This window comes from Lutibacter citreus, assembly GCF_003260195.1.
In the GTDB taxonomy this organism is placed as follows: domain Bacteria; phylum Bacteroidota; class Bacteroidia; order Flavobacteriales; family Flavobacteriaceae; genus Lutibacter; species Lutibacter citreus.
On sequence record NZ_QEIH01000002.1, the window covers coordinates 57,672 to 115,342 of the forward strand.

Annotated in this window: 57 protein-coding genes and 2 tRNA genes (2 of these 59 cut by a window edge); 34 read left to right on the forward strand and 25 right to left on the reverse strand. The window is 30.1% G+C overall.

What is annotated here, in order from left to right:
• A protein-coding gene (locus tag DAD81_RS03305; protein WP_111706819.1) for an urease accessory protein UreH domain-containing protein crosses the window boundary here: on the reverse strand, nt 1-536 show its 5' portion. Its footprint begins 166 nt before the window's first position; the window shows 536 of its 702 coding nt (coding positions 1-536); the start codon lies at nt 534-536; its stop codon lies off the left edge, out of view.
• Nucleotides 537-702: 166 nt separating this feature from the next.
• Here DAD81_RS03305 and DAD81_RS03310 point away from each other — a divergent pair, with 166 nt between their 5' ends.
• The gene (locus DAD81_RS03310; protein WP_111706820.1) at nt 703-2,115 is read left to right on the forward strand and encodes a S8 family serine peptidase; all 1,413 of its coding nucleotides are present in this window, start codon (nt 703-705) and stop codon (nt 2,113-2,115) included.
• A 105-nt stretch (nt 2,116-2,220) separates the two neighbouring features.
• Here DAD81_RS03310 and DAD81_RS03315 read toward each other — a convergent pair whose 3' ends face one another.
• Both DAD81_RS03315 and kduI read right to left on the reverse strand, forming a co-directional pair.
• Complete coding sequence (locus DAD81_RS03315) at nt 2,221-3,396, reverse strand: DUF4861 domain-containing protein (protein ID WP_111706821.1); 1,176 nt, start codon at nt 3,394-3,396, stop codon at nt 2,221-2,223.
• Nucleotides 3,397-3,418: 22 nt separating this feature from the next.
• Nucleotides 3,419-4,261: a 5-dehydro-4-deoxy-D-glucuronate isomerase gene (gene kduI, locus DAD81_RS03320; RefSeq protein WP_111706822.1), complete on the reverse strand. Its 843-nt coding sequence runs from the start codon at nt 4,259-4,261 to the stop codon at nt 3,419-3,421.
• Nucleotides 4,262-4,372: 111 nt separating this feature from the next.
• Between kduI and DAD81_RS03325 the strand changes: the two genes are divergently transcribed.
• From DAD81_RS03325 to DAD81_RS03365, 9 genes are all read left to right on the forward strand, one after another.
• Nucleotides 4,373-5,386, forward strand: a complete 1,014-nt coding sequence (locus tag DAD81_RS03325; protein WP_111706823.1) for a LacI family DNA-binding transcriptional regulator — start codon at nt 4,373-4,375, stop codon at nt 5,384-5,386.
• Between the two features lie 2 nt (nt 5,387-5,388).
• Entirely contained in the window at nt 5,389-6,552 is a 1,164-nt protein-coding gene (locus DAD81_RS03330) for a glycoside hydrolase family 88 protein (protein WP_111706824.1), read from the forward strand.
• A gap of 3 nt (nt 6,553-6,555) precedes the next feature.
• Nucleotides 6,556-8,121, forward strand: coding sequence for a DUF4955 domain-containing protein (locus tag DAD81_RS03335; protein ID WP_111706825.1), 1,566 nt, complete (start codon nt 6,556-6,558; stop codon nt 8,119-8,121).
• Nucleotides 8,122-8,125: 4 nt separating this feature from the next.
• Nucleotides 8,126-9,700 (forward strand): sulfatase family protein, encoded by a 1,575-nt coding sequence (locus DAD81_RS03340; protein WP_111706826.1) that lies wholly within the window; start codon nt 8,126-8,128, stop codon nt 9,698-9,700.
• Between the two features lie 7 nt (nt 9,701-9,707).
• Nucleotides 9,708-11,465 (forward strand): family 43 glycosylhydrolase, encoded by a 1,758-nt coding sequence (locus DAD81_RS03345; RefSeq protein WP_111706827.1) that lies wholly within the window; start codon nt 9,708-9,710, stop codon nt 11,463-11,465.
• A 13-nt stretch (nt 11,466-11,478) separates the two neighbouring features.
• On the forward strand, nt 11,479-13,143 hold the full coding sequence (locus DAD81_RS03350) for a glycosyl hydrolase family 28-related protein (RefSeq protein ID WP_111706828.1): 1,665 nt from the start codon (nt 11,479-11,481) through the stop codon (nt 13,141-13,143).
• 27 nt (nt 13,144-13,170) lie between these two features.
• Nucleotides 13,171-16,050: a DUF5060 domain-containing protein gene (locus DAD81_RS03355; protein WP_111706829.1), complete on the forward strand. Its 2,880-nt coding sequence runs from the start codon at nt 13,171-13,173 to the stop codon at nt 16,048-16,050.
• 209 nt (nt 16,051-16,259) lie between these two features.
• Nucleotides 16,260-16,484 (forward strand): hypothetical protein, encoded by a 225-nt coding sequence (locus tag DAD81_RS03360; RefSeq protein WP_111706830.1) that lies wholly within the window; start codon nt 16,260-16,262, stop codon nt 16,482-16,484.
• Nucleotides 16,485-16,499: 15 nt separating this feature from the next.
• Nucleotides 16,500-16,805 carry a hypothetical protein gene (locus tag DAD81_RS03365; RefSeq protein ID WP_157961067.1) on the forward strand — a complete coding sequence of 102 codons (306 nt, stop codon included), beginning with the start codon at nt 16,500-16,502 and terminating at the stop codon, nt 16,803-16,805.
• Between the two features lie 493 nt (nt 16,806-17,298).
• Here the strand turns inward: DAD81_RS03365 and DAD81_RS03370 are convergent.
• Nucleotides 17,299-17,384, reverse strand: a tRNA-Leu gene (locus tag DAD81_RS03370).
• 22 nt (nt 17,385-17,406) lie between these two features.
• Nucleotides 17,407-17,478 (reverse strand) — tRNA-Gly (locus tag DAD81_RS03375).
• A gap of 181 nt (nt 17,479-17,659) precedes the next feature.
• Here DAD81_RS03375 and cyoE point away from each other — a divergent pair.
• The 9 genes from cyoE (at nt 17,660) to tsaB (ending at nt 25,102) form a co-directional block, all read left to right on the forward strand.
• Nucleotides 17,660-18,565: a heme o synthase gene (gene cyoE / locus DAD81_RS03380; protein ID WP_111706832.1), complete on the forward strand. Its 906-nt coding sequence runs from the start codon at nt 17,660-17,662 to the stop codon at nt 18,563-18,565.
• Between the two features lie 2 nt (nt 18,566-18,567).
• On the forward strand, nt 18,568-19,149 hold the full coding sequence (locus DAD81_RS03385; protein ID WP_179950016.1) for a cytochrome c oxidase subunit 3: 582 nt from the start codon (nt 18,568-18,570) through the stop codon (nt 19,147-19,149).
• 55 nt (nt 19,150-19,204) lie between these two features.
• Nucleotides 19,205-20,185, forward strand: coding sequence for a cytochrome c oxidase subunit 3 (locus DAD81_RS03390; protein ID WP_111706834.1), 981 nt, complete (start codon nt 19,205-19,207; stop codon nt 20,183-20,185).
• A gap of 19 nt (nt 20,186-20,204) precedes the next feature.
• Nucleotides 20,205-20,561, forward strand: a complete 357-nt coding sequence (locus tag DAD81_RS03395) for a cytochrome C oxidase subunit IV family protein (RefSeq protein ID WP_111706835.1) — start codon at nt 20,205-20,207, stop codon at nt 20,559-20,561.
• Nucleotides 20,562-20,634: 73 nt separating this feature from the next.
• A complete protein-coding gene (locus DAD81_RS03400; protein ID WP_157961068.1) occupies nt 20,635-21,282 on the forward strand; it encodes a hypothetical protein in 648 nt (215 codons plus the stop codon).
• Between the two features lie 94 nt (nt 21,283-21,376).
• Nucleotides 21,377-22,003 (forward strand): SCO family protein, encoded by a 627-nt coding sequence (locus DAD81_RS03405; RefSeq protein WP_111706837.1) that lies wholly within the window; start codon nt 21,377-21,379, stop codon nt 22,001-22,003.
• A complete protein-coding gene (locus tag DAD81_RS03410) occupies nt 22,003-22,518 on the forward strand; it encodes a DUF420 domain-containing protein (RefSeq protein WP_111706838.1) in 516 nt (171 codons plus the stop codon). Before DAD81_RS03405 ends, DAD81_RS03410 begins: the two co-directional genes overlap by 1 nt.
• Nucleotides 22,519-22,897: 379 nt before the next feature.
• A complete protein-coding gene (locus DAD81_RS03420) occupies nt 22,898-24,226 on the forward strand; it encodes a TolC family protein (protein ID WP_111706840.1) in 1,329 nt (442 codons plus the stop codon).
• A 207-nt stretch (nt 24,227-24,433) separates the two neighbouring features.
• Nucleotides 24,434-25,102: a tRNA (adenosine(37)-N6)-threonylcarbamoyltransferase complex dimerization subunit type 1 TsaB gene (tsaB, locus tag DAD81_RS03425; protein ID WP_111706841.1), complete on the forward strand. Its 669-nt coding sequence runs from the start codon at nt 24,434-24,436 to the stop codon at nt 25,100-25,102.
• Nucleotides 25,103-25,109: 7 nt separating this feature from the next.
• On the opposite strand, the gene DAD81_RS03430 is transcribed toward tsaB, so the two are convergent.
• The 4 genes from DAD81_RS03430 to DAD81_RS03445 all read right to left on the reverse strand — a co-directional run bounded on the left by DAD81_RS03430 (nt 25,110) and on the right by DAD81_RS03445 (nt 28,696).
• Nucleotides 25,110-25,916 carry a mechanosensitive ion channel family protein gene (locus DAD81_RS03430; protein WP_111706842.1) on the reverse strand — a complete coding sequence of 269 codons (807 nt, stop codon included), beginning with the start codon at nt 25,914-25,916 and terminating at the stop codon, nt 25,110-25,112.
• A gap of 6 nt (nt 25,917-25,922) precedes the next feature.
• On the reverse strand, nt 25,923-26,285 hold the full coding sequence (locus tag DAD81_RS03435; RefSeq protein ID WP_111706843.1) for a DUF1304 domain-containing protein: 363 nt from the start codon (nt 26,283-26,285) through the stop codon (nt 25,923-25,925).
• The gene (locus DAD81_RS03440) at nt 26,285-28,399 is read right to left on the reverse strand and encodes a thioredoxin domain-containing protein (RefSeq protein WP_245949170.1); all 2,115 of its coding nucleotides are present in this window, start codon (nt 28,397-28,399) and stop codon (nt 26,285-26,287) included. The genes DAD81_RS03435 and DAD81_RS03440 overlap by 1 nt, the downstream gene beginning before the upstream one ends.
• A gap of 96 nt (nt 28,400-28,495) precedes the next feature.
• Nucleotides 28,496-28,696, reverse strand: a complete 201-nt coding sequence (locus DAD81_RS03445) for a dodecin family protein (protein ID WP_111706844.1) — start codon at nt 28,694-28,696, stop codon at nt 28,496-28,498.
• 214 nt (nt 28,697-28,910) lie between these two features.
• Here DAD81_RS03445 and DAD81_RS03450 point away from each other — a divergent pair, with 214 nt between their 5' ends.
• Entirely contained in the window at nt 28,911-29,660 is a 750-nt protein-coding gene (locus tag DAD81_RS03450) for a DUF2490 domain-containing protein (RefSeq protein ID WP_111706845.1), read from the forward strand.
• 68 nt (nt 29,661-29,728) lie between these two features.
• Here the strand turns inward: DAD81_RS03450 and DAD81_RS03455 are convergent, their stop codons facing one another.
• Together DAD81_RS03455 and DAD81_RS03460 are read right to left on the reverse strand one after the other, a co-directional pair.
• Nucleotides 29,729-30,916, reverse strand: coding sequence for a pyridoxal phosphate-dependent aminotransferase (locus tag DAD81_RS03455; protein ID WP_179950017.1), 1,188 nt, complete (start codon nt 30,914-30,916; stop codon nt 29,729-29,731).
• Nucleotides 30,917-30,928: 12 nt separating this feature from the next.
• Nucleotides 30,929-32,026: a fatty acid desaturase family protein gene (locus DAD81_RS03460; protein ID WP_111706846.1), complete on the reverse strand. Its 1,098-nt coding sequence runs from the start codon at nt 32,024-32,026 to the stop codon at nt 30,929-30,931.
• A 153-nt stretch (nt 32,027-32,179) separates the two neighbouring features.
• Here DAD81_RS03460 and rsmG point away from each other — a divergent pair, with 153 nt between their 5' ends.
• Nucleotides 32,180-32,809 (forward strand): 16S rRNA (guanine(527)-N(7))-methyltransferase RsmG, encoded by a 630-nt coding sequence (gene rsmG, locus DAD81_RS03465; protein ID WP_111706847.1) that lies wholly within the window; start codon nt 32,180-32,182, stop codon nt 32,807-32,809.
• On the opposite strand, the gene DAD81_RS03470 is transcribed toward rsmG, so the two are convergent.
• On the reverse strand, nt 32,806-33,390 hold the full coding sequence (locus tag DAD81_RS03470) for a DUF502 domain-containing protein (RefSeq protein ID WP_111706848.1): 585 nt from the start codon (nt 33,388-33,390) through the stop codon (nt 32,806-32,808). The two genes, rsmG and DAD81_RS03470, sit on opposite strands and share 4 nt — an antisense overlap.
• A gap of 166 nt (nt 33,391-33,556) precedes the next feature.
• Here DAD81_RS03470 and DAD81_RS03475 point away from each other — a divergent pair, with 166 nt between their 5' ends.
• Nucleotides 33,557-33,736: a hypothetical protein gene (locus tag DAD81_RS03475; RefSeq protein WP_111706849.1), complete on the forward strand. Its 180-nt coding sequence runs from the start codon at nt 33,557-33,559 to the stop codon at nt 33,734-33,736.
• 60 nt (nt 33,737-33,796) lie between these two features.
• On the opposite strand, the gene pruA is transcribed toward DAD81_RS03475, so the two are convergent.
• Nucleotides 33,797-35,515 carry an L-glutamate gamma-semialdehyde dehydrogenase gene (gene pruA, locus DAD81_RS03480; protein ID WP_111706850.1) on the reverse strand — a complete coding sequence of 573 codons (1,719 nt, stop codon included), beginning with the start codon at nt 35,513-35,515 and terminating at the stop codon, nt 33,797-33,799.
• Between the two features lie 107 nt (nt 35,516-35,622).
• On the opposite strand from pruA, the gene DAD81_RS03485 reads away from it, so the two are divergent.
• Nucleotides 35,623-36,330 (forward strand): NRDE family protein, encoded by a 708-nt coding sequence (locus DAD81_RS03485; RefSeq protein ID WP_111707374.1) that lies wholly within the window; start codon nt 35,623-35,625, stop codon nt 36,328-36,330.
• Here the strand turns inward: DAD81_RS03485 and DAD81_RS03490 are convergent.
• From DAD81_RS03490 to DAD81_RS03500, 3 genes are read right to left on the reverse strand one after another with little or no spacing between them, the layout of a single operon-like run.
• Nucleotides 36,320-37,465, reverse strand: a complete 1,146-nt coding sequence (locus DAD81_RS03490; protein ID WP_157961069.1) for a DUF3667 domain-containing protein — start codon at nt 37,463-37,465, stop codon at nt 36,320-36,322. The two genes, DAD81_RS03485 and DAD81_RS03490, sit on opposite strands and share 11 nt — an antisense overlap.
• 19 nt (nt 37,466-37,484) lie before the next feature.
• On the reverse strand, nt 37,485-37,871 hold the full coding sequence (gene apaG / locus DAD81_RS03495; RefSeq protein WP_111706852.1) for a Co2+/Mg2+ efflux protein ApaG: 387 nt from the start codon (nt 37,869-37,871) through the stop codon (nt 37,485-37,487).
• 50 nt (nt 37,872-37,921) lie between these two features.
• Complete coding sequence (locus DAD81_RS03500) at nt 37,922-39,166, reverse strand: type IX secretion system plug protein (RefSeq protein ID WP_111706853.1); 1,245 nt, start codon at nt 39,164-39,166, stop codon at nt 37,922-37,924.
• Nucleotides 39,167-39,352: 186 nt separating this feature from the next.
• Here DAD81_RS03500 and DAD81_RS03505 point away from each other — a divergent pair, with 186 nt between their 5' ends.
• The 7 genes from DAD81_RS03505 (at nt 39,353) to DAD81_RS03535 (ending at nt 46,022) form a co-directional block, all read left to right on the forward strand.
• Nucleotides 39,353-40,702 carry a Na(+)-translocating NADH-quinone reductase subunit A gene (locus tag DAD81_RS03505; RefSeq protein WP_111706854.1) on the forward strand — a complete coding sequence of 450 codons (1,350 nt, stop codon included), beginning with the start codon at nt 39,353-39,355 and terminating at the stop codon, nt 40,700-40,702.
• A 4-nt stretch (nt 40,703-40,706) separates the two neighbouring features.
• Nucleotides 40,707-41,906, forward strand: coding sequence for an NADH:ubiquinone reductase (Na(+)-transporting) subunit B (locus DAD81_RS03510; RefSeq protein WP_111706855.1), 1,200 nt, complete (start codon nt 40,707-40,709; stop codon nt 41,904-41,906).
• Nucleotides 41,907-41,908: 2 nt separating this feature from the next.
• Nucleotides 41,909-42,655, forward strand: a complete 747-nt coding sequence (locus DAD81_RS03515; protein ID WP_111706856.1) for a Na(+)-translocating NADH-quinone reductase subunit C — start codon at nt 41,909-41,911, stop codon at nt 42,653-42,655.
• A 7-nt stretch (nt 42,656-42,662) separates the two neighbouring features.
• Nucleotides 42,663-43,310: an NADH:ubiquinone reductase (Na(+)-transporting) subunit D gene (locus DAD81_RS03520; RefSeq protein WP_111706857.1), complete on the forward strand. Its 648-nt coding sequence runs from the start codon at nt 42,663-42,665 to the stop codon at nt 43,308-43,310.
• Between the two features lie 3 nt (nt 43,311-43,313).
• Complete coding sequence (gene nqrE, locus DAD81_RS03525; protein WP_111706858.1) at nt 43,314-44,027, forward strand: NADH:ubiquinone reductase (Na(+)-transporting) subunit E; 714 nt, start codon at nt 43,314-43,316, stop codon at nt 44,025-44,027.
• Between the two features lies 1 nt (nt 44,028).
• Complete coding sequence (gene nqrF, locus DAD81_RS03530; RefSeq protein ID WP_111706859.1) at nt 44,029-45,339, forward strand: NADH:ubiquinone reductase (Na(+)-transporting) subunit F; 1,311 nt, start codon at nt 44,029-44,031, stop codon at nt 45,337-45,339.
• 302 nt (nt 45,340-45,641) lie between these two features.
• Nucleotides 45,642-46,022: a Na(+)-translocating NADH-quinone reductase subunit F gene (locus tag DAD81_RS03535; protein ID WP_111706860.1), complete on the forward strand. Its 381-nt coding sequence runs from the start codon at nt 45,642-45,644 to the stop codon at nt 46,020-46,022.
• A 46-nt stretch (nt 46,023-46,068) separates the two neighbouring features.
• On the opposite strand, the gene DAD81_RS03540 is transcribed toward DAD81_RS03535, so the two are convergent.
• Nucleotides 46,069-46,908 (reverse strand): OmpA/MotB family protein, encoded by an 840-nt coding sequence (locus DAD81_RS03540; protein ID WP_111706861.1) that lies wholly within the window; start codon nt 46,906-46,908, stop codon nt 46,069-46,071.
• Between the two features lie 135 nt (nt 46,909-47,043).
• Between DAD81_RS03540 and DAD81_RS03545 the strand changes: the two genes are divergently transcribed.
• On the forward strand, nt 47,044-48,030 hold the full coding sequence (locus DAD81_RS03545) for an FAD:protein FMN transferase (RefSeq protein WP_111706862.1): 987 nt from the start codon (nt 47,044-47,046) through the stop codon (nt 48,028-48,030).
• Here DAD81_RS03545 and DAD81_RS03550 read toward each other — a convergent pair.
• Together DAD81_RS03550 and map are read right to left on the reverse strand one after the other, a co-directional pair.
• On the reverse strand, nt 48,027-48,797 hold the full coding sequence (locus DAD81_RS03550; RefSeq protein ID WP_111706863.1) for a class I SAM-dependent methyltransferase: 771 nt from the start codon (nt 48,795-48,797) through the stop codon (nt 48,027-48,029). The genes DAD81_RS03545 and DAD81_RS03550 overlap by 4 nt on opposite strands.
• 1 nt (nt 48,798) lies before the next feature.
• The gene (map, locus tag DAD81_RS03555) at nt 48,799-49,617 is read right to left on the reverse strand and encodes a type I methionyl aminopeptidase (protein WP_111706864.1); all 819 of its coding nucleotides are present in this window, start codon (nt 49,615-49,617) and stop codon (nt 48,799-48,801) included.
• Nucleotides 49,618-49,779: 162 nt separating this feature from the next.
• On the opposite strand from map, the gene DAD81_RS03560 reads away from it, so the two are divergent.
• Nucleotides 49,780-51,048 carry an acetyl-CoA hydrolase/transferase family protein gene (locus DAD81_RS03560; protein ID WP_111706865.1) on the forward strand — a complete coding sequence of 423 codons (1,269 nt, stop codon included), beginning with the start codon at nt 49,780-49,782 and terminating at the stop codon, nt 51,046-51,048.
• 45 nt (nt 51,049-51,093) lie between these two features.
• Here DAD81_RS03560 and DAD81_RS03565 read toward each other — a convergent pair whose 3' ends face one another.
• From DAD81_RS03565 to DAD81_RS03590, 6 genes are all read right to left on the reverse strand, one after another.
• A complete protein-coding gene (locus DAD81_RS03565) occupies nt 51,094-51,669 on the reverse strand; it encodes an acyltransferase (RefSeq protein ID WP_111706866.1) in 576 nt (191 codons plus the stop codon).
• 1 nt (nt 51,670) lies between these two features.
• The gene (gene deoC / locus DAD81_RS03570; protein ID WP_111706867.1) at nt 51,671-52,423 is read right to left on the reverse strand and encodes a deoxyribose-phosphate aldolase; all 753 of its coding nucleotides are present in this window, start codon (nt 52,421-52,423) and stop codon (nt 51,671-51,673) included.
• Nucleotides 52,424-52,524: 101 nt separating this feature from the next.
• Nucleotides 52,525-53,256, reverse strand: a complete 732-nt coding sequence (locus tag DAD81_RS03575; RefSeq protein WP_111706868.1) for an energy transducer TonB — start codon at nt 53,254-53,256, stop codon at nt 52,525-52,527.
• Between the two features lie 176 nt (nt 53,257-53,432).
• Nucleotides 53,433-54,158: an energy transducer TonB gene (locus tag DAD81_RS03580; RefSeq protein WP_111706869.1), complete on the reverse strand. Its 726-nt coding sequence runs from the start codon at nt 54,156-54,158 to the stop codon at nt 53,433-53,435.
• Nucleotides 54,159-54,415: 257 nt separating this feature from the next.
• On the reverse strand, nt 54,416-55,438 hold the full coding sequence (locus DAD81_RS03585) for a hypothetical protein (RefSeq protein ID WP_111706870.1): 1,023 nt from the start codon (nt 55,436-55,438) through the stop codon (nt 54,416-54,418).
• A 172-nt stretch (nt 55,439-55,610) separates the two neighbouring features.
• The gene (locus DAD81_RS03590) at nt 55,611-56,663 is read right to left on the reverse strand and encodes a hypothetical protein (protein WP_111706871.1); all 1,053 of its coding nucleotides are present in this window, start codon (nt 56,661-56,663) and stop codon (nt 55,611-55,613) included.
• Between the two features lie 118 nt (nt 56,664-56,781).
• Here DAD81_RS03590 and DAD81_RS03595 point away from each other — a divergent pair, with 118 nt between their 5' ends.
• A complete protein-coding gene (locus DAD81_RS03595) occupies nt 56,782-57,363 on the forward strand; it encodes an RNA polymerase sigma factor (RefSeq protein WP_111706872.1) in 582 nt (193 codons plus the stop codon).
• Nucleotide 57,364: 1 nt separating this feature from the next.
• Nucleotides 57,365-57,671, forward strand: the start of a protein-coding gene (locus tag DAD81_RS03600; RefSeq protein ID WP_111706873.1) for a tetratricopeptide repeat protein. The gene runs 425 nt beyond the window's last position; 307 of the gene's 732 nt are visible here — the first part of the coding sequence; it begins with the start codon at nt 57,365-57,367; its stop codon lies beyond the right edge, outside the window.

The window sequence follows — 57,671 nt, forward strand, 5'->3', positions numbered from 1 at the left end:
CCTATAATATATTTTATGGAATCAATTTTTGAAGTAAATCCAATTACAGGAAGGAATAATAAAAAGTGAGCAATTCCGGCTAAACCGTGAATAAACCCAACTGAAGTTGAGGCGATAATTCCTTGTTTTAATTTTGGATGCTTATGGTTGTGTTTTCCTTCTGAATTGTGAAGGTGTGAGTGCTTGTGAATTGCAGGGTTTTCTTCCGTATGAATATGAACGTGTTTATGATTTTGCTTTTCTTTAAAAATTTTAAAAAGAATCCAAACTCCTAAACTAATTAATACAATTCCTACAAATTGTTCACTATGTTTTGATATTTTTTCAATAGGAATTAAATTTTTAAAAAACAAAAATAAAACACCAATAGAAAGCATTCCTAATAAATGACCAACACCCCAGAATAAACCAACTTTCCAAGCTTTCTTTTTACTTTCAATTGCAAATGGAGTAACAGCAGCCAAATGATCTGGACCAGATATTACATGTAATATTGCGGCAATAATACCTGCGAATAACGGGAAAATTGTTTCCATTTTAATTTATAGAATTAGTAATTCAATTTACATAAAAATGGTTTCTAAATAAAGAAATAACTAGTTGTTTAGAAACATTAGTCACTTTTCTTTGTCGAAAATAAACTATTTTAAACTTGATTTATATCAAAATATAAACAATTAACAAATTTAAAATCAATTTATTATGAAAAGATTATTATTGTCATTAGTTACAATTTTAGCTCTTGTTTCATGTCAAACAGGAACACTAGATGAAATTATTACAACTGAAGAATCTCTAGATCTCGAAGGTGATTATTCGTTTCTTCAAAGTAAAAATTCTTCCACCAAAAACTCATTTATGGTAATTTCTAAATCTGAAACTTTATCGTATAAGCTGGAAGTATCTATTAAAAAGTATGGAGATATTGTACGTACTATTCCAGAAATTGGAATAGCAATAGTAAGATCTTCAGATCCTAAATTTGAACGAAATGTTTTAAGTATTAATGGTGTGAAATCTGTGGTTCCTGATTTAACTGTAAATTGGTTGGAGCCAATTAACATTAAACCTATGGCAAACCCAATTAGTATAGGTGATGATGATACTTCTTTTAATCTTCAATGGGGATTAGATGCCATTGATGCCCCTGAAGCTTGGAATGCCGGCTATCAAGGAAGCAATACAAAAGTGTTTGTTTTAGATAGTGGTATAGATGCCGAACACCCAGATTTAGCTTCAAATTTAAATACTGAGCTTTCTGCATCATTTGTTCCAGATGAGGATTGGAATATTCAACCTGGGTTGTACTTTAATCATGGGACTCATGTTGCAGGTATTATTGCAGCAGTTGATAATGACCGAGGAATAATTGGTGTTGCGCCAATGACAGAGATAGTTGCTGTTAAAGTTTTATCAGAATATACAGGAAGTGGAGCCTTTAGTGGAATAAATGAAGGAATAGTTTATGCGGCAAATAATGGTGCTGATGTAATAAATATGAGTTTAGGTGCAACATTGAATAAAAATGGTAAATTCTATGACGAAGATGGAAATTATGAAGGTAAAATTCCATCAAAATTTATTCAAGAAATAGTTCAAGCACAACAAAGAGCAATTAATTATGCTTATAAAAAAGGGGTTACAATAATTACCTCTGCAGGAAATTCTAGTATGAATGCTGATGGAAATGGCTCAACAGTTGTATTGCCAGCCGATTTAAATAATGTTATTACTGTATCTGCAACTGCTCCCTTTGCATGGGCGTATGATACTACAACAGATTTAGATGAATTTGCTTCTTATTCAAACTATGGAACTTCATTAGTTGATATTGCTGCCCCAGGAGGTGATTTTGATTCTCCATATGATTACTGGTGGTATGATATGGTTTATAGTACAGTTAGTGAAGGTTATACATGGACAGCTGGAACAAGTATGGCTTCTCCGCATGTAGCAGGTGTAGCTGCATTAATTATTGGGAAAAATGGAGGAGAAATGTCTCCTCATAATGTAGCGAAACAGCTATATAATACTGCTGATAAAATTGATACTAATGGTGCGAGTGATTTTTATGGTAAAGGCCGTGTAAATGCATATAGAGCAGTTACTGAATAAAATTTAAAACTAAAGCCAGAGTTATTAAAATCTCTGGCTTTATATTTTTAAAAACTTAGAACCTCTTTTAGAGGTAATTAAATGAACTTGTCTAGTTATAAAATTTTATTCTAAAATTTCAACAATAAGAGGACTTTTCAATCTCATTGAAAATTCATTTAAATAACTTTCCCACTCTTGCGGGTTTCTAAATTGAGCACTCTTTACCCAACCAAACCCAGCATAATAAATAACTTTATTGTTAACAACATTTAAATTAGCATACGCATTACTTAAATCTTTCTTATCTGTATCATATTTTTCAAAATCAACAAAATATTCTTTAGAAGCCAAAATTGCTGTTCCTAATTCTGAATCGACATGTGGTTGCCAATAGCTAACCCATCCATTTTCATTATTTCCTGAAACCACACCATCTTTTTCATGCAAAGTTAACCCTGCAGAAACAGATGCTGTTCCTGTTAATGAAATTTCAAATTTTGAAAAATTACTTCCCTTATCTAATGATATAATTCTAGATTCTTGTATCGTATTTCCATCAACATCCCAATCATTATAATTTAAATAAAAGCTAGTTCTAATAGGGCCAGTTGTAATGGTTTTCCAATCGGTATAATTTTTTGAAAAATAATAAGAACTATCCTTTTTTATGGCAATACCTCCTACTCCTCTACTTACACCAACATGGAAATTATCCAATCCTTCACCAGTATCTTCGTGATAACTTCCTGTTTTATCAGTGGTTTTTTTATACCATTTATTAATTATTGGATAATCTACACGCTTTAACCACGCATCCACACCACTTGAAAGTGTACCTCCAGGAATATTATCTTCTATCATTTTTTGAGCAGTTGGACCATACACTCTAAATGCAACTTTATCATTTTCCCAAGCGTAATCATCCGTTCTTTCAGGAACAAATCTCGAATAACAAATTTCTTCAGAGATTGGTCTTTCTTCATTTGAAACAGTAATTATTTCAAACTTCTCTTTTGAATTGGCTGCTATTTTTGGTTGAAATAACAATTGATCCATCACTCCATCACCATCAATATCTACCAATTGTGATATTTGAATTTTATTAGAACTATTATTTCGAATTCCTATTGTTGTTAAATCTTCAACCTCTAAAAATTCTTTAGTTAATTCAATAGTTTCAAAAGATCTATCAATATTTAATGTGTTTTCAACCACAATAAACTTTGATTTGCTTTGTTTTGAACAACAAACAAACAATAAAACACTTAGTATTATAAATGTGAATTTAATAAATTTCATTACCAAAAATTAAAAGTTTAAACTATCTCATTTCATTAATTGCACACATATCCATATCGCTATAATCTAGGTTTTCACCTGCCATACCCCAAATAAATGTGTAATTACTAGTTCCTGAACCTGAGTGAATTGACCAAGGTGGAGAAATAACAGCTTCATTATTTGCCATCCAAATATGACGTGTTTCATTTGGTTGCCCCATAAAATGACATACTGCCTGATCTTCTGGCACTTCAATATAAAAATATACTTCCATTCTTCTATCATGAACGTGTGCTGGCATTGTATTCCATACACTACCACTTTTTAAAGTAGTCATACCCATTTGTAATTGACAAACATCAACAACGCTGTTTACAATATATTTTCTTAATGTACGTGCATTTGCAGTTTCAGGAGAACCTAATTCAACAACCTCAACATCATTAATCCCAATTTTTTTAATAGGAAATGCTTTGTGAGCAGGTGTAGAGTTTAAATAATATTGTGCAGGATTAGAAGATGATTTACTTGAAAAAACAACACTTTTATTCCCTTGTCCAACATATAATGCTTCCTTATGGTCCAATGCATATTCAACACCATCAACAGTTACAATTCCAGAACCTCCAATGTTAATAATCCCTAATTCTCTTCTATCAAGAAAATTTTCAGACTTCAAAGTATCTAAAGTTTCTAAAACAAGACTTCCTTTTGTAGGAACAGCACTACCAACCATAAATCTGTCATAATGAGAATACACCCATTTCACTTGGTCAGCAACCATTAAATCCTTTACCAAAAACTCATCCCTTAAGGCTTGAGTATCATATTTTTTTACTGCTTCAGGCCCAGAAGCATATCTAACTTCATAATTTGTATTCATAATTAACTTTTTAATTTCTTCGTAAAAGTACAAATTATTTTTAAAATACAATCGATTGTATTTTAAAAATTAAATACTATATTTGAAAAACTAATTTCCATCTCATTAAAAATGAATAAAGGTAAAATTACCATTCATGATATTTCTAAAAACTTAGGAATTGATAGTTCTACAGTTTCTAGGGCTTTAAATGACAGTCCTCGTGTTTCAAAAAAAACAAAGGAAAAAATTCTAAAAAAAGCTGAAGAATTAGGTTATCAAAGAAATAGTTTAGCTTCAAAACTTAGAACCAATCGCACAAATACTATTGGAGTAATTGTACCTAGAATATCTCGTCATTTTTTCGCTTCGGTAATTTCCGGAATTGAAGAAACCGCCTTTGATGCTGGTTACGAAGTAATCATTTGTCAGTCTTTGGATAGCTATGAAAGAGAAAAAAAATTAGTTGACACTTTGTTGTCTAACAGAGTTGACGGCATTTTAATTTCCATTTCAATGGGAACTACAAATTACGATCATTTTGAAAATTATAAAAACAACGGATTTCCAATTATATTTTTTGATCGCCCTTGTGAAGTTTCAAAAAACACCAATATTATTATTGACGATTTAAAAGCCAGTCTTGAAGCAACAGAACATTTAATTTTAAATGGTTGTAAAAATATCGCACACTTTTCTGGACCGCAAACTATTGAATTATACAGAAGAAGATACAAAGGTTATATAGCAGCTTTAGAAAAATATAATTTTCCAATTCGTGAAGAATTTATATTTGAATCTAACTTAATGAAACAAGATGGAATTCAGTGCGCCAAAGAAATTTTAAAACTACCAGAAATTGATGGTGTTTTTTCGGCAAATGATGTAACAGCAATTAGCGCCATGCAATATTTAAAAACACAAGGCAAAAAATTGCCTGAAGACATAGCCTTTGTTGGTTTTAGTAATGAACCAATTTCTGCAGTTATTGAGCCTTCTTTAACAACAATTAATCAACCAGATTTTGAAATGGGAAAAGTAGCTTCTACCCTACTTTTTAATCAAATTAATAATAAAACTGTTCTAAATCAAACCACAATATTAGAACCAGAATTAATAATCCGAAAATCATCTATTAAAAACTAATTATGAAATTACTCAAGTTAACCTCATTATTTTTATTCTCAATACTAATAACTTCCTGCTCAAAAAAAGAAAGTGAAATAGATAAATCCGCTCAACAATTTGCACTATTAGTAAACGATGCTGAAATAGCAAATAAAATTCCAAGAACTTTAACTGCAGAAGGTGAAATGCATTGGACAAACCCAAAATTCGATTGGACTGAAGGTTTTTTCCCTGGTAGTTGTTGGTATTTATTTGAAGCTACAAAAGACCAAAAATGGCAAAAAGCTGCTGAAAAATTTCAAGCTCAATTTGAATCTCATAAACTTAGAACCAACAATCACGATTTAGGTTTTGTTTTTAATTGTTCCTACGGAAATGGATATAGATTAACTAAAAACGAAAGTTTTAAACAAGTTATGATTACTTCAGCTGAATCTCTAAGTACACGCTTTAATCCAAATGTTGGTTGTATTAAAAGTTGGGACGTAACCGGCGGATGGCAAGCAACAAGAGGTTGGAAATACCCTGTAATTATAGATAATATGATGAATTTAGAATTACTTTTTGAAGTCTCTAAATTAACTGGAAATGACAAGTACAAAAACATTGCAATTACTCACGCAAACACTACTTTAAAGAACCATTTTAGAGAAGATAATAGTTCAGTTCACGTTGTTGATTACGATCCAGAAACTGGTGAAGTAAGAAACAAACACACAGCACAAGGTTTTGCACACACAAGTGCTTGGGCTCGCGGACAAGCCTGGGGATTATATGGTTACACAGTTTGCTACAGATATACAAAAGATGAAAAATACCTCAAGCAGGCTGAAAAAATCGCAAAGTTTATTACTGAATATAAAGGAACACCTGAAGATGGAATTCCTTATTGGGATTACAGCGCTCCAAACATACCAAATGAACCAAGAGATGTTTCGGCGGCTGCTGTAACAGTTTCGGCTTTAATTGAATTAGATGGTTTCTCTAAGAACACTTATAAACCTGCAATTGATAAAATAATGACCTCTTTAGCTTCTGAAAAATACACAGCTAAACTGGGAGAAAACAAACATTTTCTTTTAAAACATAGTGTTGGTAGCATTCCTCACGGAGCTGAAATTGATGTGCCTTTAAATTATGCTGATTATTATTATTTAGAAGCTTTAGTACGTTTAAAAAAATAAATTATGAGTTTTAAAAATGTATTATTTGTAACTTTAATTTTCAGTTTATTAAGTTGTCAAGCACAAAACAGTCAGGTCTGGGAAGATTTCAAAGCATCTAAACAAACTGGAAACGAACCAATTTTACCGGATTTTTCATATGCTGGTTATAAATATAGCGAAGTTGAGATTCCAACCGTTAATCATAAAATATTTGATGTAACAAAATTTGGAGCAATTCCAAACGACATTAATTCAGATAAAGATGCCATTAAAAAAGCAATTAAAGCTGCTGAAAAAAATGGCTCTGGAATTGTCTATTTCCCTAAAGGGAAGTATTACGTTAACACTCAAAATGACGATACTAGTATCATAGAAATTAAAGGTTCAAATATTGTTTTTAGAGGCGAAGGTGTAAATAAATCTACCTTGTTTTTTGATAAAGACTTACCTCCTACTGATCCTAAAAAATTATGGAGCTGTCCGAGTGCTATTCAAACTAAAGCTTCAGGTGCCGATAAAAAATTAGCTACTATTACTTCAAATACAAGAAGAGAAACTCATAATATAGAAGTTAATGATGCTTCAAAAATAAAAAAAGGAAATTGGATAATTTTAAAAGTTTCAAACAATGATCCTGAATTAATTAAATACGATATTCAACCTTTAATTGCAGATAAAACTTGGAGTACTATTAACACTAAAGGAGTAATTGTAAATGAACGTCATCAAGTATCTTCAGTAAAAAAGAATACAATTACATTGGTTGAACCTATACATTACGACATTCAAGCAAAACACAATTGGAGTGTGTATAGTTTTGCTCATTCTGAAGAGCTTGGGTTCGAAGATTTATCTTTTGAAGGTAATTGGAAAAAAGAATTTGTGCATCACCGTTCAGCTCAAGATGATGGCGGATGGAGCATTTTACAAGTTTCTAGATGTGTAAATTCCTGGGTAAAAGACTGTTCTTTTAAAAACGTAAACAACGCACTTAGTTTTTCTCAATCTGCTTATTCTACAGCCATTAATATTACTATTAATGGGTTTATAGGTCATAGTTCTGTACACGCTGCTGGAGGTTCTACTGGAATCCTTTTAGCTAATATTAATGATATTGCTGGAATGCATCATTCCACAGGTGTTGGCGGAGGAAGCACAACAGCAACCGTAATTTGGAGAAGTAAATACCCATCACATACTTGTTTTGAATCACATGCATCTCAACCAAGATGTACTTTGTTTGATAATGTTGAAGGAGGTTTCTTTTCTGGAAGAGCTGGTGGAGCTATAAAAAGTTTACCAAATCATAGTCGTTATTTAGTTCTATGGAATTTTAAAGAAACGGATGAAAGCGAAAAAGATTTTAGATTTATTGCAACCGACTCTTGGTATTGGAGAATTGTACCACCAATTATTGTTGGTTTTCACGGCGCAGGTACAACTTTCAATAAAGATGAAGTTCAAATTACAGAAAGTATTGGTGCTCCTGTAAAACCTGAATCACTATTCGAAGAACAATTAAAACTCAGATTGGGTAAATTACCCGATTGGATTACTAAATTAAAAAATGAACTTATTATAAATTAACAATATGAGCTTCAAAAATAGTATTCTTATCATTTTTTCACTGCTATTAATTAGCTGTAAAAGTGAAGTTAAAAAAGTAGAAGTAGCTTCTAAAAAACCAAATGTATTAATCATTTTTCCCGATCAATTAAGACGTTATAGCGCTGGTTTTTGGAAAGAAGACAACTACAAAAAATATGTAGTTGGAAAATCAGATCCAGTTATAACTCCAACAATAGATAAATTGGCTAAAAACGGTGTAGTTTTCACGCAAGCTGTTAGTAATTATCCATTATGTAGCCCATACAGAGGAATGATGCTTTCAGGAATGTATCCACAACAAAATGGAATTTGGAACAATTGTAAAAAAGGAAGAGTTCATAGTTTAAAAGATGATATTTCAACAATACCAGATTTATTTTATAAAGCTGGTTATAACACTTCTTACTTCGGAAAATGTCATTGGTTAAAAACAGAACCTTTATTTGACGAAAATGGCACTTATGTTGGCACAACAGAAGCACCAGGAGGACATTATGTAAACACTTATGACACTTATGTTCCACCAGGAAAACCAAGACACAATATTGAATATTTTTATCAGGCGTTAAAAGATGAACATTTTAACCCAAGAATTTATTCAAACGACCCAGATGCTATTGAAGGTAAAAAAGATGGGGAATTGCATTTGCCTAAAGTTTTTTCAGCAAAAAATGAAGCTGATAAAATTATTACTTATTTAAGAAATGAAAAGGATCAACGAAATTCTGATAAGCCATTTTGTATGATATGGTCTATGAACCCACCTCATAATCCTTGGGATGATGAAAACACTGATATGGAAACATTACATGAGTATTATGATACAGATAAGTTTCCTAAGGTAGATGACAAACTAGTTGTTAGAGAAAATGCTGATTTAGACGTTGCAAAATACGCTCGACACTATTATGCAAATGTTACAAGTGCAGATAATTACGTTGGACATGTAATTGATGAATTAGAAAAAATGGGAGAACTAGATAATACCATTGTTATATTTAGTTCAGACCACGGAGAAATGCTTGGAAGTCATAGTAAAACTGGAAAAAATTCATTTCAGTTAGAGTCTCTTTCAATACCTTTTATTGTTCACTGGCCTAAACATTTAAAAGCAGGAATTACTGATGTATTATTTTCTGCACCTGATGTTTTACCAACAGCATTGGGATTGGCAGGATTAGCAAACGAAATTCCTAAAGAAGTGCAAGGAACAAATTTTGCTGAGTTACTCGTAAACCCAGAAAATAATTCAGTAAAAAAACCTGAAGATGTTTTAATTATGTTAGGAAACTCTAGAGGTATATTCTCTGGAAAATATACATTGTGTTTAGAAGAAAACAAAAAACAATGGGATACAGATAAAGGCACTGAAATTTCAGAAGCTTATTTATATGATAATATAAATGACCCTTATCAATTAAATAAAATCAATATAAAGGATTTACCAGAAGTTGCAAACAAACTTTTAAAATCCTTAGGTAAAAAACTAAAAATGGCTAACGATCCTTGGTTTCAGCAAAAGAAATATAGTGAAACAATACCTTATCCTAAAAGCTAAATAAAATATGTTCCATATAAAAAACAGCAATAATTTTAAAGTTCTATTATTAGTTCCAATGCTAGTTCTTATAGCTTTCTCATTTTCTCAATGCAAAATTGAGAAAAAAGTAAAAGAACAGATTTCTACAGTTTGCAATCCAATGGATTTAAGTTATCGTTTTATGCCTGATGGCGTTTCAAGACGAGAAGCTGCAGACCCAACAGTTATTTTATTTAAAGACACATACTTTCTGTTTGCGTCAAAATCTGGTGGATATTGGTATTCTGATGATTTAACTAAGTGGACTTTTATTGAAACGAATGAAATTCCAACAGAAGAATATGCTCCAACCGCAATTGTTATAAACAATGAAGTTTATTTTTTAGCATCAAACGGTAAAAAAAATACGATTTATAAATCAGCTGATCCTAAAACTGGAAAATGGGAAATTGTAAAAGATGGTTTAAAAGTACCAATGACGGATCCTGCATTCTTTTTAGATGATGATAATAAGTTGTTTATATATTGGGGTTGCTCAAATAAAGACCCAATTTACGGTGTTGAAATTGATAAAAATTCCTTTGAATTTATTGGAGAAACGAAGGAATTATTATTCCCAAATCCACAAAATTTCGGATGGGAAATTCGTGGAGATTACAACACAAAAACGGACGTTTCTCCATGGTTAGAAGGCGCTTGGATGAATAAACACAACGGGAAATATTACTTACAATATTCAGCTCCTGGAACTTTAGAAAAATCGTATTGTGACGGTGTTTATGAATCTGAAAACCCTTTAGGTCCATTCACAGTTGCTAAACATAACTCGTTCGCCTATAAACCTGAAGGTTTTGCTTGTGGTGCTGGACACGGAAGTACTTTTGAAGATAAATATGGGAATTTTTGGCATGTAGGCACCATAACAATTTCTGTAAAACATAAGTTTGAAAGACGCATTGGTTTTTACCCTGTATTTTTTGATAAAGATGATGTCTTGTATTCAAATACAAAATTTGGAGATTTCCCAATGATTATTCCGAAGAAAAAAATTGAAAGTATTGATGAACTATTTCCAAATTGGATGTTACTTTCTTACAACAAACCTATTGAAGTTTCTTCTGAATTAGAAGGGCATCCAAAATATTTAGCTACTGATGAAGAAATTAGAACCTTTTGGAGTGCCAAAACCGGTGAAAAAGGAGGCTGGCTTCTAATGGATTTAGAAAAAGATGTTGAAATTAATGCAATACAAGTAAATTTTGCTGAACAAGACACCAAACTTTTTAACAGACAACCAAACATTTACCAACAGTTTTTGGTTGAATACTCTTCAGATAAAGAAATTTGGAAAACTTTAGTTGATAAAACAAAAAGTACTGAAGATGCTCCACATAATTATTTACAACTTAAAAAACCTATAAAAGCTCGCTATGTAAAAATCACAAATTATCATACTGTAAGTGGAAAATTTGCTATTTCAGATTTACGTGTTTTTGGTAACGGACAAGGCAATAAACCTCAGTTTGAAAGAACACTAGTTGCAACTAGAAATAAAGCTGATAGAAGACAAGTAAAATTAAACTGGAATGCAGATAAAAATGCTTTTGGCTACAATATCCGTTATGGAACAGCTCCTGAAAAGTTATACCTCAATTACCAAGTTTTAAAAGTTGACAGTTTAACAATTCGCAGTTTAAGCAAACTTCAAAAATACTATTTCACTATAGATACTTTCAATGAAAATGGTATTAAAAAAGGTTCAAAAATTATTGCAATAGATTAAAAACAACAAGAAAATGAAACATTTTATACTTATATTTTTAGTTGGAATTTTGCTTATTAGCTGTTCAGAAAAACCAACACAAATTTGGGAACCTGAAATTTTAAAACAATTCAAAAAAATAGGAGTTGCTTCAAAATTACCAGATTATTCATATGCTGGTTATGCCTATGGTGAAAAATCGATTCCTACAGTTAAAGGAAAAATTTATAACGTTACAGATTTTGGAGCAATTCCAAATGATGATATAGACGACACAAAAGCAATAAATTCAACTATTGAAAATGCTGGTGAAAATGGCGGAGGAATTGTCTTTTTTCCACAAGGAAAGTTTTTGGTAAATATGGATACAACCAAAACTGAAATTATAAAAATAAACTACAGTAATATTGTTTTACGAGGTTCTGGTTCAAAAAAAAACGGAACGGTAATTTATAGTGGTTCTTCAACGCATCAAGCTGAAGATAATAGTCCTTGGTTATCCCCTTTTGCTGTACATCCAGGACTAAATTTACACGGAACATCATCGTTTTTCAATGTTATAGAATTAAAAGTTTTTTCTGAAATAAGACAAGATGTTAAAGCTGGAACTTCAATACTAGAAGTAAACTCTACTAAAGAATTAAATGCTGGAGACATTATTTTAATCGCTTTAAGAAATACCACTGATAAAGGTAATTTAATGAATGATTTAATGCAACCTTTAGAGTTTGAAGAATTTCAAAAAAGTTATACTGAAGCAGGAGTTCAAAGAGCTGCATCTTTTCAATGGCCAGTTGAAATTGATAAAATTATTGATGAAACTCATATTAAATTAAAACAACCTGCACGAAGAGATTTATTAGTTAAATACAAACCAACTATTAGTAAAATGCCAATGCTTAAAAATATTGGAATTGAACATTTTAAATTTGAAAGTGCTTGGACAGGAAACTACAAGCACCACGGAAATAGAGAAATGGATTATGGTTGGGGAGCCATAAACTTTCACAGAGTTTCACATGGTTGGATTCGTGATATTCATATAGATAATTACACACAAACAACACATTTGGTAAATAGTAGAAATGTAACAATTGAAGACATTAAAATTACAGGTAAAACAGGCCATTATTCACCAAAAATGTATCATTCATCTGATAATTTAGTTCAAAATATAACAGTAGAAAATGAAGTTACACACGGTCCGGGTTTAGAAGGTTGTTCTTTTGGAAATGTTTATAGAAATATAAGCTTTAAATATCCAACTCCTATAGATTTACACGGTATGGCAGATAAAGGCTTTTGCCCGCCAATGTATAATTTATATGAAAACATTATTAATGTGAGTCGTATTGCAGGTGGTGCAGCTCCTCAAAATATCCCGCATTCTGGTGAATACAATACTTATTGGAATATTGGTATGGAAGGTTGGAAAGATGGCGATTTTCAAGAGATTTTTTATTCTTGGATTTGGAGAGATCCTAAACAATTTAAAAATGAAATGCATATAGATTGTCACAAACAATATTTAAGAAGTATTTTAGTGGGAGTTTATTCAAATAACCAAAAAAAACAACTAAGTATAGAGCATAGTTTTAAAGATAGAGCTGATGATTGGATTTATGTTGAAGGTCTTAATTCCAAAAAAACAATGGTAGATTTGTATAAAACACAGTTAAAAATACGTACATCTAAATAATTTTTTAATAAACAAACATCTGAAACAATGAAAAAAATAATTGTCTTAATTGGTGCATTATACCTAACTATAGGTTCCATTTACGCACAAAAATCCAAGGTTGAAGTGCAAGGAGAATTAAAAAAATGGCATAAAGTTACATTAGTTTTAACAGGAGATGAACTATCTGAAAATGATGCTGAAAACCCTTTTTTAAACTACCGCCTAAACGTTACATTTAAAAATAAAGAAAAAGAATATACCATTCCTGGTTTTTATGCAGCAGACGGAAATGCAGCCGAAACAAGCGCAACCAAAGGTTCAATTTGGAAAGTTAGATTTACACCTGATGCCGTTGGAGAATGGACTTATAAAGTCTCATTCAGAAAAGGAAAAATAATAGCGGTTAGTGATAATTTAGAAGCTGGAAACCCAGTTGATTTTGATGGAGAAAAAGGAACATTTACCATTACTGAATCTGATAAAACAGGAACAGATTTTAGAGCCAAAGGCCGATTAAATGTTACCAACAAAGGATATTTACAATTTGCAGATTCAAAAGAATATTTTTTAAAAGGAGGAGCTGATAGTCCCGAAAACTTTTTGGGGTATTACGATTTTGATCAAACTCCACCATCTCATAAATATGAAGCGCACGCTAAAGATTGGAAAAATGGAGATCCAACTTGGAAAAATGGTAAAGGAAAAAATATGATTGGAGCCTTAAATTATTTGGCTTCAAAAGGAATGAATTCTGTATACTTTTTAACAATGAATGTACAAGGAGACGGAAAAGATGTTTGGCCTTGGACAGATGAAAACGAAAGGTATCGTTTTGACTGTAGTAAACTAGATCAATGGGAAATAGTATTTGATTATATGGACAAAATGGGATTAATGCTTCATATTGTAACCCAAGAAACTGAAAACGAATTGTTACTAGATATAGGTGAAACTAAAACGCAACGTAAATTATATTATAGAGAATTAATTGCTCGTTTTTCACATCATTTAGGAGTCACTTGGAATTTAGGTGAAGAAAACGGACCACTTTCATGGACTCCAAAAGGCCAAACTAATAAGGACAGAGAAGACATGGCTCGCTACCTTAAATCTAATGACCCTTATAAAAATTTAGTGGTTTTACATACACATGCAAATTTAAAAGATCAAGATTTATATTTGAATCCGCTATTAGGGTTTGATCCATTAGATGGGCCTTCTTTACAGACACATCATCCTGCTGATGTTCACGATGATATTGTTAAATGGATTGATAAATCAAGAAAAGCTGGAAAAAAATGGGTTGTTTGTCAAGATGAAATTGGGCCTGCTGATACCGGAGCAAAACCAGATGCTGATGATCCTGAACATAATGAAATTAGACATGAAGTATTATGGGGAAATTTAATGGCTGGTGGCGCAGGCGTTGAATGGTATTTTGGTTACAAATATGCACATAACGATCTAAATTGTGAAGATTGGAGATCTAGAGATTTATTATGGGATCAAACAAAAATAGCGCTTGACTTTTTTCAAAAATATGTGCCATTTACCAATATGAAATCAGCAGATGGTTTAACTGATATTAAAAACGATTATGTATTGGCTGAAAACGGAGTTAACTATGTAATTTATTTGCCTAAAGTTGTTGAAACAACCATAGATTTAACTGGCTCAGCAAATAAATATTCAATTAAATGGTACAATCCAAGAACTGGAGGAATACTTCAAAAAGGAAGTGTTAAAACAATTAAAGGAGGTTCAAAAGTTTCTATAGGATTCCCTCCTACTAAAGAAAAAGACTGGGTAGCATTAATTAAAAACACTTCAAAGAAAAAGGTTACTTCAACGGTTTTAAAACCTCAAAAAATAACTTTAAATGCCTTAGTAGATTTTTATATTGATCAAAGTTCAGATGCTGTTTATTATAAAGATAAAAAAAATAAATCATTCGCAATAAATGCTGCTAACAAAGAGTCTCGCGCAAAATTCGCAAAAGCTAAAACTGTTTTTAAAGGTGAAAGTGGAAACTATAAATTAATGTTTACAACAATAACTGAAAATGATGGTGAATCGCGTTACAAAGTGTTAGTGAACGGTACAACCATAAAAGAAACTACCAATTCTGAAACGGACAAACCTACATTTGAAAAGGACCACAACTTAGGTTTTATTTATTTAGAGAAAAATGATATTCTTGAAATTGCTTCAACTGCTGAAACAAATGAGAAAATTCCAGAAAACAATGAGACAGCTTGGTCTAGAGGTAGATGGAAATCTTTAATTTTAATTCCAGGAGGTGGACTTCAACTTAAAAGTAAACTAGCAGATGTTAAGCCTTTTACTGAAAACAATGGTAAAATTGAGGTTGAAGCAGAAAATTTTCATTTTAAATCTAATAACGGAACAGCTAGAGATTGGTTTATACGAGCAAACAACAAATCAATACCATTTCAAGGTTTAGAAAATCATACTGCAACTGCTAGCGAAAATAGTTATGTTGAAGCTTTACCAGATACGCGTGTAACTCATGATGATGAATTAATTGCAGGAGAAAACTTTTTTCCTTTACCGGGTTTTGGAGGTATTGTTTCCTACAAAGTGAAAGTAAAATCTTCTGGAAAATACTATGTTTGGGTGAGAGCCTATTCAAGTGGCCCTGAAGACAACGGATTGCATGTAGGCGTTGATGAAACATGGCCTGAAAGCGGCGCACGCATTCAATTATGTGAAGGAAAAGACACTTGGACCTGGTCTTCTGCTCAACGCGTACCAGAAAACCACTGTGGTACACCGCAAAACATTTACTTAGATTTTAAACAAAAAGGAGAACATATAATCTCTTTTTCTATGCGTGAAGATGGATTTGAATTGGATAAATTTATTATAACAAAGGACAAAAATTTTAATCCAAACAATAAATAACTGCAAAATTATTTATGAAAAATGAATAAGAAAACCTTCTATTCACGTTATCTCGATAATTCTATAAAGTAAACAGCTGTATTATAAACATTTAACACGTTGACATTAATCAGATGAAAATCCTTCAATATTATAGAAAATCATTAATATCAATAACATCAATATTTTTACCTATTATAATATTGACTCTGATTTTTGGCAAATTTAATATGAGTTCTGAGAGTATTAAAGAATTAATCTATTTAATACTTGGAGTGTCAGTTTTTATTGGAACTTTATACTTTGCTTATGATAAATATTTTGGTCCTAAAGAAAGACTAAAACAAATTGAGAAATATCCATATACTGAATTTATAAAAATTGGATTTAAATCTGAAAATGATTATTTGATTGGTAAAATAAAAAAATATACTGTAGTAATTGGATATAATTGAAGAAATGATGATGGATTGCAAGTTGTTTACGGAATGATTTTATTTGACCCCAAAGTCAATGAAAAGCACATCAATGATTATGATTTATATAAATTTCAACAATCGATAAAAGACAATTATAATTATTGGGATTACGGAAGATTAACTACTGAATTTCCATTCCAAATCAAAAAACCAAAATTTGAAAAGATAGTCTCAAAATTAGAAAAAAATGCAAGTTTGATTGAAAAAAGAGGTCTTCAGAAAATTGAATTTACAAAATGGAAAAACGAGGTTGAGAATTATATTGATAAAGAAATAACTTATACTAATAATGTATAAAATTTATGCTAAAATTTAAACTAAATACAAACGACAAACATTCAACAATCGATTTGTAACGGCAGAAAAACCTCCAATTTTCTAGTAGCACAAATCTTATAAAAACTCGTTGTAGTTAATTTTAAAATAAAATGGGATAGTATTTAAAACTATAGACAACACCGAATAAAAATAATCCTAAATTAGGTGCTTGATCAAAAGTTAGTGCATTTTTGTTACGTCTGATTTTCCTTCTGAAAAACCTCGTATACAAAACCCCTCTAATCTTATACATAAATGATGTCATTGTTTAGATATACGAAAAACAAAGAAGGATACTATTTCGGCACAGCCGCTTGAAGATATAGAACTGTTATAAATTTCATTGATAAAAAAGAGTAGTTTTTTACAACCCAAAAAAGTTAAAAATAAATTCACCATACATAAACCGTACAAATTTAGCTTATAAAACCAAAAAAACTCTTGAAAATCAAACGATTAACAAGAGTTTTAGTACTCGAGATGGGACTTGAACCCATACGGACCTTACAGTCCACTGGATTTTAAGTCCAGCGTGTCTACCAATTCCACCACTCGAGCATTGGTATTTTTTATGTTGTAGAGCGAAAGACGGGATTTGAACCCGCGACCTCCACCTTGGCAAGGTGATGCTCTACCCCTGAGCTACTTTCGCAGTCATATTTTTAAGAACTTCATTTGGTTAATACCCCAAATGCGAGTGCAAATTTAACACAATTATTAAAACGGCAAAGACTTTTTTAAAGTTTTTTTCATATTTTTTTTTAATCTCCTTATTATAAGGTTGTAAATCTCTAATAAAAAAATATATTTGCAGTAAATATTAATAAAACTTAATGCAAGTAACTTCAAATTCTACTAAAAATAAAGTAAGTTTCGCTACAATTTTTAGAGATTTTAAACAATTAACAAAAGTTGGATTATCTCTAAGTGTCGTTTTTTCTTCTTTAGCTGGGTATTTATTGGCTGTTGAAAAAATTCAGTTTATTACACTAGCTCTTCTTGCTGTTGGTGGGTATTTAATGGTAGGTGCCTCCAATGCTTTTAATCAAATTATTGAAAAAGATACAGATGCTTTAATGAAGCGTACCATGAACAGACCTCTTCCTACTGGAAGGATGAATGTTTCTACCGCAATGGTTATAGCAATTACCTTTACAATTGTTGGTTTGGCAATATTATATAGTATAAATCCTAAAAGTGCTCTTTTTGGTGCTATTTCTATATTTTTATATACTAGTATTTACACTCCTTTAAAATCTGTTACACCACTTTCTGTTTTTGTTGGTGCAATTCCTGGAGCAATTCCTTTTATGTTAGGGTGGGTTGCTGCCACTAATGATTTTTCTGTAGAACCAGGAATGCTATTTTTAATACAATTTTTCTGGCAATTTCCTCATTTTTGGGCTATTGCTTGGTTACAGTATGATGAATACAAAAAGGCTGGTTTTAACTTAATGCCAATGGGGCAAAAAAATAAAAAAGCAGTAATTCAAATAATAATATATATTATCTGTTTAATTATTGTTTCAATAATTCCTGTTTTAAAAATAACTGGAAGTTTTTATATTTATCCAATTACTGCAATTATTTTAGTTGCTTTAGGCCTTAAAATGTTATATTACGCTATTAAATTATATAAACACCAAACTAATAAAGAAGCAAGGCAGTTAATGCTTTCAAGCGTATTATATATTACCTTAATTCAGATTATTTACGTAGTCGACAAATTTTTACATTAATAATGGAACAAACTTTAGATCAAGAATACAAACAAGCAAAAAGAAAATCAGCAAAACCAATGTTATGGGTTTCAATGATAAGTATGACAATGATGTTTGCTGGATTAACAAGTGCTTATGTGGTAAGTAGAAAAAGAAGCGATTGGGTTTCATTTGACTTACCTAGTTCATTTTATATGAGCACATTACTAATAATTATAAGCAGTATTACTTTTATTTTAGCCAAACATTTTATAAAAAAGGATAACCGCCAAATAGTTACTGCTTTGTTAGTAAGCACATTACTATTAGGTATTGGTTTTATCTATTTTCAGTTTGATGGTTTTGGCCAGTTATTTAATGAGGGTCTATTTTTTGCTGGTGAAAAAAGCACCGTAAAATCATCTTTTATATATGGAATTACACTTGCCCATTTAGTACATATTTTTGCGGGGATCATAGTTGTATCAGTAGTACTAATTAATCATTTAAATAAAAAATATTCTTCAAAAGATACTCTTGGTTTAGAACTTGGCGCAATATTCTGGCATTTTGTAGATATCTTATGGATTTATCTGTTTTTTTTCTTCTATTTCATTAGATAAAAAAAAATAATGTATTTTTGGCGCAACTATAACTAAAAAATCAAAACAAACTTATATGGAAGCAACTGTTTCTAAAGAAACTAATGGAAAAACTTGGAGTGGTGGATCAAACAAACCTCTAGGTACAAGCTATGGTAAAATGATGATGTGGTTCTTCATTTTATCCGATGCCTTAACCTTCTCTGGCTTTTTAGCCGCATATGGTTTAATGCGTTTTAAATTTATTGAATCTTGGCCAATTGCAGACGAAGTATTTACGCATTTCCCTTTTTTACATGGAGTACACGCTCCAATGTATTATGTAGCGTTAATGACTTTTATCTTAATATTTTCATCTGTAACAATGGTTTTAGCTGTTGATGCAGGTCACCAAATGAAAAAAGGAAAAGTAACTTTTTATATGTTACTAACCATTATTGGTGGTTTAATATTCTTAGGGTCTCAAGCTTGGGAATGGAAAAACTTTATTGGAGGTTCTTATGGAGCAGTAGAATTAAACGATGGTAAAATTGTTCAATTTGTAGATGCCTCAGGACATCAAATAGAATTAGACAAATTTGTAGTTTCTTCTCATTCAGAAAGAACACAATTATCTAGAGATAAAGGAATTTGGTTCATGAAAGAAAGTTCATTGCCTCCATTTTCAATAGAAGAAGTTATGACTGGTTTTAAAGCAAACCCAGATATTACTATTAGATTAGAGAAAATTAACCCTGCTACAAAAACAAAAACTATTGTTCCACGTGCAGAAGCAATGAAATATTTAAATGAAACCAAAGCTGTTATAAAAGGGGCAAACCTACAAGTAAATGAATATGGAAAACCGTTATTTGCAGATTTCTTTTTCTTTATTACAGGATTTCACGGATTTCACGTATTTTCAGGAGTTATCATAAACATTATCATCTTTTTTAATGTTATTTTAGGAACTTATGAACGCAGAGGACATTATGAAATGGTTGAAAAAGTAGGTTTATATTGGCACTTTGTAGATTTAGTTTGGGTATTTGTATTCACATTCTTCTACTTAGTTTAATTTTTAAAAAGATATTAAAATGGCAGCAAACGCACACGAACATAAATCGCACACAGGACTAATTTGGAAAGTCTTTGGAATTCTTTCTGTAATAACTATAGTTGAAGTAATATTAGGTATTGTAAAACCAGACTTTTTATATTTAACAAAAATATTTGGTACAAGCCCTTTAAACATAATATTCCTTGTTTTAACAATTGTTAAAGCATATTACATTACTTGGTTTTTTATGCATATGAATGATGAGACCAAGAGTTTAAGAAGATCTGTTGTTTGGACAGCAGTATTTTTAATAATATACTTAGCTACCCTTCTATTAATTGAAGGAAGTTATATAAACGATGTTTTAGCTCCTTTAGTAAAATGGAACTACTAATAAAAAAATAACATAATTATATTTGAAAGGTGGTTTTTTAACCGCCTTTTTTTATACTTTTGAATAATATATAATGAAAAAATTCTGGGTACTTTTTAGTCTATTTATTTTGCCGTTGGTATTTTATATATTCCTATCAAAAGGGATTTATAAATACTCCAATTTGCCAATATTAACAGAAAATGTAATTGACATTAATTCTTTTTCTAAAAATTCTGACGTTTCATTTAATGAAAAATTATCAATCGTTTGTTTTTTAGGAAATAATATTAGTCCGGCAAAAGGAAGTCTGTTTAATCTAAACCAAACAATATATAAGAGATATTACCAGAAACCTTATTTTCAAATGATTGCAATTCTTCCTGAAGGTACTGAAAACGAGTACAAAACTGCAATTGAAGAACTTTCTGCATTTACAGATATTAGCAATTGGCATTTTATTTATACAAATGAAACCAATATAAAAAATCTATTCAATAGCTTTTCAACGCCCTATAAATTAAATGAAAATTTATATTCTGAAAATGCATATATAGTAGATATGAAACGCAGATTGAGAGGACGAAAAGATGATGAAGACACCGAAAACGGAAAATTATATGGTTATGATACAAAGTCTATATCAACATTAAAAAACAAAATGAAAGACGACATTAACATCATTTACTATCAATTAAAAAAATCTGCTGAAAAAGAGCAAAGAAGAAAAAGAGAAATCTAAAGCACTATAAAACAGTTATTTCCAATTCTGACACATATGGAAATAACTAATAGCGAACACCATGTGTCACCTATTAAAATAAAAATGTATATACATGAAAAAATATTCATACGTTGGTATTGCTTTTATCATCTTAATATTTGGTATTTATGCTGTTCCAAAAATTGTAGCTAAATTCCAAACTCCAGAACTTGTAACTATAGGAAAAGTTCCTTCTTTTGAATTCACAAACCAGGATAATGTATCCATTTCAAATTCATTTTATAAAGACAAGGTTTATGTAATAGAATTTTTCTTTACCACCTGCCCTACTATTTGTCCTAAAATGAATGAAAATATGGTAAGAATTCAAAATGAATATTATGGAAATATTGACTTTGGAATAGCTTCATTTAGCATTAATCCAGAATATGATACACCTGAAATATTAAAAGCTTATGCTAAATCTCATAATGCGACCTTAAAAAACTGGAACTTTTTAACTGGAGATAAAGATGCGATCTACAACCTTGCAAATAAAGGATTGGCATTGTATGCTGGTGAAAATAGTGACGCTGAAGGAGGTTTTGAACATTCTGGTATGTTTGCCTTAGTAGATAAAAAAGGAAATATTAGATCAAGATTAGATAAACTAGGAAATCCCATTGCCTTTTATGATGGTTTAGAACCTAAAAGTGTTCAAATGATTAAAGAAGATATTGCAGTTTTATTAAAAGAATAATGAATTCAGAAACAAAAAAATATAATAAATGGATTGTAATATTATCAATTGCAATTCCTCTGGTTGTCATCATACTTTTTGGTGTTAAAATTGATGCTCAATTACCAGTTTTTTTACCTCCAATTTATGCTACCATCAATGCAATTACAGCATTATTACTAATTGTAGCGGTTTGGGCGGTAAAAAACAATAATATAAAACTACACGAAAATCTAATGAAAACCGCCATAGGATGTTCTGTTCTATTTTTAGCATTATATGTTACTTACCATATGACATCTAATTCAACAAAATTTGGTGGAGAAGGATTCATTAAATACGTGTATTATTTCATATTAATAACTCACATTTTATTATCCATTGCTGTAATACCTTTTGTATTAATTACGTTTGTAAGAGCAATTACCAATAATATTGAACTTCATAAAAAAATAGCTCGTATAACTTTTCCTCTATGGCTATATGTTGCAATTAGTGGAGTAATTGTGTATATTATGATATCTCCTTATTACTAATATGAAAAAAAATCTACTAATAATAGTATTCTTTTTTAGCTATCAGCTATCTAACGCCCAATGCGCTATGTGTAAAGCTGTAGTAGAAAGCAGTAATGCTTCTGAAACTGAAGCCTTAAATACAGGTATCTTGTATTTAATGATTTTTCCTTACATTTTGGTTGGTACTCTTTTATATTTCATTATAAAATATAAAAAAAAGCGAAAAATTTAACATTTCTATAAGATACGAGTTGTGTAACAAATAATAATTTTAGTCGTCATATAGGAAATCAACAGTTCCAAATAAAATTACATTGTCCTAATTTTCATAAAATTAGCCATATAAAAAGGTAATATTTATTTAAAGTTGCTAACAAAAACCAATAAACTCAATTAAATGAGAACAAAAATTGTTACTATCATTGCCTTCGTTTTTTTTATATCTACTTATGCGCAAGATAAAAAATGGACCCTTCAAGAATGTGTTGACTATGCCCTAGAGCACAATATTTCAATAAAACAAAGCGAACTAAGAGTTGCTATTAGTGAAGAAAATGTAGTAAGCACTAAAGGTAATTTCTTACCTGACCTGAACGCTTCAACTAGTGGACGTTTAAGTTTTGGATCTGGTTTTGACCCTGTAAGTAACGATAGAGTTTCTACCAGTACATATGGAGGTTCTTTAGGTTTAAGCTCTGGACTTATGGTTTTTAATGGTTATAAAAACTTAAACTCCTACAAACAAGCACAACTTGGTGTTGAATCTAGTAAATTAGATCTAGAAAAAATACAAGATGATATTTCTTTGTTTGTTGTAAATTCTTATTTAAATGTTTTGTTTGCAAAAGAAAACTTAACTGTAGCTAAAGTTCAATATGAAATAAGCGAAAAACAAATTGAACGTGCTAAAACTGAATTTGAAGCTGGCTCAAAACCAAAAGGGGATTTATTAAATGCACAATCTAAAGCCGCAACAGATGAACAAGCCATAGTTTTAAATGAAAATACATTAAACTTAGCAATATTAGATTTAGCACAATTATTACAAATTAGCCCTAATAATTTTGACGTTGAAGCTATTGATATTGATACGCCTTCTGAAGCAATGCTATATAAAAGTCCGAATGATGTTTTTGAAAAAGCATTAACAAATAGACCTGAAATAAAAAATGCTGAATTAGATATTGAATCTGCAAATTATTCAATTGAAATTGCAAAAGCAGCGTTTTTACCATCCCTATCAGTTAGTGCAAATGCAAGTTCAGGCTATGGTTATGATTTAAAAAACAACCAATTTCACAAACCATTTTTCACTCAAATGGATGATAATTTTGGTTATGGTTTAGGTTTTAATTTGAATATTCCAATTTTTAATAGACATCAAACAAAATCTAATGTTAATAGACAAAAGATTAATTATGAGATTTCTAAATTTGGTTTGGAAAATAAAAAATTAGAATTAGAACAAAAAATTCAAAAGGCATTTTACGATGCTAAAGCAGCCGCTAAAACATATGAATCTGCTCAAAAATCATTAATCGCCCAAAATGAGGCTTTTAAAAACGCTCAAGAGAGTTATAATTTTGGAGCTATGACATTGTTTGATTTTGATGAAGTAAGAAATAGACTTGTAAATGCTCAAGGTGCAATAATTAGAGCAAAATATGACTATGTATTTAAAACTAAAGTCTTAAAGTTTTACTTCGGAGAAGCATTTGTAAATTAATTTTTACTTTTTACATAATAAAAAGAGGTTGTCTGAAAAGGGAAATCTTCGTCAACCTTAACTTGTTTCAGGTTATCATATTGTTTGATTATCAGTATGATGAGATTCTGAAATAAATTCAGAATGACGAGTTTTTAGTACTTTTTAGATAGCTTTTCTTTTTATAGAAATGCTTAAATAACTATCTTTGCATCTAAATTTTGAACTTTGGCTTATATTTTAAATATTGAAACTGCAACTAAAAATTGTTCAGTAAGCGTTGCAGAAAATGGGAAAACAATTGCACTAAAAGAATTGAACGATGGCGGTTATTCACATGCCGAAAAGCTTCATGAATTTATTAAACAAACAGTTGAAGATGCTCATATTTCAATAACTGATTTAAAAGCCGTAGCGGTTAGCAAAGGACCTGGATCTTATACTGGACTAAGAATTGGAGTTTCCGCAGCAAAAGGACTTTGTTTTGCTTTAAATATCCCATTAATTTCTATTGACACTTTAAAATCTTTAGGACAGGCAATCGCTTTTCCTAATAATTATATAATTCCATTGTTAGATGCTCGCAGAATGGAAGTTTACAGTGCTGTATTTAAAAATAACGAATGCGTTAGAGACGTTAAAGCTGAAATAATTGATGAAAACTCTTTTTTGGAATTTTTACAGGAGTCTGATGTTTATTTTCTAGGAGATGGAGCCGAAAAGTGTAAAGAAATTATAACACATAAAAATGCTCATTTTATAGATGATAAATTTCCTTCATCAAATGAAATGTCAGTACTTTCATATAATAAATACAAAAAAAGCGACACCGAAGATGTCGCTTATTTTGAGCCTTTTTACTTAAAAGATTTCTTAGTAACAAAATCTAAAAAATAAATTAGTATTACTTTCTTATTTCAACTTGATGTGGGTAAGGTATTTCAATACCTGCTTTATCAAGTGCATATTTTCCTTCTTCCATGATTGAAAAATACACATCCCAATAATCTTTTGGAGTAGCCCAAGGTCTAACAGCAAAATTCACTGAACTATCAGCTAATTCAGATACGTTAACACTTGGTGCTGGATCTTTTAAAACTTTTGGATTATTCATCATTACTTGTAAAAGTACTTCCTTTGTTTTTTTAATATCTTCATCGTAACCAACTCCAAAAGTTAAATCAACACGTAATTTACCTTCTTCAGTATAATTCTTAATATTACCATTAGATAATATTCCATTTGGAATAATTACTAATTTATTACCTGGAGATATTATTTTTGTAACAAAAATTTGAATTTCTTTTACCGCACCAATCTCTCCTTGAGCTTCAATTAAATCACCTACTTTAAAAGGTTTAAAAATCATTATTAATGCTCCACCTGCAAAATTTGCTAATGCTCCTTGAAGCGCTAAACCAACAGCCAAACCTGCAGCTCCTAATATTGCAATAAAAGAAGTAGTTTCAACACCTAATTGAGAAATAGCAGTTATAAAGACTAAAACTTTTAATCCCCAACCCAATAAATCTCCTAAAAATTTCTGAAGTGTAATATCAACACCTCTTTTTGCCATTAATTTTTGTGTAATCTTTACAACCTTTTTAATCAGCCATAAACCAATTATTAATATTAGAAATGCAACAATAACGTTTCCTGCATTTTTTTCAACAAAACTAATTGCTAAATCTAGGTACTTTTGAAAATCCATAATTTTTTAATTTTTTAGTAAAATTAACACTATTCCTATAATTGAAGGAATAGATTGTATTAAAAAAATCTTATATTTTTTTGTTGTATATGACCCATATATTCCAGCAATAGTCACACAAACTAAAAAGAAAAGTGCTATATTTTTGAAATTATTTGCATCAATAATTGCCCAAATCAAACCTGCCGCTAAAAAACCATTGTACAATCCTTGATTCTTAGCCAATGTTTTGGTTATTTTAGCTTCTTCTAGTTTCATTCCAAAAGCTTTTAAACCTTTTGGCTTATCCCAAAAAAACATTTCTAAAATCATAAAATAAATATGTTCAAAAGCCACTAAACCAACTATAAATATTATTATTACATCCATTAATAAGAAACTTTAACTTGTTCTAACGCTTTTTTTGTTTGAGCTTCTGGTAGCTGACAAGCTCCATCTACACATATATATATCAGTGTTTCATCATCACTAAATCGCCCTTCCATTAAAGGAATTGTACTTTTTCCAATACTACCAGCAATTAACTTATTAGGTATATATTGTTGATTTATCTCTAAAAGCTTTTCTTTTGATTTTTTCCCTGAAATTGCAATTTCATAATAATCTCCAGCAAAATTACACATTAAATTAAGCCAATTAGAATATCCTGCTCCATACTGTGGAATTCTTTCCTGAATATTATGAAGCATTTGTTTACTTGTCTTCAAATAATAACTATTAGAATAATAATGACTTAATCTAAATAAATTGTTTGCCATAATTGAATTAGATGCTGGAATTACATTATCTTCTATTTCCATTTTACGCGCAATCAAATCTGTATCTTCATCTGAAGTAAAATAAAACATTGATTTGTTTGTATCGTAAAAATGATCAAAACTATAATCTGTTAATTGTTTTGCTGTTGAAAGCCATTGTTCATTAAGTGTAGCTTCATATAAAGAAATAAACGCATCTATCACTGTTGAATAATCTTCTAAATAACCGTTTATGGTACTTTTCCCTTCTTTATAACTATGGTTTAAACTTCCATTCTCATTTAGTTGTTTTGAATAAATAAATGTAGCATTTTTAATTGCTACATCTAAAAAACTTTGTTCATTAAAAACTTTATAAGCATCTACATAACCTTTTAACATTAATGCGTTCCAAGATGTTAAAGATTTATCATCTAATCTTGGACGGTCTTTTTTAGTGCGTTCTTTTAAAAGTGTCTTTCTCCAACCTTTAACCTTTGCTTCTAATTTTTCAATTGAAATTGAATGCTTTGAAGCAATTTCTGAATCGCTGTTTTTTCGTATTAATACATAATTATCATCTTCCCAATAACCATAATGATTTATATTAAAATATTCAGAAAATAACTCAAAATCCTTTCCTAAAATCAACTTCAATTCTTCTTCATTCCAAACATAAAATGCACCTTCAACTAGTTTTCCTTCTGCATTATTACTATCAGCATCTAAAGATGAATAAAATGCACCTTCCTTTGTAGTTAATTCCCTTTTTATAAATTCTAACGTTTCATAGACTGTTTTTTTATACAACGGATTTTTTGTGGCTTGATACGCTTCAGAATATAAACTAACTAACTGACCGTTATCATATAACATTTTTTCAAAATGAGGGACATGCCATTTCTTATCTACAGAATATCTTGCAAAACCTCCACCAATTTGATCATTAATCCCTCCATAAGCCATATATGTAAGCGATGTATTTACATAATCTAAAACTGTATTATTTTTAGCTTGTACGGCATAACGTAACAAAAGATTGTAGTTATTTGGCATAGGAAATTTAGGGGCTCCTTTTTTACCTCCCAAATCAAAATCCATATATTCTTTCCAGTTTTCAACAATATTATCTAAACCTTCAACTGAAAATTCTTCAGGATCCGTATTTAAAAAAATTAAATCTGACTTTTTTATTCCTTCAGTCAATTTTTCAGCATAAGATACAATTTCTTCAGGCTTTTCAGTATACATTGTGCTTAATTGCTCTAATGCCTTAACCCAATTATTTTTAGGGAAATAAGTTCCTCCCCAAACTGGCCTTCCATCGGGAAGTGCTATACAATTTAAAGGCCAACCTCCTCTTCCTGTCATTAACTGAACTGCATTCATATAAACCTGATCAATGTCTGGCCTTTCTTCTCTATCTATTTTAATATTTATAAAATTCTCATTCATTACTGCAGCAACCTCCTCATTTTCAAAACTTTCATTTTCCATTACATGACACCAATGACAAGATGAATAACCTATTGAAATTAATAAAAGTTTATTTTCTTTTTTTGCTAATTCAAGAGACTCATCATTCCACGCATGCCAATTAACAGGGTTATGTGCATGTTGCAATAAATATGGACTTGTTTCATTTATTAAACTATTTGTGAATTTATGTTCAGACATTTTATTTGAAAGTTTATTTTTACAACTAGTAATTGTTACTAATAAAAGAAGTAATACAAGTTTGTACATTAAATTTGGTTTTGGCTAAAGATATAAACTTAAGTTTATAAAATAAAAAAGCACTCTGTTAAAAGTGCTCTTCTATAATTTTTATATTAAATCTCTTTATTTTACTTCAAAAGTGATTTTTACAGTTACTCTAAATTCATCTACCTCATTATCTTTCACAACAACACTTTGTGATTGCACAAAAGCCGATTTAATATGATTTACACTATTAGAAGCATGTGCAACAGCTTTTCTAGTTGCATCTTCCCAACTTTTTTCTGAATTTGCCATTACTTCAATTACTTTCATTACTGCCATAATATTGGTTTTTAAATTAATATGAATAAATATACAAAAAATTAAAGCTTCATTCTTTCTTTTTCAACTCTTATTTTACTCCTAAATAAATACATCTTTTTTTATCACTTATTTATTTTACTAAAACGTTTTATTACAATTTCATTAAAAAAAGTTAAAACACTATGGAGTTGAGTAAATTTGTACTCTAATTTAAAAAGTCCAAAATAATAAGATGAAAAATATTTTATTAGGTGTTATATTCATAATAACCTTTAATAGTATAAACGCTCAAGAAACTGAAATATTAAAAGATCAGGGAGCTTGGTTTACACTTATAAATAAAGTTAAATTATCCAATAAATTTTATTTTACAAATATTTTTCAACAACGAAGAGTGGATTTTTTAAGTAAAACTAAAGGATATTTATTTGCCCCAAGTATTAATTATAAATTAACTCCAAATGTGAGCTTTGGCGCAGGATATATGTTTTACAGATACTTCCCTAATGGTGTTTCTCATTCCTCAATTCATAAAAATGAAAATCGTTATTTCCAACATTTAAATTTATCCTCAAGTGCAGGAGTTTTTAAAATTGCTAATAGATTTATGTTTGAAGAAAGAGTTATCGATTTAATAAACACAAACGTTACTCCTAATGTTATTGAAGGTGACAAATATGTAAACAGATTTAGGTATCGATTTCGTGCAACAACAAATTTATTGAAATTAAAAAATAATAAATATCTTTTAGGTCGCGTTTCAGAAGAAATTAGAATACGATTTGCAGATGGAATTACAGAACCCAATTTTGATCAAAATAATTTTGAAGCTCTTTTAGGATATAATTTATTGAGTAATTCAACAATTTTTGCAGGATATGGAAGGTATTATTATATGAAAAATTCTTCAAAATATGTATCCCAAAATTTATTGCATATTACCTTAAGTTATAACTTTGATGTTAGCAAAAAGAAGAGTTAATCATTACTTATAAGAACAAAAAAAACCGAAACAATTAGTTTCGGTTTTTTTTGTTTATTTGAGAGCTATTAGCTCACTGCTTTTTTAATTCTACTAATTGCTTCTCTAATTTGCGCTTCAGAAGCTGCATAAGAAATTCTAATACAATCAGGTGCACCAAAGGCATCTCCAGTAACAGTTGCAACATTTGCATACTCTAATAAGTATAAAGCAAAATCTGATGCATTTTCAATTTTAACTCCATTTAATTCTTTCCCAAAGAAAGCCGAAACATCAGGAAAAACATAAAACGCACCTTCAGGTACATTTAATTTAAATCCGTCAATCTCTCCTAATAATTCTAAAACAATGTCTCTTCTTTTATGGAATTCTTTCACCATATAATCAATTTTAGAAACTGGCGCATCTAACGCAGCAATTGTAGCACGTTGAGCAATACAATTTGCACCCGATGTAATTTGCCCTTGTAATTTAGTACAAGCTTTAGCAATCCATTCAGGAGCTCCAATATAACCAATTCTCCAACCAGTCATTGCAAATGCTTTAGCAACACCATTTACGGTAATTGTTCTATCATACATACTTGGTATCGCTGCAAAACTAAATATTTTAGCTCCATAGTTTATATGCTCATAAATTTCATCAGAAAGTACATAAATATTAGGGTATTTTTCTAAAACTGCCGCCAATGCTCTATATTCCTCTTCACTATAAATAGTACCACTTGGGTTATTTGGTGAATTGAATAAAATTAATTTAGTTTTTGGTGTTATTGCAGCTTCTAATTGCTCTGGAGTAATTTTAAAATCCGTATCAATTGATGAAGGAATTTCCTTATAAGTTGCTTGAGAAAAAATAGCCAATGCAGAATAACTTACCCAATATGGTGCAGGTAATAATACCTCATCTCCCGGATTTAACAATACTTGTAACGCATTAGCAATTGATTGTTTTGCTCCAGTAGAAACAACTATTTGACCTGGTTTATAATCTAAACCATTATCACGTTTAAACTTATTAATAACGGCGTCTTTTAAATCTGCATATCCATCAACTGGGCTGTATGAATTATAATTATCATCAATAGCTTGTTTCGCTGCATCTTTAATAAAGTCTGGAGTATTAAAATCTGGCTCTCCTAAACTTAAACCAATAATGTCTTTTCCTTGTCCTTTTAATTCACGTGCTTTAGCGGCCATTACTAAAGTTGCCGAAGCAGGTAAACTGTTAATTCTGTCTGATAGTTGGTTGCTCATTTCTTTTAATTTTTACGAGTGTGCAGGTTTAACACCTAGCGTTTTAAGTTGATTAAAATGTTCTAATAATGCTTTTGTAAAAGTCTTGTATTCATTGTAAGGAAGATTAAATTCCTTTGCTGTTTCTTTAACTATTTTTGCTATTTTCCCATAATGAATATGTGAAATATGCGGGAAAATATGGTGCTCTACTTGATGGTTTAACCCTCCTGTATACCAAGATACAAACTTATTTGTTGGAGCAAAGTTTGAAGTAGTATACAATTGGTGTATAGCCCAAGTGTGTTCTAAATTTCCTTCTTTATCAGGCATTGGCATTTCCGTTTTTGGAACTACGTGCGCTAATTGAAACACAACACTTAATATCATACCTGCAGTGTAATGCATTACAAAAAATCCTATTAATACTTTCCACCAAGCAATATCTAAAACTAATAATGGTAAAACTATCCATAGTAAATAATAACAAATTTTTGTAATTACTAAAACTGTCCATTCAGTTGCTGGGTTTGGAAAATCACCATAAGATAATTTACGTTTTAAATATCTACGCATTTGTTTAAAATCTGTAGTTATTGCCCAATTAATTGTTAGCAACCCATATAAAAATATAGAATAGTATTTTTGAAATTTATGAATCCCTAACCATTTAGAATGTTTAGAGAAACGTATAATTCTACCAGCATCTATATCCTCATCATGTCCTTGAATATTTGTAAAAGAATGATGCAAAACATTATGTTGTACTTTCCAGTTATAAACATTACCGGCTAATATATACATACTGCTACCCATTAACTTATTTACCCATTTCTTACTTGAAAAAGATTCGTGATTACTATCATGCATCACATTCATTCCAACACCTGCCATTCCAATACCAATTACCACGGTTAATAAAAGTAGTACCCATTGAGGCATTGAAACCGTTAAAATTAATACTAAAGGAACTAAAAATAAACTAAACATTATTATTGCCTTAGTATACAATTTCCAATTACCAGTTCTTTTAATCTTATTTTCTTTAAAATAAGTATTAACTCTTTTATTTAAGGTTCGAAAAAATTTTGCTTTATCAATTCGTGAAAAGCTTATTACATTATTTTCCATATTATTTTATTATATTATCACATATAACGTATGCCAAAACTACGCCAAATTAAGTTTTTAAATCAAATTTTGGGTAAAATATAACAATTTTTGAAAAGATGTTAATTTAATTTTTGAAATAGTAAATTAGCCATCTAAAATTATTGAACAATAATGGAAACTATTTTAAATCACTTTTCTAATCTATCTGAGTTGCAGATTAAACAATTTTCAATGCTAGAATCTCTTTATAAAGATTGGAATGCTCAAATAAATGTAATCTCAAGAAAAGATATTGATGAATTATACACCAAACACGTACTGCATTCATTAGGAATTGCCAAAGTTGTGGAGTTTAAACCTGGAGCTAACATTTTAGATGTTGGTACTGGAGGTGGATTTCCTGGAATTCCATTGGCTATTCTATTCCCTGAATCAAATTTTTATTTGGTAGATTCTATTGGAAAAAAAATTAAAGTTGTTAATGAAGTAGCAAAAGAACTTGGTTTAACCAATGTTAAAGCAGAACAAATTAGAGCTGAATCTGTAAAAGGTGAATTCGATTTTATTGTAAGTAGAGCTGTCACTAAAATGGATGACTTTGTTAAATGGGTTCGAAAAAAGATAGCAAAAAAACAAAATCATTCTATTAAAAATGGAATTTTATACTTAAAAGGAGGTGATTTAACAGAGGAATTAGCCAATTTTCCAAAAACAACTATTTATAATATATCAGATTATTTTAGTGATGATTTCTTTGAAACAAAAAAAGTTGTGCATATTCCACTTAAATTTAAGCCTTAATTTTTTTTTGATGTATCCCAACTTGTTAATCCGGCTGAAACTATAAACTTCATCATTTCACTTGAATTTACTTTTAATATTTTCACATGGGTTTTCGGTACAATAAATAATTCACCTGAAAAGTTATACGAATGAGGAAAATAAACGGCAACTTTATCTAATTCATTTAAAATTGCCAAATTTTCTTCCGTAATAAAGCCTAATTTTTCTAAATCGGAACTACCACTCATTTTTACAATTACTGGCTTATTAAATTTTTTCTCTTTACCAACAAATGCAGAGAACAAATCTTTAATTGCAAAATAAATAAAATTTAATAAAGGAACTCTTTTTATAATATTTTGAAAAATAACCTTTAAAGGATCTGCAATAATTGTTTTCCCAATAAACCCAATTAAAATCAAGAAAAATAATAGACTTAAAAAACCTAAGCCTGGTATTTTAACTTCAAAAAACTGAATTAAATATTCCTGTAAAAGCCCATCCATAAACATAAATACGTTATAAATTATATAACTTGTTATGGTTAAAGGAGCCAAATATAAAACCCCTTGCAAAAGGTAATTAATTATTTTTTTCATAAGAATTCATTTACAAATTGATAATAAATATACAACTAATCCACAACGAAATTCATATATCTTCAATTCTTACACAACTAATTAAAAAAGTTAATTGTTATGACATTTGTTATACTTTAATTAAAATAAAAAGGTAATTTTGTCTTCTATTATAAAACCAACTATTATGAGTAATACTAAAGAATGTTTAGTTTGTAAAAAATCTTCAAATGAAATACCTCTAACAAAATTCTATTACCAAGAAAGCGAATTTTATATCTGTCCTCAACATATACCGGTTATAATACATAAACCTCAAGAGTTAATTGGCTTATTAGATGGTGCAGACAACTTTGAAGCAGTATAATTTTTACAAAAAGCAATAAAAAAAGCGCCAATTGGCGCTTTTTTTATATTAAGAACTTTATTATTTCTTGAATTTATCAGATAAGTCTTTTCCAAATTCTTTTAATTTTTCAACAGCACTTTCTACTTCTTTCTCTACAGTTTCTAAAGTAGATTCTCCTAAAAATGGATATCTATAATCAGTTGGTGGAACAAAAGTTTCTTTAATTGTTCTATTACTTACCCAACGTAATAAATTCCATACAGAACCAGCTTTATCATTTGTACCAGATCCACGAGCCCCACCAAATGGTTGTTGACCAACAACAGCACCAGTAGGTTTATCATTTATATAAAAATTACCAGCTGCATTTTCTAATTTATTAGTAGCAATATCAATTACATATCTGTCTCCACTAAAAATAGCTCCTGTTAAAGCAAATTCACTTGTTTTATCTACAATATCTAACACTTCCTCCCATTTGTCATCTTCATATACATAAATTGTAATGATAGGACCAAATAATTCAGTTGTCATAGTTTTATATTGAGGGTTTGTTGTAAGAATAACTGTTGGCTCAATAAAATACCCTTCAGAATCATCATAACCACCACCTATTACTATTTCAGCATCATCATCTTCTTTTACTTGATCAATATAACTAGATAATTTTTTGAAAGCTCTATCATCAATAACTGAATTAATAAAGTTTGTAGGGTCTTCTGGAGAACCCATTTTAAAAGATTTTAAATCTTTTTCTACTGAAGTCTTTATATCTGCCCATAAGCTTTTTGGTAAATAAGCTCTTGATGCAGCTGAACATTTTTGCCCTTGATATTCAAAAGCTCCTCTTGAAATAGCTGTTGCAACTTCCAAAGCATTTGAACTTGGGTGTGCCCAAATAAAATCTTTACCACCAGTTTCACCAACAATTCTAGGATACGTTTTATACGTATTCATATTTTTACCAATAGTTTCCCAGAAACTGTTAAATACTGGAGTAGAGCCCGTAAAGTGAACACCTGAAAAATCTGAACTATTTAATAAAACATCTGTAATTGTTCCTGAATTTCCTGTTACCATATTAATTACTCCATCAGGTAAACCAGCTGCTTTAAATAATTCCATAATTACTTGTGCAGAATATACTTGTGAACGTGCAGGTTTCCAAATAACAACATTCCCCATTAAAGCAGGAGCAGCAGGTAAATTACCCGCAATTGCAGTAAAGTTAAAAGGTGTAATTGCATACACAAAACCTTCAAGTGGACGGTATTCCATACGATTCCAAATTCCTGGAGACGATTCTGGTTGATTGCTATATATTTGAGTCATAAACTCTACGTTAAAACGTAAAAAATCTATTAACTCACATGCTGCATCAATTTCTGCTTGATATACATTTTTAGATTGTGCAATCATAGTTGCAGCATTCATTTTATACCTAAACGGTCCAGCTAATAAATCTGCAGCTTTTAAAAATATAGCAGCTCTGTGCTCCCAACTTGTTGCAGCCCATTTTACTCTTGCTTCGGCAGCTTTTTCAACAGCCAACTCAATATGCTCTTTATCTGCAGTATGATATTGACCTACACAATGTTTATGATCATGTGGCGGGTGAATATCTACAGTATTTCCTGTTCTAAATTCTTTTCCTCCAATATAAAAAGGAATATCTACCTTTTCATTATACATTTTCTTGTAAGTGTCCAATACTAGTTTACGTTCTGGTGATCCCGGAGCGTAAGATTTAACTGGTTCATTTACTGCCTTTGGTACATTATAAAATCCTGAAGCCATATTAATATTATTTTATAAATTTTTAGTTTAAATTTGCCTACAAAGTTACAAAATAGTATCGTAATATTGTTTTGAAAACTGATACTGATTATTCAAATTTTGATAGTATGTGCACTGTTACGTTTATTCCTTTAGCAAATAATGACTTTATTCTAACTTCTAATAGAGATGAATCAAAGCTAAGAGAAACCCTTCATCCTCAAAAATATTTTGAAGATGGTGTAGAAATGATTTATCCAAAAGATAAAATTGCCGGAGGAACTTGGATTGGCACTAGCTCAAAAAAAAGATTGGTTTGTGTTTTAAATGGAGCCTTTATAAAACACTCAAAAAAGACGAAATATAAAAAAAGTAGAGGTGTTATTGCAAAAGAAATATTAGCTCATAACAACTTTGAATTATTTATTAATGAACTTAATTTAAATAATATTGAACCTTTCACAATTATTATTACAGATTGGAATGAAATTGATTTAAAACTATTTGAACTTATTTGGGATGGAAATAAAAAATATATTACAAGACTAAAAAACGAACCTAAAATTTGGTCTTCTTCAACATTATATGATTCAGAATCAAAAAAACTAAGAATTACCTGGTTTAATAATTGGCTTTTAAAAAACGATTTAAGTTCAAAATCTATTTTAAATTTTCATCATTCAAAAATTGGAGATTTAGAACAATCTATTTATATGAAAAGAGCTTATGTTGAAACTGTTAGTATAACATCAATTAAAAAAGAAAAAGAAGCTATAAATATTAACTATGAAGATTTAGTTCACTCAAAAAAATCGCTTTTTCAAACTAACTTATAATAAAAGAAAGTATAGCCACAATTATAAACCCAACCAAACCTAAAAACATATAATAACTATTTAAAAGAATTAATTTTATTACAGTTTTTATTCTGCTCTGTTCATAAAAGAATCTCAATGCCTTATATAAGTAAAACAAAAATAAAAGTGTAAAAATCCAGCCTACATTATTGGTTTCTATAAAAATCCCGCATAATAAAAAGATGCTTAATATTAGAAAAAAAACAGTTTGCGTGTTAAATACAAATATTAAATGTTCCATATAAGAAAATTTTCTTCTTATAAATAACAACTTTAGAAACAGCGTAAAAACTGGCAGAAAAATAAATAGTGAAATTGAAATATATGAAATTATCTTTTTCTTATATGCTGTCCCTCCATCTTTTCTTAATTCTTCATAATTTTTCCTAACATTTATAACTTGTTGGCTATAAAATTTATTCCAAAATGTTTTTTCATAGCCTAAACTATCCAAAATTTGAACATTCGAATAATTTTGATGTTTCTTTATAAAATGATGAAAATCATTCATTCGCTTAAAGGGTCTAATATTTTCTACAGTTTCCGATTCAATATAATATACATATTCTTTTTCAGGCTTATCAGACCTAGTTTCATAAAACTTATATATATTCCCTAAATTTGAAATTATTTTAGTTCTTACAGAATCTTGTGGTGATTCCGCTATAGCCTTTGTTTTTACCTCTGAAATTATTGAATCTATCTGCACCTTATTAACTTGAGCTAACGAATCTATACTTCTAGAAGTTTCTGCAACATTATCGACTATACCATGAGAATCTATTTTATTTGAAATCCCCAAAATCAAGAAAAAAATTATTGATACATTTAAATACAATTGAAATGGATTTACAAATCTAGCGCGCTTTCCTTTTATATAGTCTTTAGATACTTTTCCTGGCCTACTTAATAAAGGAACAAATGTTCTCCAAAAACGAGAATCATATGATAAAAATCCTGAAAATAAATTATTTATAAAAATTCCAAAACTTAATTGTTTAGTAGAATTCTTTTGTCCACAATTTGAGCAAAAATTTTCATTACCAGTTAATGGCATTCCACAATTTAAGCACTCTAACCCTTTTACTTGCTTGGCTTTCAGCTTAAATTTCATTAAGGAGAATTTCATTTTTCTAATTACTTATATTAGGAACCATTAATTGAAATGTAGGTATATAAACTTTAAAATTACTAGAAGTTGCCAAATTTACCATTTTATAATATCCCTTCATTGAACCTATTGGTGAAGTTAAAAAACAATTTGAACTGTAAGTATAGACGTCTGAAGGTTTTAACACTGGTTTTTCACCAATAACTCCATCGCCTTCAACTATTCCAGTAATATTTAAAGAATCAAAAATTGTCCAAAACCGTTCTAATAACTGAACTGTTTCATTGCTTTGATTTTCAATAGTAATTTGATAACTAAAAACATAATACATCTTATAATTTCGATAACGGGTTCCCTCGTAATTCGATATTACTGAAATTTTTATTCCGTTTGTTACTTGTTGTACCATAACAATCTATAAATTGTGAACTATCAAATATACTAAATTTCTTAAACTTATTAATTGTTTAACTTTTTAGAATTACCATATCCAACGCCAATTACCTGAGTATATCTACTTCCAAATTTTTTGTAATAAACTAACACTGTATAATCATTTTCAGTTTGATAAAAAGATCCATCAATATCACTATTACTTATTTCACCATTAACGTTTTTAGTTACATATTGATAATTATAAAAACCTTGTTTTAACAATAACTTACCATCATAAAGACCTGTTTCACTATTGTAAATCATTTTATTGGTTTCATTTAATTGCCAATTATTAAAGTTTCCATGGATATATATTTCTTTCCCATCTAAATTTTCTAAACAACTTAAATTAAAATGAACCCAGCCATAATCTGCATCTGTATTATTATTTTGCCCATCTAATGTTCTAATTACAAAATTTCCATTAATATCTTCAAATAATGTATATGGATCATCAATTCGTTCTTCATTTGTATACAAATATGCATGATATAACTTTGGTCCTTGCTCAACATTTGCAATATTTAATGTTGTATTTCGAATTGATTTTGTATCAAAAAACAGAAATTCATTACCCGCTTTAAAGTTAGTTTCTTTATTATATTTATAAAGCAATTGAGTTCCTCTATAAAATTGTGGTTTTAAACCTTCAATAGCTGTTTGCCAATTATTATTTTGTAATACTACAGGTAAAATTTCAACTTTTGGATTGTTAATTCTTAAACTCGGATGGTTAATAATAAATTCTACAGACTGTGTTGAGTTAATATTTGCAATAGATCTACTTTTATAAACTGTTACACCAACTGTTGTTTTTGACTCATAAACTACAAACCTTCTTTGAAATACTATTTCTTCGTCTTCATTTAAAACTGAAATAATATAATTTCCTGAAATCATTAATCGTGTATTATCATTGGGAATAGTTAAGCTGTAATTTGTATAAGGTTGAAGAGTGTTAAAGGAGTTTTCATAATCTCTAATTCTGTCTTCAGCAAAACCATCTACAAATTCAGAATCTGAAAGGTTAGATGACTCCCAATTATAGTCACAATGCTCAATTTTATAGGTATAATCATGTTCATCTGCATTTAAGTCATCAAAACTTAGTTTAATTTTCTCATTTAACCTCACAATTGGGGCATACATATTTGTTGATGCTGATCTTAAAATAATTGTTTTAATATTTTCAGAATCAACAACTTTACTTTGTGAAAAAGAAAGCGGAATTACACAAATAAATATAAAAAAAAGTACGATTTGTTTCAATTTTAGCAAAATTTATGGTTGTTATTGTTCAAATTTTATACCAAAAATATAAATGTTATTCTAATTATAACGTTTTCGTACACAAAGTATCACAAGGTTTCGTAAAATTTTTATAAAAATCTTATAATTAAGGCAGAAATTCATACTTTTGCACCGTTTTTAAAGACTTTTAAATAAACTCAAAATATGTCAAAGGACATCCATATTAAAAAAGGTTTAGACATAAAGCTAAAGGGTAAAGCTGAAAAGGCAACCAAAGCAGCTAGCTCTAGTAGTGTTTACGCTATAAAACCTGAAGATTTCCATAGTATTATACCAAAATTAGCTGTAAAAGTTGGTGCAAAAGTAAAAGCTGGTGAAGCCATTTTTTACAATAAAGCCAATGCAGATATGAAATTTCCTGCTCCAGTTAGTGGTGAATTGGTTGATATAATTCGCGGAGAAAAAAGAAAAATTTTAGAACTTAAAATCAGCGCTGATTCAACTCAAGAGTTCATAGATTTTGGAATTAAAAATCCAAAAGAAATGAACGGAGAAGAAATTAAGGCTCATTTGTTAGCAAGTGGTTGTTGGCCATTTATTAAACAAAGACCTTATGATATAATTGCTGATGCTGCAAAAGCTCCAAAAGCTATTTTTGTTTCAGCTTATGCAAGTGCTCCCTTAGCTGCCAATTACAATTATGTATTGGATGGCAAAGAAAAAGAGCTGCAAGCTGCAATAACTGCATTAAGTAAACTAACAAGTGGAACAGTTCATGTTTCAGTTGGTAAAAAAGGAAAATCTCCTTTAGAAGGTTTAAATAATTGTACTATTCATAATGTTTCTGGACCGCATCCCGTTGGAAATGTAGGAACTCAAATTGCAAAAATAAACCCTGTTAATAAGGGTGAAGTAGTTTGGACAATTACTCCTCAAGATTTAGTTATTATTGGTGAGTTATTACTTACTGGTAAATTTAATTCAGAACGTATTATTGCATTGGCTGGTTCTTCTGTAAAAAACCCTCAATACCTTACTACCAAAATAGGTGCTAGTATTGATTCAATTACAAAAGGAAAGTTAGAAAATGGTTCAATTAGAATTATAAGCGGAAATGTTTTAACAGGAAAAGCCCAAAGTTTAAAAGGTGCTTTAAGTTATTATGATAATATGGTAACTGTTATTCCTGAAGGAGACGACTATGAATTATTTGGTTGGACAGCTCCTGTTTTCAAAAAAATATCTACTACAAGAGCATTAACTTTTTCTTGGTTAAGTCCAAATAAGAAATATGACTTAAATACTAATACAAATGGAGAACACAGAGCATTTGTAGTTACAGGTCAATATGAAGAAGTTTTTCCATTGGATATTTTTCCAATGCAAATATTAAAAGCTTGTATGTATAAAGATCTTGATGAAATGGAATCTTTAGGAATGTACGAAGTTGCACCTGAAGATTTTGCATTAACTGAGTTTGTTTGTATTTCTAAACAACCACATCAGGAGATTATTAGAAAAGGCTTAGACGTAATGTTAAAAGAAATAGGATAAGGTTATGGGATTAAAAGAAAAATTACATAATATTAAAGAACAGAATAAGGACAAAAAGTGGTTACCTGCTTTTAGTGCTATTCATACTTTTTTATATACACCTAACGAAACTACACATTCTGGAGGTCACGTTAGAGCAGCAGACGATTTAAAAAGAACAATGAATATGGTGGTTTTAGCCCTTGTTCCTTGTTTAATTTTTGGAATGTTCAATACAGGTTATCAACATTATGCAGCTATTGGTGAAGCAGTAGATTTTTTATCTTGGGATGCATTTTTAATTGGTTTAATTAAAATATTGCCTTTAGTAATTGTATCATACGTTGTTGGTTTAGGTGTTGAATTTATATTCGCGATTATAAAAGGTCACGAAGTTGAAGAAGGTTACTTAGTAACTGGGATGCTAGTTCCATTAATTGTACCAGTTGATATTCCATTATGGATGTTATCAGTAGCTGTTATTTTTGGAGTAGTAATAGGAAAAGAAGTTTTTGGTGGAACTGGAATGAATATTCTAAACCCAGCATTAACAATTCGTGCATTTTTATTCTTTGCATATCCAACTTGGATGAGTGGAGATAAAGTTTGGGTTCACGGAGCAGATCCTAGAGTTCAAAACTTAATTGAAGGTGCAAAACCAGATGCTATATCTGGAGAAACAGTTTTAGGGGCTTTGGCACAAGGTAAAGAATTAGCCTATTCGGTTTCAGATATGTTCTTTGGTTTTATACCAGGTTCTGTTGGTGAAACTTCTACCCTGCTTATTTTACTGGCTGGTTTATTTTTAATCTTTACTAAAATTGGTAGCTGGAGAATTATGTTATCTGCAGTTATTGGAGCTTTAGTAATGGGATTAATATTTAATAGCGTTGTTAGTACAGGTTGGATAACTGAGAGCAGTAAATTCTATACACTTATGAGTACTGAATTTTGGCATCACTTAATAATTGGTGGTTTTGCTTTTGGTGTGGTATTTATGGCTACAGATCCTGTAACAGCTTCACAAACAAATAAAGGAAAATGGATTTACGGTTTCTTAATTGGTTTTATTTCAATTATGATTCGTGTATTTAACCCTGCATATCCAGAAGGTGTAATGTTAGCCATTCTATTAATGAATGTGTTTGCTCCAACAATTGACCATTATGTGGTTCAAGGAAATGTAAAGAAAAGAATGAAACGTTTAAAAGCTAAAGTTGCATAACGATGGAAAATAGAACAGATAAAAATTCATATACTATAATTTTCGCCATTGTTATGGTGCTAATTGTAGGTTCATTACTAGCATTTGCAGCTTCATCTTTAAAACCAAATATTGATGAAAACAAACGCTTAGAAAAGCAACAAAATATTTTGTATGCAATGGGCGTAAATGAAAATGATGAAAGCAGTGCTAATTTTGTTTCAACTGATAAAGCACCAGAATTATTCAAAAAATATATTAAAAAACAATTGGTTATTCAAGATGGTAAAGTTACCGAAGACAACCAAGCGTATTTAATTGATATTAAAAAAGAACAAACAAACGCAAAAGCAGGTATTGCAAGACGTTTACCTTTATTTGAAGGCGAAAAAGATGGTAAAACATTTTACATTGCACCAATTCGTGGTAAAGGACTTTGGGATGCTATTTGGGCTTATGTAGCTATGGACAAAAACATGGTAATACAAGGAGCTTATTTTGATCACAAAGGAGAAACTCCTGGATTAGGAGCAAACATTAAGCAACGTTTCTTTATGGACGATTTTATTGGAGAGCATTTATTAGACAACTCAAATACTTTTAAAGGTATTGATGTTTCTAAAAGTAATGCCGATCCAAAAAACGATGATAAAACAGATAACGAAGTAGATGCTATTGCAGGTGCAACTATTACTGGTAATGGTGTTTCAGCAATGATTAAAAGCGATTTAAAGCTTTACGAACCGTTCTTTAAAAACTTAAAAAAATAATTAATTTATGGGACTTTTATCAAAAAAAGACGCCAAGTTAATCACTGATCCATTAGCAGATAATAATCCAATTACTATTCAAGTACTTGGTATATGTTCTGCTTTAGCAATTACTGCTGAGTTAAAAGCATCTATTGTAATGGCTCTTTCGGTAATGGCAGTATTAGCAATTGGAAATGTTGTTATTTCTTTAATGAGAAACATTATTCCTTCTAAAATTAGAATAATTGTACAATTAGTTGTTGTTGCAGCTTTAGTAATTATTGTTGATCAAGTATTAAAAGCTTATGCTTATGAGTTAAGTAAAACACTTTCTGTATTTGTTGGTTTAATTATTACAAACTGTATAATTATGGGTCGTTTTGAAGCCTTTGCTTTAGCTAACGGACCTTGGAGATCTTTCCTTGATGGTATTGGTAATTCAGCTGGTTACGGTTTAATTCTAATTATTGTTGGGTTCTTTAGAGAACTTTTAGGTTCAGGAACTTTATTAGGATATAAAGTTTTTGGTGATCCAATAGAACAAACAGGATTATACGCTTATGGTTATGAAAATAACGGGTTTATGTTATTATCACCAATGGCTTTAATTGTAGTTGGAATTATTATTTGGGTACAACGCTCAAGAAATGAATCTTTAATAGAAGAAAACTAGAATATGGAATATTTAGAATTATTTTTCAAATCGATATTTATAGATAACATGGTATTTGCAACATTCTTAGGAATGTGTTCTTACCTTGCAGTATCAAAAAAAGTAAGTACAGCTGTTGGTTTAGGAGCCGCTGTTATTTTTGTAATGTTAATAACAGTACCATTAAACTGGTTGTTAGATCATTATTTATTACAACCTGGAGCACTTTCTTGGTTAGGTGAAGAATATGCAAATTACGATTTAAGCTTCTTATCATTTATCATGTTTATTGCAACAATTGCAACCATGGTACAATTAGTAGAAATTGTGGTTGAAAAATTTTCACCATCACTTTACAACTCTTTAGGAATATTTTTACCACTTATTGCGGTTAACTGTGCAATTTTAGGGGGATCATTATTTATGCAATCACGTGAAATACCAACTTTAGGTTTGGCAACTGTTTACGGTGTAGGATCTGGAATTGGATGGTTTTTAGCAATTTTAGCAATTGCTGCTATTCGTGAAAAAATTAGGTATTCAAATGTTCCACCAGCATTAAGAGGCTTAGGAATTACATTTATCATTACAGGATTAATGGCAATTGGTTTTATGAGTTTTGGAGGTATGTTAACTGGAGGTGATAAAGAAGAAACAAAAGAAGATAAAACTGCACAAGTGGAAGTCTTAAAGAATAACACAGAAGTGTTCGCTAACAACATAAAAGTAAATAAGTAATATGATATTAGCCGCAAGTACAATAGGAACAGTAGTAATCACCGTAATTGCTTTTTTAATTATTACGCTTTTACTCGTTGGTTTATTATTAGTTGTAAAACAAAAACTATCACCTTCAGGACCTGTAAAGATTACCATTAATGGTGAAAAAGAAATTGAAGTAGCTTCAGGAAGTTCTTTGCTAACAACTTTAGGTTCGCAAAAAATATTTTTACCATCTGCCTGTGGTGGTGGTGGAACTTGTCTTCAATGTGAATGCCACGTAAATTCAGGTGGGGGTGAAGCATTACCTACTGAAACTCCCCATTTTACAAGAAAAGAATTACAACATGGTGCACGTTTAGCCTGTCAAGTAAAAGTAAAACAGGATATGGATATTACCATCCCTGAAGAAGTATTTGGTATTAAAAAATGGGAAGCAACAGTTGTAAGAAATTATAACGTTGCATCATTTATTAAAGAATTTGTAGTTAAAATCCCTGAAGATATGGGCTACAAAGCTGGTGGATATATTCAAATTGAAATCCCTGAATGTGAAGTGGATTTTAAAACTATGGATATTACTGCACATCCTGAAGAACATGAAACTCCAGATAAATTCCAAATGGAATGGGATAAATTCGGTTTATGGGATTTAAAAATGAAAAATGCAGAATTAGTAGAACGTGCATATTCAATGGCTTCTTATCCTGCTGAAGGAAGAGAAATTATGTTAAATGTTCGTATTGCTACTCCGCCTTGGGATAGAGCTAAAAATGGTTGGATGAGTGTTAACCCTGGTGTTGCATCTTCATACATTTTCTCTCGTAAAAAAGGTGATAAAGTAACAATTTCTGGACCTTACGGTGAATTCTTCATTAATGATTCAGATGCTGAAATGTTATATGTTGGTGGTGGAGCTGGTATGGCACCAATGCGCTCACATTTATATCACCTATTCAAAACATTAAAAACAAATAGAAAAGTTACTTATTGGTATGGTGGTCGTTCTAAACGAGAGTTATTCTATTTAGAACACTTTTATGAATTAGAGAAAGATTTCCCTAACTTTAAGTTCTATTTAGTATTATCAGAACCAGCACCTGAAGATAACTGGGTGAATAAAAAAGATGCTAACGATCCAAATGGAGACGGTTTTACAGGCTTTGTACATCAAGCAGTAATTGATGAGTACTTATCTAAACATGAGTCACCAGAAGATCTTGAATTATATTTCTGTGGACCTCCTTTAATGAACAAAGCAGTTCAAAAAATGGGTGAAGACTTTGGTTTAGCTGATGAGAATATAAGATTTGATGACTTCGGAGGATAATCCAATAAATTAAAAATAATATAAATAAAAATCCGATACACTTGTATCGGATTTTTTTATGGTATAATTTCATATTTATTCTTTACCTAAAATAAGTTTTAAACGTTTTAAACAACCTAAAGTAATCTTACTACTAAATATATACTAATTTAAGAAAACACCCTCTTTTAACCTTATTTGCCTTCTTTATACATATTAGTTATACTTTCTTTTGAAAAACTAATATACACTTCATACCTCTCTTCCTTTCTTGTATTTCAAAAAATAATTTCATAATCTTATAAAAACATTAAATTTGCATTATGAGCAAAAAACCACTTTCAAAACAAGAATTACATAATTTAGCAATGAATATTGTTGGAAAAGATTTAAAAAACAAGGGATATGAGTTTTTAGCCGTAAATAGCCAGTTAAAAAGACATCCTCAATTTGTTTGTATAAACAAAAAAAATGAACGTTTTTTTGTTATTGTACAAGCCTCAGTTATTTCAGATTATGAAATTGAATATGATGTAATTTGGATGGAAACAATAAAATCTCATGCTAAAAAAAACCAAGCTAAAGTTATTTTTGCGGGTGTTGGGTTAGGAGACAAAACAGATAAGACTAAACCTCCATTGTTAAATGAAGAGTATCTTCTGCAGTATGAAGGTTTAAAATATTTAGATATTGAATTAAACTAAAAAACCACGCTAAAGCGTGGTTTTTTTTATAAAAATAATTAAATTCTTATTTTACTTTTTGTTCTAAAAGATCAAAAAATTGTTCTAATTGAGGCATTAAAACTATTCTAGTTCTTCTATTTCTAGCTCTACCATCAACAGTATCATTAGATTCTAATGGTTTGTACTCACTTCTACCTGCAGCAATTAAACGCTCAGGAGCAATATTGAAATCTTTTTGAAGAACTCTAATTACAGAAGTTGAACGTTTTACACTTAAATCCCAGTTATCTTTAATACCTGCAGTACTAATTGGTTTGTTATCTGTATAACCTTCAACCATAACTTCTAAATTTTCTTGAGCAGAAATTACGTCAGCAACTTTTCCTAATACTCTTTTTGCATCAGAAGAAATTGTTGCACTTCCACTTTTAAATAATAATTTATCAGCAATAGAAATGTAAACAACAGTTTTTTCAACGTCAACTTGAATATCTTGATCGTTAAATCCATCTTTTAACACGCTTTTTAATTGGAAACCTAAAGCTAAGTTTATTGAATCTTTACGAGTCATAGCTTTTTGGATATGTTGAATGTACTCATCCTTTTTACCCATTTGAGCTAATGTTTCTTTAATATTATCTGAAGCAGACTTAGATAATACAGTTAAATTATCAACATACTGTAATGTATTCTCTTTGTCCTTTTTAAGGCCATCAACCTGTTCTTCCAAAGCAGAAACTCTACTTTCACTTTCAATTCGACATTTCATTAAATCAGCTTTTACATCAACCAATTCTTTGTTTTTCGAATTATAATTCCCTTCTAATTCCGTGTATTTTTTTTGAGAAACACATGAACTCAACACAACTGATACTACTAATACCAATACAAAACTTTTTTTCATAATATTTACTATCTGATTTAAAACGTAAAGTTATAAAAAAAGGAGATAAATTCTAACATATATTTTGCATTTTAAGAGCATTTTAAGAAAAATTTATATTATACCTTTGAAACCTTAAAAAAATTCTTTTTATAAATGAAAAATTACTTACTTATTTTTAGCTTTTTAGTTCTAATTTCATGTTCAAATGCTCAAAATGAATTAAATAGTATTCAGGGGAATGCAATTGGAACAACATATTCAATTAAGTTTTTAGATACCAATAATAAAAATTATAGTTTTGAAATAGATAGTTTAATACATGCTTTTAATAAATCTGCATCAACCTATATTCCTACCTCAGATATTTCAAAAATAAACAAAGGTGATTCTACCGTTATAGTTGATGCCATTTTTCAAGAAGTTTTTAAAAAATCAGAAAGAATATATAATGAAACTGAAGGAGATTTTGACCCAACCGTTGGGGTTTTAGTAAATGCTTGGGGTTTTGGACCTGGAAAACAAATTGAAAAATTAGATTCTTTAAAAGTTAAGGAGTTATTAAAATATGTAGGTTTTAATAAAGTTGAATTAAAAAACAATAAAGTTAAAAAACTATATCCTGAAATTTATTTTGATTTTAACGCCATAGCTAAAGGTGCATTGGTTGATGCAGTTGGAAGATTATTTGAAAGAAATGGTATTAAAAACTATATGGTTGAAATTGGAGGAGAAATAAGAGCTCGAGGAGTAAATCAAAAAGGAGTTAATTGGACAATTGCCATAGAAAACCCAAATTTTGATGGAACTAGATCTTATGCAACTACTATTCATTTAAAAAATGAATCTATTGCTACTTCTGGAAATTATAGAAAATTTAGAAGTTTAGAAAATGGACAAAAATATGTGCATACAATTAATGCTAAAACTGGTTTTGCCACTGAAAGTAACTTATTAAGCGCTTCTGTAATATCAAAATCAGACTGTGCTGATGTTGATGGCTATGCAACTGCTTTTATGGCAATGGGATTAGAAAAAACTATAGAATTCTTAAAGAAACACAGTGAATTAAAAGCTTTTTTAATTCATGCAGACAAGAATGGAAAAATACAAACTATAAAATCTGATAATTTTGATAATTAACTTTTAGTACAGACTGGTAAAATCTCACCTTTCACAAGGCAATATTTTGTAATTAATTCTGAAGATATTTCAGAAGAATAATCAACCTCATCAACAGAAAACCCAACATTTCTCAATCTATTAAAATAATCTTTTCCGTAAACTCTTACATGGTCATATTGCCCAAAGTGTTTACTTCTTTCATTAGGTTCAGTAATTGAAAAATCTTCATAAGTAACATCCCTTTCCAAATCTTGTGGTATTTGAAAAATCCCCATACCTCCAGGTTTTAAAACCCTATATAATTCACTCATTGCTTTTTTATCATCTTCAATATGTTCTAACACATGATTGCAAAAAACAACATCAAAAGAATTATCTTCAAAAGGCAAATCACAAATATCAGCTTTAACATCTGCAATTGGAGAGTATAAATCGGCAGTTAAATAATCTAAATTCTCTTGATTTTTAAATAGTTTTAAAAAACACTGTTCAGGAGCAATATGCAACACCTTTTTTGGTTCAGTAAAAAAATTTGTTTTCTCTTTTAGATATAGCCAAATTAGTCTATGTCTTTCTAAAGACAGCGTACTAGGAGAAAGCACATTGGGACGCTGTTCACCGTAACCGTATGGTAAAAATTTCCTAAAACTTCTTTCATCAATAGGATCTGTATACCTAGAACCTCTATAATAGAAGGCAATAATTGGAGAAACCCAATAACTAACCTTAATTAATATTGGGCGTGGTACCGCATTTAAAAAAAACTTAAACAATTTATTTAGCATTTTACAATACTAAAGGTATTTGCCTAAATTCGTCTTCCTCTTCACTAACAATTCCCAACGCTTCGTATACATATTTAAAAGTAGATAATAATTCAGGTTTACCATTTACTATAGCTACATCGTGCTCAAAATGTGCGCTTGGTTTGTTATCTCTTGTTAAAATAGTCCAACCATCATTTAATTGGTTAATTTTATGAGTTCCCAAATTCACCATAGGTTCAATTGCAACAACTAAGCCTTCAACAAACTTTTTACCTCTACCTCTTTTACCATAATTTGGCATTTCTGGTCCTTCGTGCATTTCTTTTCCTAAACCATGCCCTACTAATTCACGAACAATACCGTACCCTCTTTTTTCGCAATAATTTTGAATTGCAAAACCAACATCTCCTACTCTATTTCCTGCTTTAAATTGTCTAATTCCTTCGTACAAACTTTCTTTCGTTGTTTGCAGTAATTTTTTAGTTTCTTCAGCTACCTCACCTACTTCAAAAGTATATGCGTGATCACCATAAAAACCGTTTTTTAAAGCACCACAATCTATTGAAATAACGTCTCCATCTTCCATTGGCTTATCATTAGGTATTCCGTGTACAACTTGAGCATTTGGACTCATACAAAGAGTATTTGGAAAATCATACAATCCTAAAAATCCAGGGATTGCACCATTATCACGAATAAACTCTTCAGCAAGCTTATCCAGATACAATGTAGATACTCCAGGTTTTACTTCTTTTGCTAATAATCCTAAAGTTTTAGATACTATTAATGCACTCTCGCGCATTAATTCAATTTCTTCAAGTGTTTTAATTCGAATCATCCTAAAATTTATTAATTGTGCAAAGGTAAATCAAAAAAATAAAATAATCATTACACTAGTGAAATATAAGAATATTGCATATAGTTTAACTGACGCAAAATTTAATAGTTGCTAATTACTATATTCTTACTATTTTTATGAAATACTATTCAATTTCATATTATGTATAAATCAATATCTGCCGAAGAAGCTGTAAAAGTCATTAAATCAAATGACCGCGTATATATCCATGCTGCTGCCGCTGCTCCACAAGAATTAATCCATGCAATGTCCGCAAGACATGAGGAACTTAGAAATGTTGAAGTTTGCCACCTTCATATAGAGGGAGAAGCACCTTATGCCAATCCTAAATATAGAGATAGCTTTCATGTAAACTCTTTTTTTATAGGGAAAAATGTACGTCACACATTAAAAGCGGGTAATGGCTCATATACTCCTGTATTTTTAAGCGAGGTTCCCTTATTATTTAAAAGAAATATTTTACCCGTTAATGTAGCTTTAATACAAGTTTCACCGCCAGATAAACATGGATATTGCTCTTTAGGAGTTTCAGTTGAAGCAACTTTAGCAGCAATAGACAATGCAAAGCATGTTATTGCCCAAATTAATAATCATATGCCACGTGTTCATGGAGAAGGAATTATTCATATTTCTGAACTAGATACATTTGTAGAAGTAAATACTCCTATTCACGAATTTATTATTCCTGCCCCTACTGAAATTGAAAATAAAATTGGTGATTTAATTGCTGAATTAATTGAAGATAAAAGCACTTTACAAATGGGAATTGGAAGTATTCCGAATGCCGTTTTATCTAAATTAGGAAATCATAAAGATTTAGGTCTTCATACCGAAATGTTTTCAGATGGTGTTATTGATTTAATTTTGAAAGATGTTATAAATGGAAATCATAAAGGAATTGGAGCTGGAAGAGCATTAACTACTTTTTTGGCAGGAACTAAACGCCTTTATGATTATGTAGATGATAACCCTTTTGTTGAAGCAAGATCTTGTGATTACGTAAACAATGTTGCAAATATTTGTCAAAATCCAAGAATGGTAGCAATAAATTCAGCCATACAAATAGATTTATCTGGCCAAGTTTGTGCAGATTCAATAGGAACTAGAATGTATTCAGGAGTAGGTGGACAAATGGATTTTATTAGAGGTGCAAGTTTAAGTGAAGGCGGAAAAGCAATTATTGCAATACCTTCTACTACAAAAAATGGAATAAGCAGAATAGTACCATTTTTAAATACTGGGGCAGGTGTAGTTACAACAAGAGCACATGTACATTACATTGCGACCGAATATGGAGTTGTTAATTTATTTGGAAAAACAATAAAACAACGTGTTGCAGCACTTATTGAAATAGCACATCCAGATCATAGAGAAAGTATAGATAGAGAATACTTTAACGCAACAAGTTAACTTATAAACATAGGTAATTAATATAGCTTTTTCTTAAATTTAAATTTATGAAATTTTGGTAACTGTATTATTCTTTAATTCATACACTTCTCTACTTTCTGAGCAAGTTGCTTTACCTTCTAAATCAAACTCCAATCTATGACCATACTCGCTAATCCATCCTATTTGTTTGGATGGATTCCCAACAACTAAAGCATAAGGCAACACTTCTTTTGTAACTACTGCTCCAGCTCCAATAAATGCATATTCCCCAATATTATTACCACATACTATTGTTGCATTAGCACCGATACTAGCACCTTTTTTTACCAATGTTATTTTATATTCGTCTTTTCTAATAATAGCACTTCTAGGGTTTATAACATTTGTAAATACCATTGATGGGCCAAGAAATACATCATCTTCACAAATTACTCCCGAATAAATAGAAACATTATTTTGCACTTTAACATTTTCACCCAAAATAACATTAGGAGAAATCACAACGTTTTGTCCAATATTACATCGTTCTCCAATTTTTGAATTTGGCATTATATGACTAAAGTGCCATATTTTTGTACCATCTCCAATTTCACTACCATCGTCAATTACAGCTGTTTCATGCGCAAAATATTTTCTCATATTAGTAACTATCTTTTGCAATATTTCCATCAGCTATTGCCAATGCAGAAGAAGTTCCTATTCTCTTCACTCCCATTTCAACCATTTTTAAAGCATCTTTAAAGTTTTTAACTCCTCCGGCAGCTTTGGTAGGTAATGGCTTTGCGTTTTCAATAATAATCTCCATCCCTTCAAATGTTGCTCCATTTGGTTTATTATTTTCAGTTTTGAAAAAACCTGTAGAAGATTTCACAAAAACATTTGCTGCTTTTTCTTCACCAAAATTATCTAAAACAACATTTCTTATCAATTGAGTAATTCCTGCAATTTCTTCATTAGTTAATGCAGCAATTTCAATAATCCATTTTGCAACTTTATTATTATCTAAAACAATTTTGGTACATTGAAATATTTCTGATTTCACTAAATTAATTTTACCAGCTTTAAAGGCTTCGTAATTTGCAACAAAATCTAACTCATCTGCATTATCTTCAATAGCTTTTTTAGCTTCTTCTAGCTTTTCATTAGTAGAATATGTCCCTTCATGAAAACCAATCACTGTTCCAACTAAAGTATAGGAATTTAAACTATCAACCATTTCTTTTGCCATTGACACATAGTTAGGCCTAATCATTACTAATTTAAATTTATTATTAACTGCCTCAATAATAAGCTTTTCAACTATTTTTTTTGTTTCTTCTTGGGTAATACCTGCTTGTTTAGGCGTTTTAAGATAGGTAGATTCTAAAAATTGATTAACATTAACTTCACACATAATTTTTAATAATAAATTGATGTAACAAATATAAACTTTTAATTTCTGCCAATACACAAAAAAATCCTGCTTTCGCAGGATTCCATTTTTTGATTTTTTAATCAATCAACTTTAAATACAATTGGCAATCCATAAGATACTGTTACCGGACGGCCTCTCTGTTTTCCTGGAGTCATAACTGGTAAAGAGCTCACAATTTTAATTGCTTCATCTTGCAATCTTTTATGTGGTGCTCTAGCTTTAACGCCAACTACATTTCCTTTACTGTCTATTTTAAACATTACAAATATTCTTTGAATACTTCCAGATGCTAATCCTAAATCACTAGCTAAATTAGGGTTAAATCTTTTGGAAACAAATTTTGATATTTGATTAGAAAAACAACTTCTAAGCTGTTGCTTATTTCCTGTACAACCAGGATACACTGGAACATCTTCAATAATAACAAAAGGCACATCTTCTACCACCTCTTCCTCTTCTTCTACAGCTACAATATCCTTGTTTAAGTCTACAATAATCGCCTCAGACTCATCTGTTTCGGTGCTTTCAATTACTGTTTCCTCAATATCGATTTGATCATCTACTTTTATTATTTTATCAGGCGTAACAGCTTGTGGAACTTGTGCTTTTTGAACTTCAACTGGTTTAATTTCAACCAATTCTTCGGAGTCGTCCTCACTTAAAACAGTTGCCGATAATGCCTCTATTGGTCTTGGATATGATTTAATCTGTATAAATTCATAAATAATAAACAACGATAGCACAAAACCTAAAAGCGTTAAAATTTTACTATAATTTTCAAGAACGGCGTCTGGATATTTTTTAACTTCCATAACTACCAATTTAAATTGAACAAAAAAGAAACATTAAACTGTTTTAAACAGCCATTTTTATAATGTAAGAAATTTAGAATATTTTTATGCAAAATTGAGTATTCTTACAAGATATCCTTCTTATTAAAGATACAAAAAACTCCGCTTATTTACAACCGTTTATTCAATTATTTCTATTATTGAACCTTAAAAACTATTGGCATAGAGAATCTTACTTTTACAGGTCTTCCTTGTTGTTTACCTGGTTCCATTTTTGGCAGTAAATTAATAACTCTAATCGCTTCTTCTTTTAATTTAACATGAGGAGCTCTTGCTTGTATATCAATAATATTTCCATTTTTATCAATTTTAAACATGGTATGAATTCTTTGAATTCCGGGAGACAAGCCAAGCGTTTCAGCTAAACCAGCATTAAATTTTTTATTAATGAATTTATGTATTTGTTTTGAAAAACAAGCTTTAAGTTCTTCTTTGGTTCCTTTACAACCAGGAAATAATGGTGCTTCTTCCAAAAATAGCATATCAAAAATAGCATCTTTTAGATCTATATCTTCTTCAATTTTAACATCTGTTAGTTTTGTTAAATCTACTGGAGCATCGGGATCAACTGCATCAAAAATAGTTTCTTCAATGTCTTTGTTATTTTTAACCTGTTCAATAACATCAATAATAACTTTTTTAAGCGGTTTTGTTTTAGGTGTTTTTTTTATAATTTTAATTTCAACCAATTGATCTAACTCATCAATTAATTCTCTTTCATTACCTGTAAGAATTGCAATTTCATTGTCTATTGTTTTGTTCTGAATTAACAGATAAACAATAAATAACGACAATACTAGTCCTAATTGTACAAATAACTTACTGTAATTCTCTAAATTTGCTTTTGGGTGTTTTTTTCTCATAATGTATAAGTATTGTTTCACCCAACAATTGCTTTAGTATAAAAGAATCTTATTGAGTGGAATTGAGAAGATTCAATTAAAAAAAGTGACTACCGGGTAAATGTTAAAATTATGTTAATACAAAAAACATACCAAAGAAGCCGTCCAATATGGGCGGCTTTTATTTTTTTTATTTACACATAAAAAAGGCTATCTAAAAAAGATAGCCTTTCCACAGTTATTAACCTATTTATTAACTGTTCACCAATTGTAATATTTTAAGGTAATGCGTTAATTAAACTTTCTAATGCTGGCTGAGTTGTAGGGTTTAATGTTGATATAACCTCTATATGATTATCTACTATTGTTGTTCCTTGTATTGCAAAATGTAATACACCATCTATTTCTGCAACCATAATAATATGAACTTCTAATCCTACAGGAATTAATCCATAATGTTCTGTAAACATCTCTTCAGTTTCGCTCCAAGTATCCATTCTTGCTATTGCTGTATCTTCATTATCATAGTATAAAAACACTGCACAATTATTTCCGTTGTAACCTTCAGGAACATCAACAAACAATTCAGTTTTTGCACCAGTAAAACTATACCATCTATCTAAATTTGACCATCCAAAATCCCCTAAATTAAAATTATACGTTACAGATATTCCTCCTGTAGTTCCTCCTTTTCCTTCTCTTACTTCTACTTCAGCTTCTTTTTCAACCCAATCTTCCTCATTATTTAAGTCTTCACCTGCTGTAAAAAGTCCCATTGCAGGATCTACATTTGCAGGTTCAATTTCTCTACTTGTAACTTTCATAGGCTTTAACAAATCCAATTCATTTGAACCTTGTTTTGCATTGATAAAAAATTCTCCGGCAGATTTTAACGCTTCTTTATCTCCATTTATTCTCTCACCAAGTGTTGATTTATTATTAAAAACAATAGATCCTTTATCATAAATCTCAATTAATTGAATAGTTACATTTCCTGTTACCGGAGATCCAGAAATACCAAAAGCATTTGCAGGAAAAGTAACCTTAGTTCCTTGAGACCCCATAACTTCACCTCCCGTAGTTGCATCTAAAATAAATTCTTCTATTGCATTAGCTCTGTTATTTTCAAATCTATCATTTAAAGCAATTCCATCAGCTTGCGGTTTTGTAATTTCAATATCTGGATCTTCTACACAACTCCCAAAAGAGGCAATAATTGATAATCCTAATACGCTTTTTAAAATGTTTCTCACTACTCTACTATTTTTTAAGTTCGTGATATTTAAATTTTGTGTTTTCATAATATGTTATTTTTAATTGTTTTTAATTTGTTTTTACATTTATATATCAACTCAACTTAAAATTGTTACCCCTTATTCTGAAAAAAGTTTTAAAAAATAAAAAAGCTATCTTTTCAGATAGCTTTCCCCCAGTTATTAACCTATTTATTAACTGTTCCCTAATTGTAATATTTTAAGGTAATCCGTTAATTAAAATTTCTAATGCTGGTTGCGTTGTGGGACTTAAACTTGTTATTACTTCTATATGATCTTCAACAATTGTTGTTCCTTGAATTGCATAATTTAAAACACCATCTATTTCTGCAACCATTATTATATGAACTTCTAATCCAACTGGAATTAATCCGTAGTGTTCCGTAAACATTTCTAAACTTGTGTTGTAAACATCCATTCTTGCTAATGCTGTTGCTTCACCATCATATGATAAATAAACCGCACAATTATCTTGGTTAAATTCAGCAGGAACATCAATAAAAATATCTGTTTTTGCACCTGTATAACTATACCATCTATCAAGGTTTGTCCAACCAAATGTTCCAATATTATAATTATATGTTGCAAACGCACCATCAGCACCTTGCGCATCTCTAATTTGAGGGTCATCTTGTTCACCATTTTTATCCTCATCAGCTTCTACCCAATCACAATCGTCATCAATACCATCACAATCGTTATCTGGACCTCCTCTAAATATTTTCATTCCACCATCTAAATCTGCAAAATCAACTGGGCGACTTTCAACTGAAGCCATTTCTAATAATTCTAACTCATTAGCTCCTTGTATTGCGTTTATAAAAAACTCTCCGGCAGATTTTAATGCTTCTTTATCCCCATTAGCCCTCATTCCTAATGTTGATCTATTATTTAATACCATTGAACCTTTATCATAAATTTCAATTAATTGTATAATCACCTGTCCAGTTACGGGTGTACCATTTATTCCAAAAGAATTTGGTTGAAAAGTTACATTTGTTCCTTGTGATCCTGTTATCATACCACCAGTTGCAGCATCTAATGTAAATTCTTCTAAAGCATCAATTCTATTATTTTGAAATCTATCATTTAAAGCAATTCCATCAGCTTGTGGTTTTGTATCTTCAATGTCTGGATCTTCAACACAACTTGCAACAGTTGCTATTAACGATAATCCTAATACGCTTTTAAAAATGTTTCTCACTACTCTACTATTTTTTAAGTTCGTGATATTTAAATTTTGTGTTTTCATAATATGTTGTTTTTAATAGTTTTTAAATTTGTTTTACACAATCATATCAACACACTTTAAAAATTGTTACCCCTTATTCTGAAAAAAACTTTAAATTAGCTATATCTAACAATCCTAAATGAGTCAAAAACCACACGCCGATCATATATATATAGAGGCCTTGCTTAAAAATGACAGCAGAGTACTCTCTAAAGTTTATGAGAAATATTCACATAAAATAGTTTCTTATGTTAGAAAAAATAGTGGGAATGCAGATGATGCACAGGACATTATTCAAGAAACATTAGTTACTATTTATCATCAGGCAAAAGAGAAAAACTTTATTCTTACCTGTCCTTTCGATGCCTACTTCTATTTACTATGCAAAAGAAGATGGTTAAACGAACTTAAAAAAAGAGGAAATAATAGGGTAACAATTTTAGAAGATGAAGCATCTATTAAAGACGAGCATTTAGAACAAGTTGAAGAAACTGAATTATTTGAACAACAAAGTCAGCTTTTTGAATCGAAGTTTAAAGAATTAGGGGCAAAATGTCAAGAATTATTAAAAGCTACATTCAAAATAAAAAAGATGGAAGAAGTTGCTGAATTATTAGGTGTAACCTATGGTTATGCTCGTAAGAAGAAATCACAATGTATGGGGCAATTAACCCAACTAGTGAAAAATTCAAATGAATTTCAACAACTAAAAGATTACTAAAATGGAAGAATTAAGATACATAGAGTTTGATAACTACCTTAATAATGAACTTGTTGGAGAGGAGTTAACATCTTTTGAAAAAAGACTACAATCTGATGCAGATTTTAAACAAGAGTTTGAAATTTACAAATCATTAAATTCTTCTTTATCCTCAAAATTTGAAAATGAAAAAGATGAACAAGCATTAAGACAGACCTTGAATGATTTAGGTTCAAAATATATAAAAACAACTAAAAAAGAAACCAAAGTTATTCCACTTTTTAACTATAAAAAACTATTAGTTGCTGCAAGTATTGCTCTTTTAATTG

Bases quoted from the DNA above. Each gene is read 5' to 3' on its own strand.
- DAD81_RS03360 (WP_111706830.1), top strand. From the start codon at position 16,260: ATGAGTTCTGAGAGTATTAAAGAATTAATCTATTTAATACTTGGAGTG.
- DAD81_RS03450 (WP_111706845.1), top strand. From the start codon at position 28,911: ATGAAAAATATTTTATTAGGTGTTATATTCATAATAACCTTTAATAGT.
- DAD81_RS03470 (WP_111706848.1), bottom strand. From the start codon at position 33,390: ATGAAAAAAATAATTAATTACCTTTTGCAAGGGGTTTTATATTTGGCT.
- nqrE (WP_111706858.1), top strand. From the start codon at position 43,314: ATGGAATATTTAGAATTATTTTTCAAATCGATATTTATAGATAACATG.
- DAD81_RS03345 (WP_111706827.1), top strand. From the start codon at position 9,708: ATGTTCCATATAAAAAACAGCAATAATTTTAAAGTTCTATTATTAGTT.
- pruA (WP_111706850.1), bottom strand. From the start codon at position 35,515: ATGGCTTCAGGATTTTATAATGTACCAAAGGCAGTAAATGAACCAGTT.
- DAD81_RS03355 (WP_111706829.1), top strand. From the start codon at position 13,171: ATGAAAAAAATAATTGTCTTAATTGGTGCATTATACCTAACTATAGGT.
- DAD81_RS03595 (WP_111706872.1), top strand. From the start codon at position 56,782: ATGAGTCAAAAACCACACGCCGATCATATATATATAGAGGCCTTGCTT.
- DAD81_RS03580 (WP_111706869.1), bottom strand. From the start codon at position 54,158: ATGAGAAAAAAACACCCAAAAGCAAATTTAGAGAATTACAGTAAGTTA.
- DAD81_RS03475 (WP_111706849.1), top strand. From the start codon at position 33,557: ATGAGTAATACTAAAGAATGTTTAGTTTGTAAAAAATCTTCAAATGAA.
- DAD81_RS03485 (WP_111707374.1), top strand. From the start codon at position 35,623: ATGTGCACTGTTACGTTTATTCCTTTAGCAAATAATGACTTTATTCTA.
- DAD81_RS03325 (WP_111706823.1), top strand. From the start codon at position 4,373: ATGAATAAAGGTAAAATTACCATTCATGATATTTCTAAAAACTTAGGA.
- DAD81_RS03440 (WP_245949170.1), bottom strand. From the start codon at position 28,399: ATGTACAAACTTGTATTACTTCTTTTATTAGTAACAATTACTAGTTGT.
- DAD81_RS03435 (WP_111706843.1), bottom strand. From the start codon at position 26,285: ATGGATGTAATAATAATATTTATAGTTGGTTTAGTGGCTTTTGAACAT.
- DAD81_RS03565 (WP_111706866.1), bottom strand. From the start codon at position 51,669: ATGAGAAAATATTTTGCGCATGAAACAGCTGTAATTGACGATGGTAGT.
- DAD81_RS03540 (WP_111706861.1), bottom strand. From the start codon at position 46,908: ATGAAAAAAAGTTTTGTATTGGTATTAGTAGTATCAGTTGTGTTGAGT.
- DAD81_RS03510 (WP_111706855.1), top strand. From the start codon at position 40,707: ATGGGATTAAAAGAAAAATTACATAATATTAAAGAACAGAATAAGGAC.
- DAD81_RS03315 (WP_111706821.1), bottom strand. From the start codon at position 3,396: ATGAAATTTATTAAATTCACATTTATAATACTAAGTGTTTTATTGTTT.
- DAD81_RS03310 (WP_111706820.1), top strand. From the start codon at position 703: ATGAAAAGATTATTATTGTCATTAGTTACAATTTTAGCTCTTGTTTCA.
- deoC (WP_111706867.1), bottom strand. From the start codon at position 52,423: ATGTGTGAAGTTAATGTTAATCAATTTTTAGAATCTACCTATCTTAAA.
- DAD81_RS03520 (WP_111706857.1), top strand. From the start codon at position 42,663: ATGGGACTTTTATCAAAAAAAGACGCCAAGTTAATCACTGATCCATTA.
- DAD81_RS03405 (WP_111706837.1), top strand. From the start codon at position 21,377: ATGAAAAAATATTCATACGTTGGTATTGCTTTTATCATCTTAATATTT.
- DAD81_RS03585 (WP_111706870.1), bottom strand. From the start codon at position 55,438: ATGAAAACACAAAATTTAAATATCACGAACTTAAAAAATAGTAGAGTA.
- DAD81_RS03340 (WP_111706826.1), top strand. From the start codon at position 8,126: ATGAGCTTCAAAAATAGTATTCTTATCATTTTTTCACTGCTATTAATT.
- DAD81_RS03395 (WP_111706835.1), top strand. From the start codon at position 20,205: ATGGCAGCAAACGCACACGAACATAAATCGCACACAGGACTAATTTGG.
- DAD81_RS03590 (WP_111706871.1), bottom strand. From the start codon at position 56,663: ATGAAAACACAAAATTTAAATATCACGAACTTAAAAAATAGTAGAGTA.
- map (WP_111706864.1), bottom strand. From the start codon at position 49,617: ATGATTCGAATTAAAACACTTGAAGAAATTGAATTAATGCGCGAGAGT.
- DAD81_RS03410 (WP_111706838.1), top strand. From the start codon at position 22,003: ATGAATTCAGAAACAAAAAAATATAATAAATGGATTGTAATATTATCA.
- DAD81_RS03560 (WP_111706865.1), top strand. From the start codon at position 49,780: ATGTATAAATCAATATCTGCCGAAGAAGCTGTAAAAGTCATTAAATCA.
- DAD81_RS03430 (WP_111706842.1), bottom strand. From the start codon at position 25,916: ATGGATTTTCAAAAGTACCTAGATTTAGCAATTAGTTTTGTTGAAAAA.
- DAD81_RS03350 (WP_111706828.1), top strand. From the start codon at position 11,479: ATGAAACATTTTATACTTATATTTTTAGTTGGAATTTTGCTTATTAGC.
- apaG (WP_111706852.1), bottom strand. From the start codon at position 37,871: ATGGTACAACAAGTAACAAACGGAATAAAAATTTCAGTAATATCGAAT.
- DAD81_RS03385 (WP_179950016.1), top strand. From the start codon at position 18,568: ATGGAACAAACTTTAGATCAAGAATACAAACAAGCAAAAAGAAAATCA.
- DAD81_RS03335 (WP_111706825.1), top strand. From the start codon at position 6,556: ATGAGTTTTAAAAATGTATTATTTGTAACTTTAATTTTCAGTTTATTA.
- DAD81_RS03455 (WP_179950017.1), bottom strand. From the start codon at position 30,916: ATGAGCAACCAACTATCAGACAGAATTAACAGTTTACCTGCTTCGGCA.
- DAD81_RS03545 (WP_111706862.1), top strand. From the start codon at position 47,044: ATGAAAAATTACTTACTTATTTTTAGCTTTTTAGTTCTAATTTCATGT.
- DAD81_RS03445 (WP_111706844.1), bottom strand. From the start codon at position 28,696: ATGGCAGTAATGAAAGTAATTGAAGTAATGGCAAATTCAGAAAAAAGT.
- DAD81_RS03515 (WP_111706856.1), top strand. From the start codon at position 41,909: ATGGAAAATAGAACAGATAAAAATTCATATACTATAATTTTCGCCATT.
- nqrF (WP_111706859.1), top strand. From the start codon at position 44,029: ATGATATTAGCCGCAAGTACAATAGGAACAGTAGTAATCACCGTAATT.
- DAD81_RS03420 (WP_111706840.1), top strand. From the start codon at position 22,898: ATGAGAACAAAAATTGTTACTATCATTGCCTTCGTTTTTTTTATATCT.
- DAD81_RS03330 (WP_111706824.1), top strand. From the start codon at position 5,389: ATGAAATTACTCAAGTTAACCTCATTATTTTTATTCTCAATACTAATA.
- DAD81_RS03575 (WP_111706868.1), bottom strand. From the start codon at position 53,256: ATGGAAGTTAAAAAATATCCAGACGCCGTTCTTGAAAATTATAGTAAA.
- DAD81_RS03535 (WP_111706860.1), top strand. From the start codon at position 45,642: ATGAGCAAAAAACCACTTTCAAAACAAGAATTACATAATTTAGCAATG.
- DAD81_RS03505 (WP_111706854.1), top strand. From the start codon at position 39,353: ATGTCAAAGGACATCCATATTAAAAAAGGTTTAGACATAAAGCTAAAG.
- cyoE (WP_111706832.1), top strand. From the start codon at position 17,660: ATGCAAGTAACTTCAAATTCTACTAAAAATAAAGTAAGTTTCGCTACA.
- DAD81_RS03460 (WP_111706846.1), bottom strand. From the start codon at position 32,026: ATGGAAAATAATGTAATAAGCTTTTCACGAATTGATAAAGCAAAATTT.
- DAD81_RS03550 (WP_111706863.1), bottom strand. From the start codon at position 48,797: ATGCTAAATAAATTGTTTAAGTTTTTTTTAAATGCGGTACCACGCCCA.
- kduI (WP_111706822.1), bottom strand. From the start codon at position 4,261: ATGAATACAAATTATGAAGTTAGATATGCTTCTGGGCCTGAAGCAGTA.
- DAD81_RS03400 (WP_157961068.1), top strand. From the start codon at position 20,635: ATGAAAAAATTCTGGGTACTTTTTAGTCTATTTATTTTGCCGTTGGTA.
- DAD81_RS03390 (WP_111706834.1), top strand. From the start codon at position 19,205: ATGGAAGCAACTGTTTCTAAAGAAACTAATGGAAAAACTTGGAGTGGT.
- DAD81_RS03490 (WP_157961069.1), bottom strand. From the start codon at position 37,465: ATGAAATTTAAGCTGAAAGCCAAGCAAGTAAAAGGGTTAGAGTGCTTA.
- rsmG (WP_111706847.1), top strand. From the start codon at position 32,180: ATGGAAACTATTTTAAATCACTTTTCTAATCTATCTGAGTTGCAGATT.